Genomic DNA, 57671 nt, shown 5'->3' on the forward strand with positions numbered 1-57671 from the left:
AGCTTTCACATTGAGCCCGGTGAGATGGCGTTTTTAACTGGTCATTCAGGAGCCGGTAAAAGTACCTTGCTCAAGTTGATCAGCATCATGGAACGTCCCAGTGTAGGAAAAGTGCTGATTAATGGTCACGATCTCAATCAAATAAAGCGTCGGCAGATTGCTTTTATTCGTCGCGATATCGGCATGATTTTCCAAAGTCCTCACCTTCTCGACTCCAAAACAGTATTCGATAACGTGGCACTGCCGCTGATCATTGAAGGTTATACCCGCAAAGAAACCTCGAAGCGGGTAGAGGCGGCATTGGAGATGGTCGGCTTGCGTGACAAAGCCCGTAGTTTGCCTATGATGCTTTCCGGCGGTGAGGCCCAGCGTGTGGGTATCGCCCGTGCAGTCGTCAACAAGCCACCGTTGTTACTCGCTGACGAACCTACCGGTAACCTAGACCCAAAACTCTCAATGGAAATAATCCGTCTGTTTGAAGATTTTAATCAGGCCGGTGTTTCTGTATTTGTCGCCACCCACGACCTGGGGCTCATTGCCAGAATGAAGTATCGCACCCTGACATTGCGTAACGGACAAATGATTACAGATGGGCTGAACGATGCCGCAGGAGAGGGGTGGTAATGAGTATTCTATTCAAAGGTCGTTCCCAGGGCGCTAGTGATACCCGTATAGGCATTGTGCAAATGATCACTGCCTTTTTTATCTCGCATGCCCGCCAGGCGTTAGGTAGTCTGGGAGAGCTTTGGCGGCAGCCTGCTGCATCGATCATGACTGTGGCGGTGTTGGGCTTGAGTATCACGTTGCCAAGTACCTTGTACATTCTGGTGAAGAACACAGAAAAAATCAGTGCTGGCTGGGATCAGGCCTCAGAGATCTCCTTATTTCTGAAAGAAGACACACCACCGGCCAGTGCACAGCAGTTGGTGGCCCGGCTTAATACCTGGCCGGAAATCGACAGCGTTACCTTTATTCCGGCTGATGATGCCCTTAAAGAGTTCCAGCATTTGTCTGGACTCGGTGATGCCATTGCCTATCTTGAGTCTAATCCACTTCCCGATGTAGTACTTATCTCGCCAAACGAGAAACACGCTTCACCCACTGCGGCGCGCATGCTGTTGGAAAAGCTAAAGAGTCAGCGTGAGGTAGACATTGGCAAACTCGATATTGAATGGCTAGAGCGCCTCTATGCGCTGCTTAATATTGCCCGGGAACTGGTATCTCTCATCGGTATCCTGTTGTTCGTGTCGGTGGTGTTAATCATCGGAAACACTATCCGCCTGAATATACTCAGTAAGCGTGAGGAAATTTTGGTGATGAAGCTGGTGGGCGCTACGGACGCCTTTATTCATCGTCCATTTCTCTATACGGGGTTCTGGTACGGGTTGCTTGGCGGGCTGATTGCCTGGCTTGCCGTTATTATCATCCTTTGGTGGATGGACAGCAGTATACAGGCATTTGCCAGCATGTATCAGAAAGAATTCAATATCACCGGCCTGTCAGGTACGGCCTTGCTTACCATGCTCGGGCTTTCAATTTTACTCGGTTTACTGGGGTCGTTGATGTCGGTGCAACGCCACGTGAGAGAAATCGAACCCCAGTAGCTTGATTCGCTACCGGGATTTAGCAGTATGCCTTTGTTACGTTAACGGATAACTGGCTTTGGGAAATAAGCCGAAATGGTTGAGCGTACACCGTTACCCCACTGAATGGCTTGGTTGTACATCATGTGCAGCTGTTTCTGATCGATATCCAGTGCCTTGGATTGTTTAATGATGTTCATCCAAAGCGCCCCTTCGAATGCCCGTGACAAGGTGATATAGCTATTAAATTCGTCAGATTTGCCCAACAGGGCATCATTCACTTCATCGGTCAGAGGCAGCTGTTTTAATACATCTGGCATGTCTTGATCTAACAACGCATCCAGCAATGAAAACAGTCCGATAAGGAAGCCAATTGGCGGGTTCAAATGTACGCCCCGTTGTTGAGAGAGCAAATCGAAAAACTTCGCTCGCACCAAAGACATGTGAATTAGCTCCAGTGGTTTGTCATCACTGAGGTTAGCCAATGATAACAGCGCGATAAACTTCTTAATTTCTACTTCGCCCATATAGGTCAAAGCGTGTTTTAGCGACGTAATTTTATAGCGCTTATTTATGGCCGGATTATTTATAAACTTCAGTAGCAAGAAGCTCAGTGCTGCATCCCGTTCAATAATCTGATTAATTCGGTTTAGATTAAAATCACTGCTGGCACTTTCACCCATTAGATCAACCAGGTTCATCTTCGACGCGGGAAGATGGCGCTGAATACGGGCTTCAGGCATGGCGAAGAAATAGCCCTGAAAGAAATCGAAACCCAGTGAACGGCAGCTATCAAAGTCTTCGTGGGTATTAACTTGTTCCGCAACCAGTTTGATATTCGAATCGATGTAGCGAGGAATGTTTTTCTCAATCAAATCGTAATTGGTGCGGGTAACATCCACTTTTACGATGTCAATCAGCGAAAAAATATCCTGTTTGCCGCTCAACATTAACGGATCGTCGATGGCCAGCTTAAATCCCAAATCTTTAATATGGGTACAGGCTTCAAGCAAGCCGGGCGTAGGTGCGTTAGGTTCATTAAGCTGAACAATCACTGACTCAGGGTTTAAAGACGTTGGAAAACGGGAGATCAGTGTGTCTGGATTAAAGTGAATAAAAGACTGCTTCTCGCCGGAGATGTCATCGAGACCCAACGGGTGAAAATGCTGGGCGATGTACTTTGCTTTCTCTGGCTCTAACTCTGGATACGCGCCACCCTTACCGTCGCGAAACAACAATTCGTAGGCGAAAACATCCTTTTCGCGATCTAGTATCGGCTGGCGTGCAATAAATGCGAACATACGACTGGCGTGTCCTTCCATCAGTGGTAAATATAATGATTCTGCACTACATGATCACCCTGTAATGCTGCAACAGCAAAGTATCAACTTTATCCTATAGGCCGCTGATTATCTATGGTTTCGTCATTCTTTTAACTTATGCACACCGCTTAATTGCAATAATCACCATATAAATAAAAAACTGAATACACGCCCAATTCGTAATAACTATAGTAGATGGTTTCCAACTTGCCTCGCAGCAAGGGCTTATGCATTAAGCTGTCACAATGCACTGATAGGTTGGATCGCAGCAAAATTACGTTTAATCGCGATCCGTTTTCACTATTTCATTCTACACTAACTGCCACTGAACGCTGCTTCATGCAGGTTTATCGCCACAAAGGAACTTTTTTGTGGTAAATCAGGTCTTGATATTTAGTAATTTGTCACTATATTCCTGAATTGGAATGATGTGCGACAATCAAGGACTCGAAAGGCACTTCTACCTTTGATATTATGAAGTGCTTAGCAAATTGAGGTGAATATGAGCAATAACATGCAAACAATGGCATTATCGGTGCCCCACAGCGGTAGCATCGAAGGCTACGTACAAGCTGTGAGCAGCATTGACATGCTCACTGCAGAAAAAGAAAGAAGTCTGGCATCGCGTCTGCGTGATGAAGGCGATCTTGAGGCAGCGAGACAGTTGGTAATGTCGCATTTACGCTTTGTTGTACATATTGCCAAGTCATACTCGGGTTACGGGTTACCTCAGGCTGATCTTATTCAGGAAGGTAACATTGGCCTGATGAAGGCAGTAAAACGTTTCGACCCTAGTGTAGGTGTGAGACTAGTATCTTTTGCTGTTCACTGGATCAAAGCTGAAATTCATGAGTTCGTGCTGAAGAACTGGCGCATCGTTAAGGTTGCTACCACCAAGGCTCAGCGCAAACTTTTCTTCAACCTGCGTAAAGCGAAAAAGCGCTTAGGCTGGTTTACTCATGAAGAAGTGCAAACTGTTGCAGACGAGCTGGGTGTAAGCACCAAAGAAGTACTGCAAATGGAAGCGCGAATGAGCAGTCAGGATCAGGCTTTTGATCTGAGTGCCGATGACGACGAAAATGGCAATTTTGCTCCTGTGCAGTTCTTAGAAGATAAAAGCACAGACGTGGAAATGGACGTTATCAATAACGATTGGGATACTAACGCCTCTAAGCGCTTGTATTCTGCCATTAAAACGTTGGATGAGCGTAGCCAGGACATCATTGAAACGCGCTGGTTAGCCGACAATAAGATTACGCTTCAGGATTTGGCTGATAAGTACCAGGTTTCTGCAGAACGTGTTCGTCAAATTGAAAAGAACGCGATGAAGAAACTGCAAGCGGCAATGGCTGCATAGCGTAAAAAATTTTAAAAAAAGCGCCTTAACGGCGCTTTTTTTATGCATTTTGTTTGAGATTTAAATAATCAGAAACACAAGCAACGATCCACAAAAGTGATCCCAACATAAACAAATACACGCCAATAACCGCGTAGTCTGCCAATGAAGGCAGAAAACATGTACTGCCTATCAGAAAAGAAAATCCAGCTAAAATGTTAATTACCAAACAAGTCTTGGGTTTGATGAATGGCATATCGTGCACCTTATTGGTTTGTCATTTCAGGAACGAATCCAAACCCGATGGAGATTCGGTTCCAACTATTGATTTCAAGAATAATGGTTGTGAGTTCGACAATCGCTTGCTTGTCGAAAACATCTGACACGACCGCAAAGTCAGCGTCTGTGACCCCATCGGTAACAGTTGTCAGGGTTTCAGCCCAATGCAGAGCACTTTGCTCTGCAGCTGAAAATGCATCGGGTACTTCTCTCCATGTTGCCAGGATATCTAATCGTTCCTGCAACTCACCCTCCGCGCGTAATTCTGCTGCATGCATATGCATACAGAAGGCACAGCCATTAATTTGAGAAACCCTCAGCCGAATTAATCCGATAAGCGAAGCCCCAAAAGGACTCACAGAGGATTGTTCACTTAATCCGGTCAGGTTCTTTAAGATGCGCGGTGCCAACCGATAAACATCGTTTTGGTCGATTCTTGTATACATAATATTCTCCGTCAAGTTTTAACGTTGAGAATAGAGGGGGGCTACTTTTTTATATTGGAAAAACGCGACATTTTTCGTTGTCGGTAGGCTGCCGGGGTTTCTCCGACAAACTGATGGAAGTGGTTAGTAAAATGCGCTTGATCAAAGTAGCCGCTTGTCAGTGCGACGTCGGCCAGTGAACCTGAGCTGTATATCAGTTGTTGTCTGGCTGTGAAGATGCGTGAGAATTGCCCCAATTCTTTAGGGGACAGACCAAGCACACGCTTACAAGTGCGCTGTAGTGTGCGGGAAGATACACCAAGCTGTCGTGCGATATCGGTATTGTGTTGCAACGGCGTGGCTAAGTTGCTGATAAGCCGCTCTCTGTCTTCGCTTACCGCCGAATTTTGATGCAATCGCTGTGTTAGCCATTGCAGCAAAATACGAACGCGCTCACAGTCAGGCGCAGCACAGACTTCGTCAACGGGTAGCGGCACATTTGACTGCAGTGAAGAAAAGCTGCTTATGGCGTCTCTGGGGAGCGATTCAGCGGGAATACCAAAGCATTCTGTAAAAGCACCAGGCAGGAAACGAATACTGATTAACGCATCGCCGGGTAATGTGACAAATGGCGCGGTGCGCGTACTGAAAAGAACACTGGCGTTGAGACTGTGATCTGAAAGGGTAAATGTCAAACTCACGCCGCCATCAGGATAACAACGCTCTTGTCTTGGCAGACAATGGGGATTGTCACTAAACCAGATTGAATGCAGCCAGCGTGAGAGACTGAGGGGCACCGGCACAAAGGCTATCTGCGCCGGCTTGAATGCGTCTGGAACCCCCGTGGGAACAACGTTTTTTGCGTTACTCTTCTTCGTCATTCTCTTTTTTCGGCGGTAATACCCAAAATACGCCACGGAATTCAGCCACAGCGTTATTGTCGTCCATAATATCCACTTGCAAGGTGAAACGGCATTTCTTTCGCTTTTCCAATGGCGCGAACTTGCCACTGAGCGATTCAATGTGACACATGGCCCGTGGCTTCATGGTGATGGGTTTGTGATAGTGTATATCGCCGTCACCTAATACTATCTCGCCCATTAGCTGGCGTTCTTTTAACTGCAGGAAAATCATTCCCCAGCCGGTTAAGGTGGCGAGTGAAAAAATGCTGCCGGCGAACATAGTGCCGTGAATATTAATATTCTTGTTCAGTGAAGCGCGGGTTTCCAGCGTACGACCGGTGTACTGGTGCAGCTTTATGCCCATGTGCTCAGTAATAGGAATAGTTTCTGTCCAGGTATCCTGAAGTTCTTTGCACCATTTCGGGTGCAGCATCACGATGCCCGGGTCTGTGAGTTTTTTCACCATTTGTTGGCGTTTGAGCATGCCCAGTTCATTGGGTGCTTCTCGCTCAATCACAAAACCGCAGGAGCTAAAAAAGTCGATGGAGGTTTCGCGGCTGTTGGTTACCGCGCGAATGGCGCCTAATTCCCGGGCAACGCCTTCCAGTGCACCCAGGATCATCTGACCCAAGCCGCGACGTAAATAGTCACCGTGCACGGCGATATGACGAATTTGTGCTTCTTCAGCGGTGTTCAGATGCACCCGGCCGGCAGCAACGATTTCGCCTTTGCCATTCATGATAACCCGGTGTTCTGCTACCTGTTCATACTCATCCCGTTCTGAGCCGGGGGCAAAATTCCAGGGCTTGCGCAGATATGTCCAGCGAAACGTGAAATATTGTTCTAGTTCTTCTTCAGTTTTCGGAGTGGCTACTCTAAACACAATATTAAAGCCTTATGTGATTACGACCGGTATCCATTTAACCCTATGGCACAGGTTGTTCACAAGTGCATTTATCAAAGAGCTTGAATATCCGAATCTATTGAGAGGATAAGTACGGGAAATAACGGCTAAAGTTTCAGACCTGAAATTGAAACGTCACCGGCCCGTCATTCAGCAGCGATACTTTCATATCTGCGCCAAAACGGCCCGTTTGTACTGGTATTCCCAGTGAGGAAAGGTGGGTGATAAACGCGTTGTACATAGCCTCGCCGTGGGCGGGTGTTGCGCCTTTAGAGAAACCAGGGCGATTACCTTTCTGCGTATCGGCAACCAGAGTGAACTGAGAGACAACCAGCACAGACCCGCCAGCCTGTTGTACATTCAGGTTCATTTTGCCAGCGTCATCACTAAACATGCGGTAATTAGCAACTTTTCTGGCTAGCTTATCTATTTGTTCCTGAGCATCTTCTTTTTCTACGCCAAGTAACAAAAGAATACCCTGTCCAATTTCGCCAGTGATTTCGCCATCCACTGTCACTCGCGCCTCAGATACTCGCTGAACCAGTCCTATCATTTTTTCTCCCGTAGATATTTCGACATGTCCCGGGTCGCTCTGCAAAGTGCCAATGCGATGCCCGGTTCCGACGTGCTATGACCTGCTTCCTGCACAATCTGAAGTTCACTGTTGCTCCACGCCTGGTGCAAGGTGTAAGCAGATTTTGTACTGCATATTACATCGTAGCGGCCGTGGACTATTGTACCGGGTATGTGGTTAATTTTATGCACGTTCTGAAGAATAAAGTTTTCCGGAATGAAGCATTGATGAGACAGATAGTGACACTCAAGCTTGGCGAGACTCGTCATCAAATTAATGGGGTAGTGGCTGGTAAATTCCCCGGTGCCGTGGGGTAGTGACAACCTCGATAACCTCTCTTCCCAGATGTACCAGCGCTTTAATGCGGCTAATCGTTGAAGTTCATCCGGCGAGTCGAACATGCGTTGGTAGTGCTCACAGACCGACGTTGTCGTGATAGGGGGATTAATGCCGTCGGTGAACATTTCATAGTGTTCGGGAAACAAAGTGGCCGCCGCACCGTGCTGGGAAATGAACCAGTCACGATCTTCTCTTCTGGCGAGAAAAACACCGCGTAAGATCAGGCCTGAAACCGTATTTGGTTCGGTAATCGCGGCCATCATCGCTAACGTTGAACCCCATGAGCCGCCGAATAGGATCCACTTGTCTACCTTGAGAAATGCGCGCAGCGCCGCAATATCGTTAAGTATGTGCTGAGTCGTGTTGTTCTCGAGTGAGCCGAATGGCTTGGAGCGGCCACAACCCCGTTGCTCAAAAGCGATAATACGAAAGTTATTACCGTCGAAAAAACGGCGATAGCCTGGGGATAATCCAGCGCCGGGACCACCGTGCAAATAAAGCACCGGGAAACCATCCGGATTGCCACTTTCCTCGTAATAGAGAGAGTGGCCGTCTCCGGTTTCAAAGTACCCACTGCTGTAACATCCAATGTCAGGGTAAAGTCGTTTCATTTTGTTTCAGTGCGTTGTTTGAGGTATTTTTTTGGTTTAGTTTAGCTACTTAACCACATATTTAAGCAATATACGAGGATGTTTATATGTCAGGGCAAGGTTCTGGCGGTAATGTTATCGCCGCAATTTGTAACTTTTTTATTCCCGGGCTGGGCCATTTGGTTCAGGGCAGAATTATGGGAGCGTTGTTTTTCTTCTTCGCTTGCTTAGTTTTTTACGGGCTGGCAGCAACCGTCGTACTGTTTTTCCTATGGCCGGTAGGCGCCATTTTCCATCTGTGGTCAATTATCAGTGCGGCCCGTTATCGCGGCCCCGGAATTTAAATATGAATATGAAAGTAAAAACGAGTTTGATGGCGGTTGCCGCCTGTTTCGCACTCTCTGGATGTCAGTCTGCCTATTACGGCGCGTGGGAAAAGCTCGGTGTAGAAAAGCGGGACATCATGGTGGACCGTGTTGAAAACGCCAAAGAATCTCAGGAAGATGCGCAAGAGCAGTTTGCAGATGCTCTGGAAGAATTCAGCGCACTCATTAACTTCGACGGCGACGAGTTAGAAGATGTTTATGACGAGCTAAACAGTGAGTATCAAGACAGCAAAGCCGCTGCGCAGGAAGTGTCTGACCGCATAGACAAAGTGCAAAGCGTTGCTGATGCGTTATTTTCTGAGTGGGAAGATGAGCTAACTAAATACGATAGTGCTACGCTACGTCGCTCCAGCGAGGAAAAATTGCGTGCCACTCGTCGTCAGTATGAAACCATGATCAAAGCGATGCGCAAAGCGGAAAGCAGAATGGAGCCGGTATTAACGGCACTGCAGGATAATGTGCTTTATCTGAAGCACAACCTGAATGCCAGCGCCATTGGTGCACTGGAAGGTGAGTTAAAAACCATTCAGCAAAATGTATCGCGATTGATAAACGAGATGAAAGCCTCAGTGGCTGAATCTGACGCCTTTATCCGCGCAATGAAAAACTAATCATGAAACGAAAATGACCGGCAATTGCCGGTCATTTTGTTTTTATTCGGTGGGGACTTTTCTGGGCTCTTCACTGGCCCTGATGTCGCCAAACGCATCTTCCAGACTGCAAGTAAACTCTGCACCAATCAGTACCACAATCCACGACACATACACCCACAAGAACAGAATAGGCAGTACCGCCATCGCACCGTAAATTACCTGATAAGAGGTGAAGTTTGTGATGTAGAGCGCAAACCCTTTCTTGGTGAATTCAAAAAAGATGGTCGCTACCACCGCGCCAATAAACGCATGGGAATAGCGCACCCGCCGGTTTGGAACCAACAGGTATAGAATAATGAAGGCTAACAGTGCTGCGAAGCTCGGTACCAGTTTCAGCATAAAGGTGCCTACTCCCGGCGTGTATTCTTCAGCGAACTTAGCCACACCCACTAGGTAAGAACTGATTGCTACACTCGACCCCATCAGCATCGGGCCCAAGGTGATAACCATCCAATAAATAGCGAAAGTATAAATCACCGGTCTGTCGCTCTGGGTGCGCCAAATCCGGTTCAGGGTTTTATCCACATTGGAGATCAGCAGCAGAGCAACAACCAGTAGCGACAGTATACCTACCGCCCCCATTTCCGAGGCGTTAGCGACAAAGTCACCCATGTACTTATGCACCACATCACCAGCAGTGGGTACGAAGTTGGAGAACACAAACTGTTCCAGCTTACTGCGCACCGAGGCGAAAGCCGGAAACGCCGACATCACAGTGAACGTCACCATGATAAAAGGCACCAGCGAGAGCAGGGTAACGTAAGCGAGGTGGCCAGCAGAGATGGTGATGTTGTCCGCTTTGCAACGGCGCAGAAAAATATGGAAAAAAGCAATAAGACCGGGACGTTTTTCGTTCCACAGTTTTACCCAGCGATTATCTGTCAAAACAGACTCCTTTCAAACTGCATGGATAGTTTCATGCTTGTACAGTGTAACCATTCGCAGTCGTGGGGGGAATGTTTTGTTGATTTCTCAGCAGATTGTAATGTCTGGCGCAGTGGTAAATTGACGAGAATAGTCAGGTATCGTTGCGATAAGGAGGAGGCTAGGGGAAAACCGTCTGCAGCAGGGATGCTGCAGCGTTCTCTATAACAGCTTAGCCAGGCATGGAGCTCCGGCGTGTTTTTTCTCTGGCCTCCGTACTCCCAGCGTATTCGAAAATGTTAGTCAGCGCGAACGCCCAGCATGTGGCAGATAGCGTAGCTGAGTTCGCAGCGGTTCAGGGTATAGAAGTGGAAGTGTTTCACGCCTTCTTTAGCCAGTACCTTCACCTGTTCCATGGCGATGTTGGCGCCAATTAGGTTGCGGGTTGCTTGGTCATCGTCGTCAAGACCGTCGTACATTTTGTGCAGCCAGCCAGGTACGTGAACGTTGGTGAAACCCGCAAACTTAACCAGCGTTTGATAGTTAGTAACTGGCAATATGCCAGGAACAATATCTAAATCGATGCCTGCCGCTGCTGCACGGTCGCGGAATCGCAGGTAAACACTGGTATCGAAGAAGAACTGTGTAATTGCTTCCGAGGCACCGGCTTCCGCTTTACGCTTCAGATTCAGCAAATCAAACTGTGCGTTTGGCGCTTCAGGGTGCTTTTCTGGATAAGCCGCTACTGAGATATCGAAATCAGCCACGTCTTTTAACAGAGATACCAAATCAGACGCGTACATTTCAGTTTTATCTACGCCCTTTGGCAAATCACCACGTAAGGCCACAATACGGCGGATACCGGAATCCCAGTAGTCCTGAGCGATTTGTTTCAGTTCGTCACGAGTGGCATCTACACAGGTCAGGTGAGGAACGGCAGCCACACCGGTTTGCTGCTGAATGCGTTTAACCACATCGTGGGTGCGATCGCGCTCACCGCTGTTTGCACCATAGGTAACAGACATATATGAAGGCTTAAGAGGCGCCAGACGCTCTACAGATTTCCATAAGGTTTGTTCCATTTTTTCCGAGTTTGGCGGAAAAAATTCGAAGGATACATCGATGTCACGCAGTTCTGACAAAGATTGATTTAAGGCATCGATGCCCTGTGCATAGGAAACCATTTTCTGACTCACTCACTTTTTGGCCGTTTAGACGTCTAAACTAATTAATATATGTCTGGACGTCAAGAGGTTTACACGGCTTAATTGACCTTTTCGCTACATTGTTTAGAATTTCCGCTCATAAGATAAAATAACAGGCAGTCCGAGATTTCACATGGCAGAATGGAATGGTAAGTATATACACCCTTATGCAGAGCATGGGAAAAAGAGTGAACAGGTAAAGAAAGTTACTGTTTCTATTCCTATTAATGTGCTTAAGGAGCTCACAGATGAGCGCACCCGGCGACAGATAAACAATCTGCGCCATGCAACAAATTCAGAATTACTGTGTGAGGCATTCCTGCATGCGTTCACCGGGCAACCATTGCCTAACGATGATGACTTGCGCAAAGATAATCCAAATCGTATCCCGGCAGTTGCCAGAAAGATGATGGAAGAAATGGGCATCGACCCATCAGTGGATAACGAAGAAGAATAAAAACGAAAGCCAGAGTCAGTACTCTGGCTTTTCTCTTTTTGCTCGGCTTACATGCTTTCGCCGAGCTTAATCCGATTTACCCGGCGATGGCGCCTCTATTTTCCGCAATTCAAACAGAGGCCTGAACGTTTTTCCGAACAGCAGCACCACGCCTAAGCTCATTACACCACCCGTTACTGCGCAAGCAACCGGACCAATGGCTGCGGTCACCGAGCCACTTCGGAAGTCTCCCAGCTCGTTAGAAGAGGCAATAAACAACGAATTAACCGCACTAACCCGCCCTCGTAAGGCGTCGGGTGTCATGATCTGAACTACTGAGCTTCTAATCACCACGCTGATCATGTCTGAACCGCCGTAAATCAGCAGCGCAAAGCAGGCAACATAGAGATTTTGCGAGAAAGCAAAACCGATAATGGAAAAGCTGAATATGATCAGTGACCAGAACAGCAAGGGACCATTGCGCTCGATGGCGCGCTTACGCCGTACCATGGTTAACCCGATAATGGTTGCGCCCACGGCGGGCATGGCCCGGAGTAAACCCAAGGTTTCTGGCCCTTCATGCAGCACGTCTTTTACAAACACCGGCAGGATGGCCATCACGCTGCCGCATAAAATCACCACCAGATCGGTAAACAGAGCTCCACGCACCACGTTGTTGTGCATTAGATAATGTACGCCGCTGAAAATATCTTTCAGTTCCAGCTTGCGCTCAGAGTGAATTTTTAAGGCAGGCAGTAAAGAGAAGCCGCCCAAGGTGAATAAGCCGAAAATGATCAGAACCCAATAGAGCTGTCGGTCAAGCATGGCCAGCAGAATACCTGCAAGGAAGGGGCCCACGGTTAACGCGATGTTCCACATTGAGCTAATGGCGGCAACCGCGCGGCCCAAGTGGTCGTTACTCACAATGTTGGGAAGCACAGATTGAATAGCTGGGGCAAAGAACGCCCGGCCGGCGCCTAACACCGACAGTGAGCAGAATAGTGCCCACTTATTAAGCTCAGGCTGATTCATCAGTATCGCCACCGCCAGCACCACCAGTAATTGCAGACTGGCAGAGAGCAGCAAAATACTCTTCCGCGAAAAGTTATCTGCAGCCCAACCCGCAACCAAAAACAGGCCAATCACGGGGACAATCTGAAAAATACCCACTAACGCTAAGTCGAAGGCTTCGCCGGTAGCTTCATACAAATGCCAGCCGATACTGACGCTCATGGTAGAGCCAATCAGGGTTGTTGCAATACGCCCGATAATGAGCCCAATGAGTGCTTTAGACCACATGATATCTATATCCGTTAGAATTGAAGAAGAATGCGTGCGCCAAAACGCAAACGGGCCGGTAGAATTACCGGCCCGTGGCAGATGAGTGCAGTATGCCCTAATTAGGCATTGTTACCCAGATATTTTGCTGGCAGTGACTCAACACCCGCCACGCCTGAATCAATGGCTGCCTGTGCTACGGCACTGGCAATGCGATGCAACAAGCGAGGGTCCATTGGCTTAGGAATGATGTAGTCTTTGCCGAAAGTCAGCGACGCAGACTTACTGGCTTTCAATACTTCTTCCGGCACCGGCTCTTTAGAGACAGAACGCAGTGCTTCAACAGCAGCCACTTTCATTTCATCGTTAATGGCGGAAGCGCGTACGTCCAGCGCACCGCGGAAAATGAACGGGAAGCACAGCACGTTGTTTACCTGGTTCGGGTAATCTGAACGACCGGTAGCCATGATGAGGTCAGAACGCACTTCGTGGGCCAGTTCAGGTTTAATTTCCGGATCTGGGTTTGAACAGGCGAAAACGACCGGGTTTGGTGCCATCAGTTTTAAGGTTTCTGGTGGCAGAACATCCGGGCCAGAAACACCAACGAAAATATCGGCACCGTCCATCACATCATCAAGGGTACGTTTATCGGTGTTGTTGGCGAATAGCATTTTGTGTTCAGTCAGATCGTCGCGACGGGTGTGAATAACCCCTTTGCGGTCGAGCATATAAATGCGTTCACGCTGGGCACCACATTTGATCAGCAGTTCCATACAGGCTACGGCGGCAGCGCCGGCACCCATACACACAATCTTTGCATCTTCGATATTCTTACCCTGAATCTCCAGCGCATTCAGCATACCGGCGGCAGTCACGATAGCAGTACCGTGCTGGTCGTCGTGGAATACCGGGATTTTGCAGCGCTTGATCAGCTCCTGCTCAATCTCAAAACATTCTGGTGCTTTAATATCTTCCAGGTTAATACCACCGAAGGTATCGGCGATATTAGCTACCGTATTGATAAACTCTTCGGTGGTGCGGTGTTTTACTTCAATATCGATAGCGTCAAGGCCCGCGAACCGTTTGAACAGCAGCGCTTTACCTTCCATAACCGGCTTTGAAGCGAGTGGACCTAAATTGCCCAATCCCAGAATGGCAGTACCGTTACTAATAACAGCTACCATGTTGCCTTTCGCGGTATAGCGATAAGCGGCATCAGGATCTTCTGCAATTTCGCGGACTGGCTCGGCAACACCGGGGCTGTAAGCGAGAGCGAGATCATCAACACTGTCTGCCGGGGTAGACAGCTCTACTTTAATTTTACCTGGTGTAGGGTACTCGTGGTAATCCAGGGCGCGTTGTCTGAAATCTGACATGCTTTTATGTGTCCTTCTCAGGGTTATTCGTTACAAAGATACACCTGTCGTTCTGGCTAATTTGTTGTTTTTGTTATAACAGCCATATAAGACCAATGTAGCATATCGCCTTTCACAGTACATATCTGATCAGGACTAATCTCATGATTACTCTAGTGGTCAAACCGCCACGACACAAAACGGTATTATCAATGGTGACCATTTATCAAATTAATAAACAGTCCTTAACTTATATTTAAAAGCATATAAACAGCGTAGAAGCTGGTGTTTGTTTTTTGAACGTTAGTGAAGTGGGGGGCTAGAAGACAGCCTTAAAGGGATGAATATCGAAATGGAAATTATTGCAGACACAAAAAAAGCGCCATAAAGGCGCTTTTTTCGCAATTCAATGCAGGGCTTATTTTTTGCCCAGTGCACCGAAACGCTTCTTGAAGCGGTCAACACGACCACCGGTGTCAACATTACGTTGCTTACCAGTGTAGAACGGGTGACAGTTAGAACATACGTCCAGGTTCAGATCTTTACCTGCAGTAGAACGAACTTTGATAACATTACCGCAAGAACAAGTAGCAGTAATTTCTTCGTATGTAGGATGGATATCTTGTTTCATGGGTTACCTCAAATCTAAGGCCGTATCGCTATCCAGCCCGAAGCTGAACACCATACGCAACTATATTCAAATGCAAGGCATAACTGGCCTTGCCGTAAAGAGCGGCGCATATTAATGTATGGCGCCCGTTTGATCAAGAACGATAAGTGAAAAATGCGGAAAAAATAGGCGGATTATGCATTTTGTCGAGGTGGCGGTACCGGTACCGCTACGCCAAACTTTTACCTACAGCTGTGACACCCTGCCGGAACCCGGTTGCCGGGTGAGTATCTCCTTCGGGCCGAGAAATCTGGTGGGGGTGGTGACCGGCGAACTCACCGCGCCTGAAAATCCGGATAAAATAAAAGCCATTGATAAAGTTCTGGATGAAACGCCGGTACTCGACCGGGTGTTGCTTAAGCTTTGCCATTGGTTGTCGCAATATTATCTGCATCCCATCGGTGAAGTCATTCACACAGTGCTACCCGTGTTGCTGCGAAAAGGCGAGTCGGCCAGTCCGGTAGACGAAATCTGGTGGCACGCCGCAGACAACGTGGATGAAAATTTGGCTGAACTTAAACGGGCGAAGCGACAGTATGCCTGTCTGGAAGCGCTGGTGGATGAACCCGTTCGTGAAGGCGACCTCAAGAATACTTTTCCCACCACTATTATTAATGCGCTGGAAGAAAAAGGCTTTATCAGCCAGGAGAGTAAGCCCCCGCCGCTGCGCCCGAAAATGTGGCTGGATTATTTTGATGTGGCGAAAAAGCCGTTACCAGACAAAGAGCAGGCCGTCGCGATTTCCACGATAGTGCAAAGTCGTTCTCGGTTTGCGCCTTATTTGTTAGAAGGGATAACGGGCAGCGGAAAAACAGAAGTCTATCTACAGGCCATTGAAGATGTACTAGCAGAAGGGCGCCAGGTGTTAATTTTGGTGCCGGAAATCGGCCTTACACCACAAACGGTGTCGCGGTTCGCCAATCGATTTGGTATCGACATTGGCATTTTGCATTCTCAGCTAAACGATAAAGACCGGTTATCGGTGTGGCAGCGTGCCCGTTCTGGAGAGCTGGGCGTTATTATAGGAACCCGTTCAGCCATTTTCACGCCGATGAAATTCCCCGGTATGATAATCGTCGATGAAGAGCATGATGATTCTTACAAGCAACAGGATGGACTGCGTTACCACGCCCGGGATTTGGCGGTGATGCGGGCGCACACCGAAAATATTCCGCTTGTGCTGGGCACGGCAACGCCGTCGCTGGAGACGCTGAATAATGCGTTGACGAAGCGTTATGGTCATCTGCAACTGACAAAGCGCGCAGGCGGCGCATCGAAAACCCATCAGCAGGTGCTGGATGTACGTGATCAGCGGCTGCAATTTGGAATTGCCGATGGGATGCTAAGCATTATGCGCCAGCATTTATCCATGGGTAATCAGGTGCTGGTGTTTGTGAACCGCCGTGGCTATGCACCTGCACTGATTTGTCATCACTGTGGACATTCCTATGACTGCCGTCGCTGCGAGCGTCCTTACACGGTGCATCGCACTCAGCAGCGGTTGCAGTGTCACCACTGCGGAGGCGCACGACCTATTCCACGCCAGTGCGAACACTGCGGATCAGACGAGCTAATTACAGCCGGTGTGGGCACCGAGCAGATAGAAGACGGTCTGGCGAAGATGTTTCCGGACGTGAAGCAAATCCGCATCGACAGCGATTCGGTGCGCGGCAAAGACAAACTTCAACGCTCGCTGGATGATATCAATGCGCAGAAATACCAGCTGCTCATCGGCACCCAAATCTTATCGAAAGGGCATCACTTTCCTCACGTAACGCTGGTGGTGGTACTGGACTGTGATGGCGCGCTGTTCAGTGCCGACTTCCGTGCCAGCGAGAAACTGGCACAATTGGTAACGCAATTGGCTGGCCGGGCAGGCAGGGCATCAAAGCCGGGAGAAATGTGGCTGCAAACCCACAATCCGGGACATCCGTTATTGCAAGATTTGGTACACAACGGTTATGCCCACTTTGCCCGTCAGGCGCTTGATGAGCGAAAGCTCTCCTGGATGCCACCGTTTCAATCGCAAGCGGTGATTCGCTCAGAAGCCACTAATGGTGAGCTGGCCTGGGAATTTCTTGAGCAGGTTCGAACGCTACTGCAAAGTGAAGTGGTGCGGCTGAATGGTCCGCTTCCATGTTTAATAGAGAAACGGCAGGGACGGTATCGGTTTATGTTGGTTTTGCAATCGGCGCAGCGCAAGGCGATAAATGATTTGCTCAGGCGAGCGCTACCAAACATTACGTCGCTGCCCACGGCCAGCAAAGTGCGCTGGTCGCTAGATGTCGATCCATCAGACTTCAGTTAGCAGATGTTGCTTGAGTCTGACGACGAATTCATTAGACTGAGCGACTTCGGCTAAGATACCGACAGCAAAGTTAAGAAATAAAAGCTACACTGCCTTACCTGAACCATTGCTACGGAATGTACGCTTTCTGAATGAATAAAAGTAGCGATGGTCAGTTGTCTGAAATATAAATTTTTAACGGGATAGATGCCGGTTATGGCTCAACGTGATTATGTATCTCGTGGACGTGCGCCACAGAATAAAAACAAAAATAACAATAAGCGGAAGCCGCCAGCCCCAGAGCAGAACAGAACCAAGATCTGGATGCGCCTGGTAGTGGTGATTATTGCCATTCTTGCACTGATTTATTTTCTGTTTTCAATTAAAGATAACGTAGACGAAACGGCTGATTCGACCATGGAGCCGTTGCCGCAAATCGTGGAAGAAGACGAACTGCCGGAAGTGCCAAAAGAAGAGTGGGATTACATTAAGAGTTTGCCTGGCTACGAAGTGGAAGTAGAAGTTGCGGAACAGCAGAAATCGGACAAACTTTACCTGCTGCAATGTGGCTCTTTCCGTACCCGTTCTCAGGCCGAAGAAATGAAAGCGAAAATTGCCTTCCAGGGCCTGGAAGCGCAGGTTCGTGCAACCACTGGATCAAATGGCGAATGGTTCCGCGTGATCATGGGACCATTGCAAACGAAACGTGATGCAGAGCGGGCCAAACACAGTCTCAGAAAAGTCAACATCACCACCTGCATGATCCTCACCTGGAACTTATAAGGAAGAGAACCTGCCGCTAACGGGGTTTCCGAAATTCTGGTACAGAACTCGCGGTAAACCCATCCATGGGCGCTCGGCAGCCGCTTCCCTGCGGCTGACGGTTCTGTACCAGAATTTCTACAACCCCTGCGCTCAAGGTTCTCCGCTTTTTCCGTGAGCCCTTGTGGCCGGGGCAGGTATTGCCGGCGAGAACTCGCCGTGAACCCATCCCTGGGGGCTCGACAACCGCATCCATGCGGTTGACGGTTCTCGCCGACAACACCTTACCCCGTCCGCGGACTCACAACCGTGCTCGGCACCAGCATCCCTTCTGCTGACGGTTTGGAATGGCTTTCCTTTCTTTGTCTGTGGGCCTGACTTTCGTTCGTCCGTGGGCTCACAACCTTGCTCGGCAGCCGCTTCCCTGCGGCTGACGGTTTGGAATGGCTTTTCTTTCTTTGTCTGCGGGCCTGACTTTCGTTCGTCCGTGGACTCACAACCGTGCTCGGCACTACCTGCCCGGGCCAGAAGAGTTCACAACACCTCACAGTTTCTCCCTTGAAAAAATAATGTCTTCCCCCACTTATCTCTTCATTGAAATTAATTTGCTGTGCGCGACGGCCAGCGACACCCGAAACATGGGGAAGTGTAGTGACTACTATTGTATCTGTAAGACGCGACAATCAGGTCGTAATTGCCGGAGACGGACAGGTTTCTCTGGGTAACACCGTAATGAAAGGTAACGCTAAAAAAGTGCGTCGCCTCTATCACAACAAAGTGCTGGCGGGATTTGCTGGTGGTACTGCCGATGCGTTTACATTATTCGAGCGTTTTGAATCCAAGCTGGAAATGCATCAGGGGCATCTTACCCGCGCCGCGGTAGAACTGGCCAAAGATTGGCGTACAGACCGGGCGTTGCGCAAACTGGAAGCGCTACTGGCAGTGGCCGATGAAACGGCTTCGTTCATCATTACCGGTAACGGTGATGTGGTGCAGCCAGAGAACGATTTAATTGCCATCGGTTCAGGCGGGAACTACGCGCAGGCAGCGGCCACGGCGCTGCTGGCAAATACCGATTTATCCGCGAAAGACATTGCTGAAAAGAGTCTGACCATCGCCGGCGATATCTGCGTATTTACTAATCACCACCAGACGGTTGAAGTACTGGATTATTAATATTCACAGGTTCGTACGCGACCATGCGAACGGGCCTGATTACCGCCACGGGGCGGCATAAGAAAGAGAAGGTTTATTATGTCTGAAATGACACCCAGAGAAATTGTTCACGAGCTCGACCGTCACATCATCGGTCAGCAGGATGCCAAGCGCGCTGTGTCTATTGCATTGCGTAACCGCTGGCGTCGTATGCAGCTGCCGGAAGAGCTGCGCGTAGAAGTTACGCCTAAAAATATTCTGATGATTGGTCCTACTGGTGTGGGTAAAACTGAAATTGCCCGCCGTTTGGCGAAGCTGGCGAACGCACCTTTTATCAAGGTGGAAGCGACCAAGTTCACCGAAGTCGGTTATGTGGGTAAAGAAGTGGAAACCATTATCCGAGACCTGACAGACATTGCCGTGAAGCTCACCAAAGAGCAGGAAATGACGAAGGTGAAATTCCGTGCCGAAGAAGCGGCGGAAGAGCGTATTCTTGATGCCTTGTTGCCACCACCAGAAGATCCATGGGGCAAGAAAGAACAGGTTGAAGATCGTGGTACCCGTCAGGCGTTCCGTAAAAAGCTGCGTGAGGGGAAACTCGACGATAAAGAAATCGAAATTGATGTGGCCCTGCCGCAAATGGGCGTAGAGATCATGGCGCCTCCTGGCATGGAAGACATGACCAACCAACTGCAGTCGATGTTCCAGAACCTGAACTCTGACTCGCAGAAGAAAAAGAAAAAACTGAAAATTAAAGATGCGCTCAAAATGCTGATCGAAGAAGAAGCGGCGCGTCTGGTTAATCAGGAAGATTTGAAAGAAAAAGCGATCAATGCGGTTGAACAGCACGGTATCGTGTTTATCGACGAAATCGATAAGATTTGTAAGCGTGAAGGTAACAACTCTGCGGACGTATCCCGTGAAGGTGTACAGCGCGACCTGCTGCCACTGGTTGAAGGCTCTACCGTTTCTACCAAGCACGGCATGGTGAAAACTGACCATATGCTGTTTATTGCCTCTGGTGCATTCCAGATGAGCAAGCCTTCTGATCTGATTCCTGAATTGCAGGGGCGTTTGCCAATTCGTGTTGAGCTGTCAGCACTTAAAGTGGAAGACTTTAAGCGCATCCTTACCGAGCCAAAATCTGCACTGACTGAACAGTACCGTGCACTGATGGCCACTGAGGGTGTAACCATTGATTTTGTTGAGTCGGGTATTCAGCGTATCGCTGAAGCGGCATGGCAAGTAAACGAGAAGCTGGAAAACATTGGTGCACGCCGTTTGCACACCGTACTTGAGCGCCTGATGGAAGATATTTCTTTCGACGCGTCTGAGAAATCCGGTGAAACATTTGTTATCGATAAGACCTATGTTGATTCGCATCTGGAATCGCTGGTGGATAACGAAGATCTGAGCCGCTTTATCTTGTAAGGCGAACGTTGTAAGGCATACGCTCATGATAAGAAGGCAGCAGAGACTCACGTCCTGCTGCCTTTTTTGTTTTCAACACGTTAGTAGCTAATAGTAGTTAACCCGGAAAAAAAGACCCTGTCCGCAACGGATAACGGACAGAGCCAACGGAGTTCATCCTCCGGGGGATGCATTCTTTTCACGAACAGTCGAAGAAAGCGGTGCCTGCGTAGCAGCGAGGCTATCAATAAGGTTTTGCCTCACTTCATATACGTTCGTCATTTTCTCTCCACGATGGGCACGTACTTCTTCAGCGGTAAATGCGGTGTGGTTGTCGACTTTCACAATATCCTTGGCGATATAATTAAGCACATCTGCAAGTTCTCCATCGGTGAGTGGGGAGTTGGCTGCGCCTGGTACACTTATCCAGTAACGTCTTCCCGCTTCGGAATGCATAAATGCATTTCCATGTTCATGAAAATCCGGCGTTTGCGGTGGCATGCCTGAACCACTGGCTTTGTGGCATCCCTGACATTGCAGCATGTAATTGCTGACCACAATTTGAGCCCGGTTTTTATTGGGCAAAATCACCTCTTTTGTTTTCTTCAGCGTGGCCTTGTCGTAAATGGAAATAACATCTGTGCGGTCGCCGTTGGTACCTCTGGAATAGAAAGATTCAGCCACGTACAACAGCGGCTTCGCTTTCGATTCTACAAAGTTTGCCATCATCGACGCATCTACAAAGCCTTTGTATTCGCGGGTGTCGGCCGCCGCATCAATAATGACGACCTTGCCGGAAATCATGGCATTGAAATTTACGTCGCGAGCAAAAATCCATGAATCGGGATAGACCGACGGTAACGTCGCTACTGAAGTGATTGGCTCTGGTTCAAGTTCTGCTATGGCGGGCAAAAGACAAGGCAAACTTCACGTCGTCGCGAAACACGAAATCGGTTTGAAAGGCGAGGTATCCTGCATCCAATTCCATGGTGTAGCGAAGCAGACCGTTATAGTTCCATTCCGGTGATTGCACTGGTCGGGATGTAGAGCCATCAGCGAGTTCGGCTTCGGCGTCGTTGTAGGCCGCGCCTAACATGACGTCCCAGTTTTCAGCTAACTGCCCCTGATATTCCACTTCGAAGCCATTGGCTGAAGCATCGGGTGAGTTGATGGTGATGGTATCCAGACCAATGATGTTGAATACCTGGTAGTTGTTGTAATCGTAGTAATAGGCTGCCGCATTCAGTCGTCCGTAATCACCAAGCCGAGTTTTTACACCTATTTCGTAGGCATCGAGGTGTTCAGGATCGAAAGACAGGGTGGCATCGTTATAATCGTTCGGTGGTGCCAGCGGGAAGATTGGCGCATTGTAGCCCCCCCCTTTCACGCCGCGGTTGTAGCTGATGAAGGTCAGCACATCTTTGGTGGGCGTCCAGTTTAGCTGTAAGCGGCCAGCCACTTCGGTATCTTCCCTGCTCGCGGTGTACTCACCTAACGTGGCCTGTAACACCATATTGTCGGTATCGGCAAAGCCAGGTTCGGAAGATGGGTTGAGAAACTCCATCGCCATCACAGAAAAATCAAAGTCTTTCTCGTCGCGGATCACCCGTAAACCCGCAATCAGGGTAAGGTCGTCAGCCAACGGATATTCGATTTGTGCAAATACCGACGTTGACGTGAGATCAGATTGATAAGGGTTGTAAAGGCCGCCTTCACTGCCGACAGCACTGGTGCCGCCGCCACCGATCAGTGGGTCGGAAATGGCACCGTTAGAATCGTTAATATCAAGATCAAGATAATAAGCACCGGCTACCCAAAGTAGTTCGCCTACATTACCCTCTAGGCGAAATTCCTGAGAAAATTGTTCGGCATCCGTGATTAAAAAGAAGTTGAAAAACGAGACTGGCGACGCATCGCTATCTTCAATGTAGGTGCGCTCTACCGTAGAAAAGTCGGTAATTGAGACAAATTTCAGGTCTTCATCGATTTGCCAATTCAGGGTCGCCGTTGCACCTTTGGTTTCTAATTCATTGAAACCCGGATCATCATAATCACCCGCGTAGACATCGCCGTCGTTGTCGATGTATTCCAAAATCGGGTTCATTTCCGTTGGGGTGAGTTCGCCGGCACGAATGGAACTGACGTTTTCAAAAAAGCCGGTATCGATATCTTGCTTGCTGTAACGCACATTTAAAAGTGCATCGAAGTTCTCGTTGGGGGTGAATAAAAACTGTGCGCGTACCGTTTTATCGTCAGCGTTATTCAGATCGTTACCGGTATAGCGGTTTTCTACGTAGCCATCGGCTTTATTAATATTGACCGATACCCGCGCGGCGAGTTCGTCGGTAAGTCCGGCACCAACAGCGTGCCTTGCGGGCCGCGCAATATTTCTACCCGCTCTACATCAAACAAACTAAATCCGGCTCCGGACATCTGGCTTATGTATACTTCATCAACATACAGCGCTACCGGGCTTTCTACATTGGTGGTGAAATCGGAGTTGGTGACGCCACGAATACCAACTGAATAGTTCGCTTCGCCGTTAGGCTGCACAGTTTGTACTCCCGGTGCCATTGCCGTTACCTGCTGGGCATTATCAAAACCTAACGCTTCAAGCTGATCACCGGTTAAGGCGGTAATTGCAATACCAACATCCTGGACACTTTGTTCGCGCTTTTGTGCTACAACACTAATTTCTTCAAACACTTGTTGCGCATATGATGCTGATTGGCCGCAGGCCATCAGTGCCATAGCAAAAGCGATTTTGCTCTTTCTCATGTGGTTTCCCTCAGTCGCAAAAAATTGAATTGTTTTTTTGTGTGTCCTGAGAGGGCAAGAGCAACATCTACGCCGAAAATGGTACGGGTGAACTAATTTGGGTTTGATCCCGGTATGTTCAAGGCGGTTATTAACGTATACTTAGTTAGGTATTTTTCAGGAATTTCAGGAGCACGGCTTGTCACCAAACAGACTCAATGAGCAGAGTGAAACAGGCGTAAAACGCGGACCTTACAAAGCCGGTTTGGAACGCCAGAAACAGATTCTGGTTGAAGCAAGAAATTTGCTGATTGAAGAGGGCTACCACAACTTTTCTATTCGCAAAGTGGCGAAGCGGGTAGGTATTTCAGCAGGTAATTTACAACACCATTTTGCTACCCGTGATGACCTGGTGGCTGCCATGCTAGATCATGTAATTAGTGTTTACTTACTTCGTCTTGAAGAGCTAAAAGAAGAAGCATCATCGCCGAAAGAATGCCTGCAAAACGTAATTGAATTTGTGACTCGGGATCTGCAAACCCGAGAGACCACTATTTTCTTCCCTGAGATTTGGTCGTTGTCGAATCATGATGAAACCATCAATAAACTCATGGAGCACATGTACGAAGTTTATCGTAAGGTTTACCAAGACATTGCGCTGCAAATGAATCCAGATTTAACCCTTGAGCAGAGACGGCTAATTGCGTTATTTATTTCCGCTACTATTGAAGGGCATACCATGTTTATCGGGTATCAGAAATCTGATGCTTATGCCTGTGAATCGGTGATTAAAATGATTGTAAATATGGCGGTGCAAACCATCGAAAGTGGCAACGTGCCTAAGGTGTCGGACTAAATAAAAAGCACTAAATTGGTACGACTGTACTATTTATGCACCAAAAATGTTCATATATTAAACGCTAAGCCCACGCATTCTCTTTTAAGCACGACCTTTTTATCAGCCTGTTGCGTTAGTGAGAGCGTGCACCAAAGCTTCGGTGACAGGCAATCCGGTTTCTGCTTCAAATTTGCAAAACATGGGGGCGGGGTTTGCTTCCAGAAATACATACTTTCCATCTGCCTCGCGACGCCAGTCGATGGCACACCATTTCATGCCAAATTGCAGACAAATCACCACGCTCAATGCCTCTATGTCCTTCGGTAACGATATTGCTTCAGCTTGGGTATGGCTGTCGACGCGGTAATCTGGTTGGTCGGAATATATCGCGGCGGCAAAAACACGATGACCTATAACAAAAGTTCTTACTTCGTCACCCTCAATGTATTTCTGTAATGTCACAGGTTGATGATGTTGCCATTCATCGCGCACCATTAGCGCATTGTCCTGGCCAATCAGTTGGGTATGAGCGCCGCCGAATACCGGTTTAATGATCACCTTGTCATAGCGCTGACTGAAATGTTGAAGGCGGCGTTGGTCGTTACTGATCAAGGTCGCCGGTATATTCGCACCAAGCTTTTGCGCTTCTTGCAATTGCACAGGCTTCGCTTGATGAAACCGAACGGCTGAAAGCGAATTAAACCAACGCTCGGGGCGGTAGTAAAAAAGTGGCGATAATGCACTTAAGGCATTTTTGCTATCGTGGGGATGTTGGGTAATTGGTGGGTAATACCGTTGCCAGTAGAAGCTATCGAACTGGTCGACTTCATAAACTTCGTTATCCATGACCAGGGCAAAGCTGTCTGATTTTGGTTCGCAGACCACAGAGAATGATGCTGGATAGTGCGCGGTGTTTACTATTAGCGGGCAGGCTCCTACATCGCGAAGTGCGGAAGCCAGGTGTTGCAGTTGTCCATCGCTTTCACTGCCCAGGCAGAGAATGTTCATCATAGTGGGTTTACCGGTTTAATTAATAGTCCGGCTAGGTGGCGACTTCTGGATATGACTCCCGCCACAAAGCCTACGAGATGGTTTACCAGATAGATTCTTCTGGCAAGTCACCACCGTGTTCACCTAATGCAGTGGTAAAGTTGCGAGGCGGGATAAGTTTTGGTTTGTCCTCAAACTCTACGGGCAGCTTAATGAAGCCTGCGCCGGTCACAGATTTAGCGGCGTTTTCGGTAAGTAATTGCGGGGTCTTGTTTGTTGATTTCATCGTGTTCTCCTTGAACATTGGTCATTCCATTTGGTTTGCTGTTATTCATACAGCAGGGTTTAGTTTACGGGTTCTTCTTCTGCCGTCTGCTGGCCGTAAGTGCGGTTGTTACCCATTTTCGGTTTCAGGTAAGGTGAATCCTGTATTGAGTCCGACACCCCTTGAAGATAGCTACTGAGAATGGTTTCTCTGAGGCTCAGCACCCAGCAGAGGTTAAAGGTAAAGCCCACTACCCACATGTTTGGCTGCAGGCCAGTAATTGCAAAATAAATTAGGCAGCACAGCGAGGCTGTAGCCATAGGTACTAAGCTGTTTACCACCATCATCTCGGTTTCAAAGGTAACGGTATTTCTGATCCGAAAGCTCATCGTTTTCCCTTATTCAGGTTGCTGAGAGGGTTGATGAAACTGGCGGTAATATGAAGCCATCAAACTGGTGCGGTTGCGGATTTCAAGCTTGCGATAAATATTCGCACAGTGAAACTTTACCGTTCGCTCACTGATAAAAAGCTGAGACGCAATACGTTTGTTGGGCAAGCCTTCCATAATCTTATAAGCAACCTGCAGTTCACGACGTGACAATTGGTCCAGGCGCTCATTAATCGTATGGTCATTATTCATGGTGGTTCTCCTTGCTGGTGGATAGATTAGGTGTCGCGAGCCCCGCGACGGGGTGTAATTTGCCTTGCTGTAATTCGAAAACCCGGTCGGCCAGCGCAATCGTTTGTGGTCGGTGGGCAATGATGATTCGGGTGATCCGAAGCTGTTTGAGGTTGTTATTGATCTGCGCTTCGTTGCCCATATCCAGATGACTGCTGGCTTCATCGAGAAACAAAATGTCAGGTTGTTGATAGAGGGCGCGAGCCAGCATGATTCGTTGTACTTGTCCGCCACTGAGCGTGCTGCCCATGTCGCCCACTAGCGTCTGATATTGCATGGGCATGGCGATGATTTCCTGATGAATACAAGCAAGTTGGGCGGCCGCGGTGGCGAGTTTAATGTCTGGGGTATCGGTGTAACCGGATATGTTCTCAAGTATCGAACCACTTAATAGGGCGTCATCCTGATAAACGGCGGCTGAACGTCCTTTCAGCGCGCCTTTGCTTACCAGGTTTCCCGCAAACGTAATTGCGCCATGAGTGGGGGCATTAATGCCAGTAATGCACTTCAGTAACGTAGATTTACCACTGCCGCTCTTGCCGGTAATTGCGATAGCTTCACCGGCTGCTACTTCTAGTGAAACCTTGTCGAGAACCGGTGAAGACTGACTATCATAGCGGAATGTCACATCATTAAGCGTAAGTGTTGGGGGCTGAGATGACGCGGTGTTGATATGTTGAGGCAATGACGGAAGCGGCTCTGACTGCACAATATCAGACAGACGCTCAAGGTGGAGTGACAACATGCGCCATTCCAAAGCCGTAGAAATCAAACTCTCGAACGCAGTGACAAAGCGGTTTTTATAGCTAATGAATGCGTAGAGCATGCCCACGGTCAACGCATTTTCCATCGCCATTGCTGCACCAAAGTAAATGACCAGCAAATTTTCTGCGCCACTGACAAATTGTTTTGCCAGCGAATTACGCATCTGCCACTTTCCAATTCGGATATCCGCATTGAGTGATGCAGCGAGTTTGTTTAGCCAGCTACCGTGGCGATGCACTTCCTGATCAAACTGTTTCACGGTTTGAATAGCGCGCACCGATTCTATAAAGTGACTCTGTTCCTTGGCTCCCTGAACCAGTCTTTCTGCATGATGAGGCCGCTCGCACTGGTAGGCGATAATGCGGTAGATCGCATATAGCAGGGTTGCACAGATAACAATACAGGCGAGTGTGGGGGCGTAGATGAACATGACCACAAGGGTGATGGTGGCCATAAGTCCATCCATGATGACGGTGATGAAGCGAGCGCTGACAAAGTCGCGCAACGCTGCTAGAGAACCGAATTTTGAGATAATGTCGCCAGTGTGACGGCTATGAAACCAATGGAGTGGCAGTCGTAACAGGTGAGCGAAAACCCGTGCACTCATAAGCAATTGTAGGCGACTGGTAAAATGCAGTAACACATGCTGGCGAAGCAAAGAAGCCACACATTCGATACACAGAAATAGACCGAAGCCGAGGGTCAAGGCGAGTAGGTAATCATCAGCGCCAGCGGGTAGGGCTTCATCAACCACAATCTGCATATAGTAAGGCGATAATAGTGCAAAACATTGGATCACCAGCGTAATCGTAAACGTGATGAGTAGCGTGCGGCGTAATCCGGTAATTTGCTGGAACAGGGTAGTAAGTTTTAACGTGGGTGCGCCTTTTACCGGCTCAAAATCGGGCTCTGGCCAGGCTTCGAGGGCAATGCCTGTAAAGTGTTTTGATGCCTCTTCAAAACTTAGCGTGCGTTTGCCTTGGGCCGGGTCGTGGATCACAATGCCATGACGGGTTACTTTCGACAGCACCACAAAATGTTTCATGTCCCAGTGCAGAATACACGGAGTTTGCAGCTCACCCAGCGATGACAACTCTAGCCGAAGTGGCCGGGTAGACAATGAAACCTCTCTGGCCAGCGACATCAAGTCGCCTAGCGTGGCTCCCTTCATCGATAATCCGTACTGCTGCCGTAATTCCCTTAGCGACCGCTTGTCACCATGTGCCTGTAACATCATGCACAGGCAGGCAAGGCCACATTCCGCGGCTTCAGCCTGATAGACAACAGTGGGTTTGGGTTGGCTGGAAAAACCGTTAAATGGGTTTGAAGACACAAGAGAAATGTTCATCACCAGGCTCCTTTTACGGCATGAAGTGGCGACAAGAGCCAGTCAATAAAGCTGGATTCGCGGGTTGTCACATCGGCGCTAAACGTCATACCGCTGCGTAACGCTGCCAGCTCACCAAAAGTGCCGATGCTTTGCGCCGATAATTGCACTTCAATAAGATAGGCAGGCTCATTCAGCACAATGGGTTGGCGCTGGCGGGTTTCAGCTGACATTACGTCATCGGCAACACGGGTAACCGTACCTTCAAGTACACCAAATTGTTGATACGGAAAGGCATCGAGCTTGATACGCACGGGTTGGCCTGGCTCAACCTGACCGGCAGTTTGTGCAGGAAGCAGGAGCTTGCCGTGGAGCTGACCGTTTTCGGGAATAATGGAAAGTAGCGGGCGGGCAGATGAAATATATTCGCCAACCTGGGTGTCAAGATCGGTGACCTGGCCGCTTATCGATGCGGTAATTACCCGCTTATGCTGACTGTCCCATTGCAGAATTTGGTTTTTAAGGTTGCTGAGCTGGTGCTCAATGTCGAGCCGTTCTTGGCGATGCTGTGCCGGTAATCGGGCGAACTCGTTCTCAGCCTCATTGAGTTGAGCCGTTTTGGCGGCATACTCACGTTGATACTCCAACCGCTCTTGTTCGAGAGTGAGCACGGTGCTTGCGGCGTTACGGTGATCGCTTTGAGAAAGGAGCTGGGCATCTGATAATTTTTTTACAGACTGTTCAGAAGCCCGAGCGAGGCTGACGCGTTTTGCCACCACGTCTGTGAGCCGGGAAAGCCGGGTAATATCGTTTTTGAGCTCGGCAATGCGCTGGCGCAAATTTCGCTGACTAAAAAGCTGCGTGGTCGTGAGATCTTCAAGTTGCTGCTGCAAACGCGATTGCTGAGATAGGTACTCATTAAGAATAGCTGAGTGAACAGCCTCGCCGTTATCAAGGGTTTGGCCACTGTCGATTTGTAACAGAGGGTCGCCAACGTTAACAATATCGCCGTTTTCTATCATCAGTTTGCTGATGCGGCCGCTCAGGTTGTCAGGGTAAACCAGCACACTGCCCGCGGTGGTTTCCAACCAACCGCTGACTCGGGTGAAGGTTTTGTATTGCTGAGTATTCAGGTACCAGCCGAGCGCAATTACCCAGACAAAAATGATCATTATCAACAGCCTGGTCGATAATGATGGAAGTACAAATGTTTCTCCCTGATTAGCCGCGAACTGAAACTCTACGGCCTCCTGTCTGAATAAATGTTGCTGCATAAATACTCCCTGAAGTTCAAAAGTACCGACAGATTGTCCTGCTCACTTCCTTACTGATTTTTGAATCCCTGGCATCACAATCCTTGACGCCTCCCTTTCAAACCATCAGGCCAATCTGTCGGTAAACACCAGCGTCCTGCTGACGGTTCAAAATTTAAGCGGTTCAGCATAAATCAGCTTTTCTGCCGGGGACCGGGGCGCTAAGTGCACTGTTTTCGGGGGATTTTGGCCGGATTTGTCAAAGCATGGCCGTTTTCGACAAGTGGCTTCGATGTGCGAAAGGTCAAAGAATGCACACGCGATAACCGATATAAAGTGAAAAACTTGTGAACTAACGTTATGGTGCAAAGGTAAAAAGCGTCTGCAGAAGAAAAGGCAATCAGGAAAACCAGAAGATAAGGAAGGTGCCGCAATGTTTATTCCCAGCATGTTACTGAAGCAGTTGTATACCCATGGCAGTTTGCAGAAAACCGAAGATGGGTTGTGCTTTATGCTGAAGAATCGTCTGAAAGATGCGCACCTTGAAGAAATCCTGCAGATATCACTAGATGGAAAGCACATCGCCAACGAAAAAATCACCCTTAAAGTGGGGCCTGATACCCTGTTGAGTGCTGAAGAAGTGAACGCCAGTGGCAACGTGCCATTCCCGCTACGAGAAGTGATAACGGTTTTTCTCGACGTAAAAGCCAAGGCGGGGCCTGAGAAACTCAAATTAGGGATCGAGTTTAAAGCGGCGCCTTTCGGCAAGCTTAAATTTACCGTTGAAGACAATATCTCTCCGATTGCGGAAAAGCCGGCGGGTATTCCCCGCGACCCTCACGATGATTATCGCCCGGAAATTATTGAGCAGCGACAGCAGTATTTTGCTTCAGCCAATGGCGCGCCTGTGGACCACATTGGTAAATATTCTATTGACCCAGGCACGCTTCGCGGCAACATCGAGCACTTTATTGGTGTGGCGCAGGTGCCTATTGGCGTAGCGGGGCCGCTCAAAATTAACGGCGAATATGCGCAGGGCGAGTTCGTTGTACCATTGGCGACTACTGAAGGCACGCTGGTGGCATCTTATAATCGCGGCATGAAGTTGTTGAACATGTCGGGCGGGGTAAAAGCCACAGTTGTTGATGATGCGATGCAGCGGGCACCGGTCTTTATTTTCAGTGATGCCCGAGGTGCTCGTGATTTTGTGAAATGGGTAAACGAGAACATCGACCAAATTCGTGATGAAGCGGAAGCCACATCTTCTGTAGCTAAACTCACTTATATCGATCATTTCCTGTCGAACAAGTTTGCCTTCCTGCGTTTTAATTATCTAACCGGCGATGCGGCGGGGCAAAATATGGTAGGGCGCGCGACCTTCGCGGCCTGCGGCTGGATTTTGGATAACTATGAAGGAATTGAAAACTTCTATCTGGAATCGAACTTCGCTACCGACAAGAAAGCATCGCAGATAAACATCATGCGTACCCGAGGGAAACGGGTTACGGCAGAAGCGACGATTAAGCGCGAGCACTTGTTGAGCGTAATGCGAGTAGACCCAAAACAGATTGATTATCACGGCAGAGTCGCGGGCGTAGGCTCATTCCTTTCAGGCGTAAACAATACGGGCCTGCACTCGCCAAACGGGATCACGGCGATGTTCATTGCCACGGGGCAAGACGTGGCAAATGTGTCGGAATCCTCTGCGGGTATCATGTACTCCGAACTCACCGAAGACGGCGATCTGTACGTGTCGCTGACAATCCCCTCGCTGATTGTGGCCACCTATGGCGGCGGTACGGGCATTGGTACGCAGAAAGAATGCTTGGAGCTGATGGACTGTTACGGCAAAAACAAAGTCTATAAGTTCGCCGAAATCGTTGGTGCGGTAGCGCTTGCCGGCGAAATTTCGCTAGCCAGTGCCATCTCATCCTCCGACTGGGTATCGTCCCACGAACAATACGGGCGCAATCGATAGGGGCCGACCCCGGCCTTTACGCGGGAACGGGTTCTGACTCAGAAACACGCCGTAAATCCTTCCATGGAGGCTCGGCAACCGCATCCCTGCGGTTGACGGTTTCCGAGCCAGAATCCCTTTTCCAGCTGCGGCAGGGGTCACTTAGATTCTACAACACGGCGTAAACCCATCCATGGGGCCTCGGCTGCCGCTTCCCTGCGGCAGACGGTTTCCGAGCCAGAATCCCTTTTCCAGCTGCGGCCGGGATTGGCAACTGCAATATTCTGATACGGTTGTGGTTTTGCTAATCTCTTTGGGTTTCCTATAAACTGGCTACTTCACGGAAGAAAGTTCAAGGATGTTTGCTGTGCAGAAGCCGGTTCGTTATCGTTTTGTTTATCTTATCTGTATGGTCGCTGTTTATTTGTGCGGCTATAAATTGCTGCCTGAATCTATCTCCTCTTCTGCCGATGAATGGCTAACTATTGTCTTTGCTGCACTCTATTTTGTTGCGTTGCCCGCACTGTATTTCGATTGCATGATTGTGGTGGGTAAACAGAAACTGTGGAAAATGCTGATTAGTTTCAGCTTGAGTGCATTGGTGGCGCGGTATACGTTTCCTACCGAGATTGCTGCCTACTTCGAGTTTATTGCGTGGATTCGTTATCCATTAGCTGCGGTGTTGATTATGCTCGAGCTAGCCATTGTTTATATGGTGGTAAAGAGTCTTTGGAAAGCCCGCCATTTACCGGGCGACCCTCGGCTTCATGCGCAGAATCAATTTCCTGATGATGACCGTAAGCGCACGGCTGCGCTGCTCTGGTCTCACGAACCGGCATCGTGGTATTACGCTATTTCGCGCTTTTCACGCAATCATGTGCCTGTCATCGGTAAGCTTGTGACTCGATTGAGTAATCCAGTATTGGGAATGATGGCCATTCTTTCCGTACCAGCATCTGCAGTTATTGCCTATTGGTTACTGGAAAGTTGGAGTTTGACGGCGGCGATAATTGTGTCGAGTCTCATTATGTGGGGAACGGTTTCAGCGGTCGCAGCGGTACGTTTGCGAAGACACTTTTCTATCTACATACAGGGTGATGATCTGGTCATTAATCCGGGCTTCTATCGCACGCTTTTCGGCAAGGTGTCGGCTATTGAAAGTGTTGAGGCTGGGAGATGGAACAAAAGTGACATAGGTGAAAGTCTGCAGCTGGGACGGGGTGACACAGCCAATGCGCGCATTCGTTTCAGTGAGCCAGCGGTGCAATATTCCATGATGGCGAGTATCGAAGACAAGCAGAAAGAGGTGTATCTGGTGTGCGAAAATCCTGAGGAGGTTGTTCAGGCGCTACAGCCGCCACAGGTATTGCAAACTGCGTCTTAGAACCTGTTCCGGAGTGTTGAACAAAAAATAATCGTTCAGTTTTTTGCTGACCAGACTATAATAAGACCATATTTAGTCTGATTGGGGTTTTAATGAAAACGCAAACTGTGTCTTATATGAAAGAACACGCGAACCACTTAGAGTTGGATAACCCAATTTTGGTCACGCAGAATGGTAAACCTAAGTTTGTGATTCAGGATGCTAGAGACTATGAAGAACAGCAGCAAACATTAGCGTTGTTGAAGCTCATTAATTTATCGGAAAGAAGCGCAAAGCAGTCAGGCTTGCTCGATCTCGACGATGTTTTCGATGACAACTAAGTACAGTATAAAAGCGACATCCGTTTTTAAACTAAGTTTAACTAAGCTCGATTCATTTTTGACCAGAAAGTTTAGTGAAACCGTTGCACGTAAAGCAAAACGGGCGATTAGCACTAAAGTTCAATCTCAGCTTTCCAACAATCCACATTCCGCGCCTCAAAGTGACAGGCTACTTGCATTAGGGCTGGCCGAGTACCGACAGCTACTCGTCGATGACCATAACATTGTGTTTTTCAGAGTGGACGAGTCAACTAAGACTGTCATTCTGCTATTGGTTATTGACTCAAGGCAGGACCTTGAAAAACTGTTGTTTGAAGTAAACCTGCTTTTTTAAACCCCAGGCAAAAATAAACCGACATGACGTCGGTTTATTTTTAGCACTCGTTAAACTGGTTTCAGTTTAATCATGCTTCCAATGGTACATATGCGCTTTGGCTTCGGTTTCCGCTGCGGTGTCTTCCGGCATAAACAGCTTGTTGTTGTCTTCGAAGAAGAATGGTTTGCGGGTTTTACGACTGCCAACTTCGTTCATCGTAGCGGCTTCATACACACGACCATTCAGTACGGTGTATTCCACGAACTCACTACGACGCAGGTCATTCAGCACATCACCATCGATTACCACGAGATCGGCCAGCTTGCCTTTCTCGATACTGCCGATGTCTTTACCCATACCTAGGTGAGTTGCACCGTCGATGGTGGCACCACGCAGCGCTTCCCATGGGGTGAATCCGCCCTGTTCCATGCTCCACAGTTCCCAGTGTGCGCCTAAACCTTCACGCTGACCGTGAGCACCAATGTGCACGCTCACACCTTTGTCGCGCAGTTCTTTGGCGTACTTGGCAACTTGTGGATGGGTGTACTGATTGTCCGGCGCGGTGGGGCGGCGGATAGAACGGCTGTCGAGCATGGTGGATGGTACGTAGCGCAGCAGGCGCTCGTTTTTCCAAACCTCGGTACGATCGTACCAGTATTCTTCACCCATCAATCCGCCGTACGACACGATAAAGGTTGGCGTATAGCCGAACTCGGTGGCCGACCACAATTGTGTTACGTCGTCATAGCCACGGGTAACCGGGAAGCTGTGCTCCAGACCGGTGTGACCATCTACCAGCATGGTCAGGTTCTGCTGCATCTTACCGCCACCTTCCGGCACCACCATCATCTGCTGCTCGTGAGACGCCCACAGAATCTGCTGACGCTGGTCGCGGCGCGGCTGGTTATAGCTTTTCACCGAAATGGCACCGGCTTCTTTTAAGCGCTGAACGTGGAAGTAAGCATCGTCATAGTTGTTGATGATGGCTTTGTAGCCCAGCGATTCTGCACCGTACAGGATGGCGCCGGTGGAGTAGATACGGGGCGCAACGATGTCGCCGTGACGCTGCAGTTCAGAAGCGGAGAAAATCTCGGTAGTGTCGTTGGATGGATCGTGAATGGTGGTAACACCAAAGGACACGTTGGAGTACTGGTTCCAGTTCTGCTGCGGGATGATTTCGTTGCGGCCCTGGGAGCCGTGAGCATGGGCATCCACCAATCCAGGAATGATGGTTTTACCACGGGCATCGATGCGCATGGCTTCATCAGGAATGGAAACCTCATCCATGGTGCCAACGGCTTCAATGCGGTTGTCGCGAATGAGCACCACACCGTTTTCAATCACTTCCTGCTGATTGTCTGCATCGCGCATGGTCACAATTTTACCGCCAACTAGCGCTTTGTAACCAGTGGGTTTATCCGCTTTGGCTTTAAACGACAGACTCATGCCTTCGGCCAGTGGATCTGGCAGCGCTTCTTTTTCTTTGCCGCCAACAAAGGTGAAAGCATCGTCTAGGCTGCGTTCGTAGTAATTGGGGCCATGGAACCAACCAACGGTTTTGTTATCTGGACTCCAGGACAGGTATTCACCGGCACGGGCAGAAAGCTGGGTTACCGGCAGAGACGTCATGTTCGGGCCGATAGTGACCTTTTTGCCATTCTCAACAAACGGCGTGACGTAGGTTTTAAACTGATAGGTGAAAGCCACCCATTTCTTATCATGCGACAAACGGTATTCACTTACCTGATCGGCCCCGTACAAATGCGTACGCTTGTCTTCGCCATTCATGTCTACGCTGCTGAACTGGGTTTCAGGATAGGCAGAACCGCCTGCGTATTCAGTAAAGTAAACACGGTCATCGTTACCGGCAAAATGTGGCTCGGAGCCACGATCACTCACTTTCACTTCAGTGTCGTTTTTCAGGTCGGCTACGTAAATTCCCGGCTCAACAGAGTATTTCGGATCGAGCAGATAGCCGCCGTTGAATTTGCGGAATGCCACGTAGCGACCATCCGGTGAAAAGCTTGGCTCGATATAGTGGCCCGGCTTCTTGCTGATCACCTTACCTTTGCCGCCTTTGGCGGAAACCACGCGCACATCACCTAAATCCTGATCGTTCCAGGTGGTGTAAACGATAAATTTTCCGTCGTTGGTGTAGCGTGGGAAGTATTCATCGTGATCGTTCTGCGACGTAAGGCGTTTCATTTTACCTGATTTCAGATCTTTCACGTACAGCTTACCCAGCGCCTGGAACAGGATGCTGGAGCCGTCCGGGGATTTCTGCGACCAGCGAATCATCTTCACGTCGAATTCATCCGGTGCCACATCCACGTCGAAACGCAGTGCATCGGCATACTGCAGCGTGGCTTTCACGTTCACATCGATATCGCTGATGTTGCCATCTTTAATGGCAATCTTGTGGAACTTACCACCGGTCCAGTACACCAGTGCAGAACTGTCTGGCAGCCAGTCGTAATAGGCATAATACCCTTCTGTACCGAAGCCTTCTTGTAAGTCTTTTTCCAGTGTCAGGGTAAGCGGCTTTTCCAGACCGGTTTCCAGATCTTTCAGGAACAGGCCAGATTTGTTTTTCACCCGGCGGATGAACGCCACGTATTTACCATCTGGAGATGGAGTAGGCACAATGGCACCGCCCACACCACCGATGAAGCTTTCTTCTTCACCGGTTTTACGGTCGTAGCGGGTAATATCGAAAATACCTTTCAGCGGATCGCGGTTGTATTCGAAGCCAGCGCCCGGCACAGTATTGTGTGTGTAGTAAAGGTAATTGCCATCTGGCGAAAATACCGCGTCGGTAATGTTTTGCTGATCGCCATTGCCGTGTTCGCGGGCTTTAATTTGCAGGCCATCGCCACCGGCGATGTGATACATCCAGATTTCACCGGCAGGAATACTGCGGCTCGACATAATGCCTTTGGTGGCAACAATGTATTGTCCATCCGGGCTCCACTTAGGTGAATGGATCAGATTTTTCTTTTCTTTGGTCACCTGACGAAGGTTATCGCCGTTGATGTCCATCACCCAAACGTTAGATAAACCACCACGATCAGAAATAAACGCGATTTGTGTGCCGTCTGGAGAGATAGTGGGATGCAGGTTCCAGGCAAAATCCTGAGTCAGTGGCGTCGCCTGACCGCCTTTTAAATCTACTTTGTAGATGTCACCTAGCATGTCGAACACCATGTATTTACCGTTCGGCGCAACATCCAGGCTCGACCATGAAGTCTCGTTAGTATTGATTTCAACGCTGTTCAGTTTGAACGGCGGGTTTAGCACGTCCCAACTTTCTTTGTCTGATTTCTCTGTTTCAGCCAGTGCTGCGGTGCTACCCAGCAGCAAACTCATGGCCACAGCCAGAGCATGTCGTGAGGTTTTTAACATTGTGTTCCCCCGAGGATCTTATAATTAGTTTTAGTTATTACTGCGACAGGGCGAGGGGCTGTGTAAGCCTTTCGTGTCATGCAACCGAAACACGGCGTAAACCCATCCATGGGGCCTTGGCTGCCGCTTCCCTGCGGCAGACAGTATCGGTTGCACGTCACTTCAGGCTTAGCGCACCTATGCCCTGTCTTGCACGCCTTGCCATTAGCGAATAGAGCGAACTGGCGAAGTGTGAAGTGTTGTGGCGAGGAAACCGTCAACCGCAGGGATGCGGTTGCCGAGCCTCCAGGGACGGATTCACGGCGTGTTTACGAGTCACAACACGTAATACTTCACTGCCGGTTCGCTTTATTCGCGGTGCAATCCGTTACACGCCAAACTTCTGCAATTAGTCCAAGAATACGTCAGGGGGCAATGTTTTGGCAAAGGTTGTGGTTTGTTGGGGGAGGGCGTTCATCGTATTTGTTCGTGAACGCCGGAAAGAAAACGAGACTTACCAGGAAGTAAAAGACTCGGAAATATCGGCAATTACCCAGTTCATCGCAAGCTGAAAACCAACCAGTAATGCGCCTGCAAACAGGCTGATAGCCACATTGGCAGTTAGTGCGAATGTGACAGCCAGTGCCAAAGTAAAAAGCAGGGCTAATACGATATTGTCGATTTTCATGTGTCTTCTCTTGTGTGCTTAACGATGCAGTGAAGTATGAATAGTATCGCCCAATAAAGATAACAGGGTTAATCGATATCAATAATCTTGAAAATCAATCAGAGAAGATAAACGAGACGTCTCAACACAGTGCGAGCTAGTCTAATGCACCTTGTAATACTCTGGAGAAGAAGTGGGGTTTCTGCGGTTGCCTATGCGTATAAAGCTTTGCTCTGCTGCGCTTCACTATTTTACTTTCGCCGGTTTCTTCTACTGAATCGCTCTCCTCGATGCGGTCGCGGAAGTTCTTTTTATGCAATGGTTTACCCAGCACAATTTCATACACCGTTTGTAATTCCGAAAGGGTAAACGGTTCGCGAAAAAAATAGTTCGGTTCGGTGCTGTACTTGGCGCGGTGATACAACCGGTGAAATGCTTTCTGAATCAGTTGCTGGTGGTCGAAGGGCAAATTAACCGATGGTGATTCGCCAAGGAAATCAGTCACTGCCATCCAGCAAACCTGTTCGCTACATGAAGCCGATTCGTCTATAAGGCAAAGGTAGGGGCAGGTAATGCTCCAGCCTTCCGGATCGCGACTCACATTCCCCTCGAATTCCAGCTTGGCGATATAAGCTGGCGATAGCGCGACCTTCTCTTTTAGGTTACGGAGCAATGTATCGTTAAGGTTCTGATCGGTGTCTGTGTGTACGAAGCCTCCGGGTAAGGCGAGCACATTGGCATAAACCCGGGCGTCGGCGGGGCGGCGGATAAGCCCAACCTGCAGCGTTTCGTTATAAATTCGAAACAACACTGCATCGATGGTGCACACGGGCGTGGGATAGCTGCGCTTAGTCATAAAGCTTTTGCTCCCGCAAATAGGCGGCCACAGAAGGCGTCACTAAGTGGTCTATCGGTTGGCTTGTGCTCAGTGCGTCTCTCACCAATGTAGAGCGGATAGCCTTGCGCTCTGGAACCACAAAAACGCCCCAGCGCTGTTCGATTTCTTCGGCCTTGTAAAACTTCGACCAGTTGGCCTTATTATCCGGACCCATCACGAAACTAAGCTGATTGTCGCCAAATTCCGTATTTTCCAAATGAGAAAGCACATCAAAGGTGTACACCGGCTTGCCATCACTAGCAATCAGGTGCTCCACCGGGTAGGCCCTTACTCGCTTATCGGCAATATCATCGACAAACGCCTGTAGCAGTGCCACCCGATGGTTGTAATCAATCATCGATTTAGCAAACGCATGCTGGTAAGACGGAATTAACAGCACCTGTTCAAAATTATTATCGTGGTCCAGCACATACTCAATGGCATCGAGGTGCCCTCGGGTAGGTGGATTGAACGCGGAACCAAATACGGCGGTTTTCATATAAAGCCCTTTCTAATGAGTATTTAAAAGATACTTGTTTAATCGCAGACAGGCAACCGCGAATTTCAGAGATTGCTTGCGACGCAATACTTAATAATTGGGATAAAGCGATGAGCCGAATTAATGTTCAAAATTTAATTGACTTTAAAGGGTATTGATAGAATACTCGTTTTATCGAAAGGAGACTGTTTATGAAGATCGCATCGATTAACGTAGATCCGCAAAAAGGATTTACCCCGCTATGCCCCGATGAACTCCCGGTACCGGGTGGTGACGAAATTGTGCCGGCATTGTTGGCGCAGAATGCGTTGGCTGACTATTTAATCGGTTCTAGCGATTCCCACTGCGACGCCGCGCTGTTTAAAGTGGATGCCGATGAAGACCAGTTCAAACCGCTGGATTACGCCAATACCGACACCACGTTTAAGATGCACTGCAAGCCGGGCACCAAGGGTTTTGAACTACTCGATGGTTTGCCTGCACCCACGGAATATGATTTCTTCGTATGGAAAGGTGTGGCCCCCGATCTTCATCCCTACGGCGCGTGCTATCACGATCTGGCCGAGAAACTGTCTACCGGCGTAATAGAATTTCTTCGCTGTAACGACGTGACCACTATTATCGTGGGCGGTCTGGCAACCGATTTTTGTGTCGCCACCACCGCACGACAGTTACAACAAACAGGGCGCTTTAAGGTTATTCTGCATTTAGATGCCTGTCGCGGCATCGCTCCGGATGGTACCCAAGCGCAAATTCAATCACTTCAGGAATCAGGAGTTGTCATCGCCGACACCATCGACGATGTCAAAAAAGCCATTGTTGCATAATCCCTTAAGGAACAAACCCATGTCCCGCAATTCATTATTCAAGGAACATCTGAATTTTTCTGCGTTGGATAACGACTTTTATAAAATGAACATGTGGCAGTGCTTCATGCACCAGTATCCCTACGTTGAAGACGTTGAATACCGGTTCGTTGTACGAAGTGATATTGATTTGCGGCCCTATCGTGGTGAAATCCAGCAAGAGTTAGAAAAGCTTGATGGCTTGCGCTTCACCCCAGATCAAATTAGCTGGCTGGAAAGCATTCCGTGGTACACCAAAGACTTCATTGAATGGGTGAGAATGTGGTCTTATCAATCTCGGTTTCTGCAGATTGGCGAAGAAGACGGTCAGTTGTCTATTCGCGCAAAAGGGCCATTGATGCATGTGCATAATTTCGAAATGCCCGTGCTGTCCACGGTGGCCGAGGTTTATAACCGCCGTAACTATCCCGATAAAACTTACGAAGACGTGCGCCAGCCTTTGTTTGATAAGCTAAAATGGCTGAAGGAACAGCATGAAAAGCACGATCTTACCGGACTACAAATTGCCGAATTTGGCACTCGCAGACGTTTCAGTTATGAAGCGCAGCTTACAGTAGTAGATATGCTGAAAAGCATGATCCCTGAGGTGTTTGTGGGTACCTCAAATATGCACCTCGCCAAGGAGTTCGACATATCGCCCATCGGCACTATGGCCCATGAAATCTTTATGCTGTCGCAGCAGGTGGGCGTGCAATTGGTGAATTCCCAAAAGCACACGTTGGAAACCTGGGTAAAAGAATTTCGTGGTCAGCTAGGATATGCCCTTACCGACACAATCGGTATGGATGCCTTTGTGCGTGATTTTGACCTCTACTTCGCAAAACTGTTCGATGGCCTGAGACATGACTCCGGCGATCCGATAGAATTCGGTGAAAAGGCGATTCGCATGTATGAGAACCTTAACATTGATCCGAAAACCAAAACCATCATTTTCAGTGACGGTCTGGATTTCGAAACCACGGTGTCGTTGTTCTTGCGTTTCCGTGGTCGCATAAAGACATCCTTCGGTATTGGCACGTTCTTGTCTAACGACGTGCGTGGTGTAAACCCACTGAATATTGTGATGAAACTGGTGCGGGTGAACGGCAAGCCGGTGGCGAAAATCTCTGACGCGCCGGGCAAGAACCTTTGCGAAGATCCTGAATTTGTTAGCTACCTGAAAAAGGTATTTGAAGTGAACTGGGCTTAAGAGTTTTATGGCAAATTACACCCGAATTGGTACAGCAGCGCTGCGCCAGATCCCTTTTGATTTTAAGGGCAATGTTTCCCGAATCCTTACCGCCATCGAGCGGGGGCTGGATGCGCACATTAATATCCTGCTGATGCCGGAGTTGGCGCTCACCGGTTACGGGTGTGAAGACAACTTCAGCTATCAGGAATTTAATCAGGCAGCCGAAGCCGCACTGAACGACGTACTGGCTGGCTATCAGGCACTGGCCCACGAGCGCGAACACGCCGACAACATGCTTATTGCTATGGGCATGCCGGTGATGTTTCCCGGCGGTCAGGTGTATAACACTACGGCGTTTATCAGTGCCGACGGCCTGCATGGCTTTGCCTGCAAACAGTATCTGGCCCGGAACGGCTTGCACTATGAACCGCGCTGGTTTGAAGCCTGGCCACGGGGCAGGGTGGTAAATCACCCAACATTCAATGTGCCCTTTGGTGATGTGGTAGTGAATGCCGGAGGCCTGCGCATTGGTGTAGAAACCTGTGAAGACGCCTGGGTGGCAAACCGTCCTGGTCGCGACCTTTATCATCGCAATGTGGATGTGCTATTAAACCCCAGTGCCTCTCACTTTGCGGTAGGCAAAAACTTCATCCGTGAACAGTTTATTAAAGAAGGCTCACGTGCCTTTGGTGTGGTGTATGCCTACGCGAATTTAGCCGGTACCGAAAACGGCACCAGCATTTTCGATGGCGGCTCCCTGATTGCGTCGGAAGGAAAAATCGTTTCCCGCGGCGACCGCTTCAATGTGCGCGATGTGGTGATGAATCAGACGCTGGTGAACGTGAGCGCCAACCGTGTATCCCGCGTGATCAGCTCTGAAACCATTGATATTGACGACACCAATGTGGTGGATATCGAACTGTCACTTACCCTGCCTAACGATGCCGTGCTGGCTGCTCGCAGTAACGACCGCGTTGATTCCGCCAAAGACGAATTGCCTGTGTTCTGGGATTCACTCAGCGGCGACGACTACGCTTTTACCGAAATTTGCTATGCGCTTGGCAACGGCCTGTGGGACTGGACAACACGCACCCATACCGACGGTTACGTGGTGAGTTTGTCCGGCGGTGCGGATTCTGCGCTGGTGGCAGCCTCGGTGTATGTGTCGCATTTTGTGGCGCTGGAACAACTGGGTGTGCACGATTATTTGGCGACCTTGCCGAAAGGATTAGCTGCGAAAATAGACGCCATCGCGCCGGGCGAAGATAAAATTGCCTGGCTAAAAGAAAAGGCTATGCCGAAGGTGTTGCTGTGTTTGTATCAAGGCACGGATAACTCATCGGAAACTACGTTCAATGCGGCGAAGTATCTGGCAGAGGAAATCGGCGCCACCTTCCACAGCTGGAACATTGAGCCGGTAGTACAGCAGTATCATTCACTGGTGAACGGCCTGTATCCTGATCGTCCGCTGAGCTGGAAAACCGATGACATTGCCATGCAGAACATTCAGGCCCGCAGTCGTAGTCCGGGTGTGTGGATGCTGGCGAACCGTGAGAACAAATTGCTGATTGCGACTTCTAACTTGTCTGAATCAGCACTGGGTTACGCGACAATGGACGGTGATACCTCTGGTGTGATCTCCGTGATTGCCGGTATCAACAAAACCACTATCCGCAAGGTCAACCGCTGGCTGGAAGAAGTGGGTTTGCCATTGTCTGTGGATGGTAAAAGCGCCCGCCATCAGCTGAAAGAAATGCACCGTGTTAACGTGCAGCAACCCACAGCGGAACTGCGCCCGGAAGAGCAGACCGACGAAGCGGATCTGATGCCTTACGTGGTGTGTGATTTCATCATGGATTGCTACCTGGCCCGCCAGATGTGGCCAAAGAGCATTCTGGTAGAGCTGATGCTCAACGGCTTCGATAAAGAGCACGACATGCGCCAGTTGGCCGCTTATGTGGAACGCTGGTTCAGACTGTTCTGCCGTAATCCGTGGAAACGCTACGGCACCCGCGCCGGTTTCCACATTGAACAGGTGTCACTGGATCCGAAAACCTTCCACCGCTTCCCACTGCTGAACAATGGCTTCAGCGAACAACTACAGCAAATGTGGGATTATGTTGAGGAAGTGGAGGGGTGACGCCGCTCATCTAAACAAAAAAGCCGGTTTATATCTAAACCGGCTTTGCGCGTTAAAACGTTCCGCGAATCACGTCATCGTAACAAACTCTTCGGCGCTGGTGGGGTGAATGGCAATGCAGCTGTCGAAGTCCGCCTTGGTTGCACCCATCTTCATCGCCACGGCAAAGCCCTGCAGGATTTCATCCATACCCATTCCGATGCCATGCAGGCCAACCACACGTTCATCTTCACCGGCACAAATAAGCTTCATCTTTGTAGCCTGACGGTGCTTGGTTACTGCGGTGTACATAGCGGCAAAAGATGAAGAGTATACTTTCAGGTTTTCTTTACCGTAGGCTTCTTCTGCTTCCGGTTCGGTCATGCCCACGGTACCGATAGGTGGGTGACTGAATACCACGGTGGGGATAAGATTGTAATCCAGATGAGCATCGTTCTGGCCATTGAACAGCCGCTCACTCAGCAAACGCCCCGCTTTAATCGCAACGGGCGTAAGCTCTGCATGGCCGGTAACGTCGCCCACACAGTATACGCCATCTACGGTAGTGTTCTGGAATTTGTCGACTTTGATAAAGCCCTTTTCGTCGGTGTCGATGCCGGTGTTTTCCAGTGCCAGCTTGTCGCTGGAGGGTACTCGGCCGATGGCCCAAATAAGCACGTCGGTTTCAATGACTTCACCGGTAGAAAGGGTCACTTTAAGCGAGTCGTCATCCTGTTTTTCCACCTTTTCAATTTCTGAAAACTTGTGCAGGGCAGGGCCTTCGCTGTCGATAATTTCAGTGAGTGTTTCAGCAATCATGGGGTCGAAATGACGAAGTGGCTGACCGTGACGGATCACCAAATCGGTTTTTGTGCCCAGTGAATGCAGTACGCCCGCCAGTTCCACGCCGATGTAGCCAGCACCTACGACCACCGCCCGTTTGGGCTGTGTTTGCAAAGCAAAGAAACCATCAGAGTCGATTCCTAGCTCTGCCCCGGGAATATCCGGGAAGCGAGGACGACCACCAACCGCAATGGTGATATGTTCTGCGGTGTACTGTTTGCCATCAACTTCAATGGTATGGTCATCAACAAAGCGGGCAAAGCCTTTGATAACGGTAATATCGTTGGCGCCAAGTACGCGATCATAGGAAGCATGGATGCGCTCAATGTACGCTTGGCGGTTGGCCACCATCACTTCCCAACTGTAGTTATTAACGGTGATATCAAAGCCATAGTCAGGGCCGTACTTGTGAATGGCTTCCGCCACATTCGCACCGAACCACATGGCTTTTTTCGGAACGCAGCCTACGTTCACGCAGGTACCGCCAATGTCAGCCCCTTCTATAAGTGCGACTTTCTTGCCGTGTTTGGCTGCCCGGTTTGCCGAAGCGATTCCGCCGCTACCGCCACCGATACAGATATAATCAAAGGTTTCCATAATTATTTTGCCTGATTTGGGTTTATGGTTATTCTTGCATGAAACTTTTCTTCGCTCAAAACGCGGCGACTGTCTACACTACGAAGTAACAACAAATAAAGCCTAGTTGGATTTTAGCCGTAACGCCCAGGACAGCATATGAACGATAATTTGCAGACCCATCTACTCAGACAGCAGATAGGAGACACTATTTGCGCAGCGCCCTCGCTGCATGAGTTACTCGATAGCTACGTAGAACATCTGCTAAATTATTTTCAGGCCGGTTGCGGCTTTTACACGCCATTCTGGTATGAAGAGTTGTCTCTGGTGTCATCGCTCCGTGTTTATCGTGATGATAACTGGCAAGCTAGTGAAGAACGGGTAGACAAATTATGCGTGCAGGCTAATCAAGCATACGAAGCCGATCCTTCCCGTTATTTTCTGTATTCCAGCAATGAAGAGCCGTTTGTTTGTATTCGTTTGCAGGATCAGGGGCACCCTGAAACCTGGCTGATTTTTGGATTAGATGCGCCACTTGATGAAACCACACTTAAAGATGTCAGTAGCATCGTGCCTTGGTTGCAAAATGGGGTAACCCAATGTCGGCAGGGCGTGTTACTCAATAGCGCGCAAACCCGCATTGAAGAAATGACCCGCGGCATGGCAGAAACCATGTCGCAGCTTGTTCAGGCTGAGAAGATGTCTGAATTAGGTAAGCTTACGGCTGGTATTGCCCATGAAGTGAATAATCCTATTGGTTTCATCCGTTCGAATCTTGAAACCCTGGTAGATTACGTCGATACCTTTGACAGTTTGTTCAAGGAACTGAAATCCTCTGCGAAAACTAACGAAGAATGGGGCAACCTGATAACGGAGATCGTGGAAAAATTCGACCTCGATTTTCTCATCGAAGATGCTCATGAGATTGTGAACAGCAATGTATCGGGCATCGATCGTATTCGCGATATCGTTTCCGATTTATATGCCTTCTCACGCAAAGGTAATGGTACGTTGCTGCCGATTACCCTTACCGACGTGGTGGAGCGTTGTGTAAAACTCACTAAAACCCGCTTCGATAACAATCACCAGGTGGTGGTGAATTGCCGAACCGACAGACCCTTTTGCGTGGGGGATGCTTCTCAGCTTGAGCAGGTGGTGATGAACATGATGATCAATGCGGCTCATGCGATGCCCACCGGCGGCACACTCACCATCGATATCAGTAGTACTGCAAACCGGCTGTTACTGAAATTTAAAGACACTGGGTTGGGAATGGATAAGGTAACGCAGCAGAAAATCTTTTTGCCGTTCTTTACCACTAAGCCAACCGGTGAAGGCACAGGACTAGGTTTATCGATTTCTGCGGGCATTTTGCAAACCCATAATGCAACGGTTACCGTGGAAAGCGAAATTAATCAGGGCACAGAGTTTGTTATTAGTTTCCCGCTTTACGTTGAATAAGTTGTCAGCACGCTAAAACTACAACGTTTCTTCTTCCGCTTCAGACGACTCGCTTTCTTCAGGTTGAGACTCTGGTTGTTGAGGCTTCACTGTGATCTCAAAATGCTTGCCATGATCTTCTTCATACGAACGCATTTTGGCGATAGTTGAATCGGTAAATACGTGGCCTTCTGGCAGTATTAAAATATGGCTATCGTTATACAGGTTTGCCGCCAGTACCATGCCAGGTTCAAGATCGTTAGCACTTAGCATGTTGTCGATATGCTTCGGCATTCCAATTTCCGGCGATTCCAGCAATACATCCAGAAACGTGGCATCGTAGCGGGTATTGCGGTGCTTCTTCAGTTCTTGTTTCGCTTCGTTTGGCGTCATATGCTTTTCAGTGAGTCTGCCGGTAACACAACGCCAATAGTCACGACTAATCGCCAAAATGCGCGCGCCCACGGGAATTTCCTTCGCCACTTTGTTATAAAGGCCTGAGCCGTTGTAATGCTCAAACTGAAACTCAAGAATGTCCGAAATTGGCTGCATGTGCTGAGCCGGGGCGAGTATGGTTGCTGCCTGCCGGGTTTGCGTGAGAAAGTTCTTCTGTTGCTCGTAATTCATTTTACTGAACGGCGTGGCATAGTCGGCGGGTTTCAACCCTAAACAACCCAGTTCACCTATCAGGCACGCATAGCGTACAAGTTTGATTTCTTCTGGTGGTAATCCTGAACGCTTGGCCAGAAGCGTGGCCAATTCACTAACCTCAATGGCAAACTTACCGTCGATATCCGGGTTAATACTGATAACGTTAAACAGCACCTGTTCAATTGCCAGGTTGTGTTTCTCGATGCGCTGTAAAGCCAGCTTTATTTGCTTGGTCCGTTTAACCACCGTTTGCTCAAGATGACTATTAATGTCTTTCAGTTTCTTGTTTTGTAGGCGCGTTAATTTTTGCAAACGGGCATTTTCGTCTTTCAACTTAACCCGCTCGAGACCTTCCTCGAGGGTGTTCATGAGCTCCTGGTTATCCCAGGGTTTTTGCAGATAACGATGGATCTTGCCCTGGTTCACCGCTTTTATGGTCGAATCGATATCAGCGAAGCCCGTTAACACGACACGGAATGTATCGGGGTAGAGTTTGGCGACTTGTTCCAGCAGTTCAGCGCCAGACATGTGAGGCATCTTCATGTCAGAAACCACAACATGCACCGTATTGCTTTCTAGCAGTTCGAGGGCTTTCTTGCCGCTGTCTGCCAGCAGCATATTAATATTCATTTTGAACAGAGCACGCTTCAGCGCACGAAGAATATTCGGCTCATCATCGACGAACAATATCGTATATTTCTTTTCTTCCTGCTTAGGTGCTGGCTCGCTCATAAATTCTCCTGATACCTCGTTCCGATTCGTTGGCGTTCGCCTTCACAACGAAGTAGGTTATCCCTGATCTGACGCACTGGTTTCATCACCGTCGTCCTCTGGGCCGGTGGTTGGCAGCACCAGCGTAAAGGTACTCCCTACGCCTTCTTTACTGATCACCTTAAGGCTACCGCCGTGTTCTTCCGCAATACCGAACGAAATTGAAAGCCCTAAACCCGTACCCTGACCCTCTGGCTTGGTCGTAAAAAACGGGTGGAACAGTTTGTCCAGGTGTTCCTGTTTAATGCCACAACCTGAGTCCGTTACACTGATGTGCACGAATTCGTCTTCCAGCCAGGATTTAACAATTATCTGGCCTTGTTTTCCTGTTGCTTCGATGGCCTGGCCCGCGTTAATAAGTAGATTGGTAAAAATCTGCGTGATTTTTCCAACATTAATATAAACCCGCGGAACCTCGCCGAAACGCATATCTTGCTGACAAATATATTTCAGTTTGTTGTTCACCATACTCAAGGTGGTTTGCATGCATTGGTTAATATCAAACCACTGTCTGTCGTCAGAATCAATGCGGGAGAAAAGCCGCAAACCTTTCACAATTTCACTAACCCGAATCAATCCCTCCGCCGACTCTTCTACCAGCGATAAAATATCTTCGTTAATAAATTCTATGTCGTGTTCTTCAATGGCGGCTTTGAGTTTTACTTTCTTTGCTTCCAAATCAGATTTGTCATCGCACTGGGTGCACTCCAGCATTTGGCCCATAACCATTTGATAGGTGCTGATGTAGTCGGCGAGTGTTGCCATGTTGCTGGAAACAAATCCGACCGGATTATTAATTTCATGCGCAACGCCAGCAGCAAGTTGACCCACTGAAGCCATTTTCTCAGCCTGCAGAAGCTGGCGCTGGGTGTCTTGAAGATCTTTCTTCAGGCTGTCGACAAGCCTGTTCTTCTTTTCAAGCTCAAGCTGCAACGCGTCAATGTTATGGTTTACATCTCGTTCAGTCATGTTAGCCCGTACTACACAAATTGTTCAGATACATAGCATGCAGACCTGTGGCGTCTGGCTGTCGCTCCCGATGTACCGGAATATTGGATGAAAAGAAGGCTGCTAGCTGCCCAAAGGCCAGCATTGAGTCATTATTGAAATTGCTAACTACAGCCATACCGTTCCCGGAATTCCGCCAACAATCATAAAAATAGACGCTATTACCTAATTTATGTAGTTTTGGAATGCAAACCGTCGTTAAATTATTCTCAGCAAGAGGTTCATCGGCCAAAACGGCGCACGTCATCAACACAAAAACGACGGCACCGACCACCGGTGAATGCCAGAAAAAAATGCGTCTAACCATTTTCTGTCTCCTGCGGGTAGGGACTACTCAGGGCGTCATGAATTTATCAAACAATTCGGTAAGATCATGGTTTGAAAATGGTTTTGATAAAACCGCATCTGCACCGAGATCCAATGCGCGTTCAAGGCTGGTGTCATCAAGCGCCGAAATAACGACAATCTTCATACGCTTGTATCGTGCTTGTTCGCGGGTGAACTGAATAACACTGTAACCGTCCATGCCGGGCATACTCAGATCCAGTGTCATTAATCGAGGATTGTGCTGACTCAGCATAACACCGGCCTGGAAACCACCCGTTGCTATCATAGTGTCGTAACCTGCGCGTCTGGCCACCCGTTGAATGGATTTTGCTACCGGCAACTCATCGTCCACAATCAAAATGCCCGGTGTTGCTTCACCTTGAAGCTGCGCTGGAATAGGCATGTTGTGCTGTTCGAGAAATTCAATGAAATCGTCTATCAGCACCCGGTTGTTGCCTCTGCCTGGCAGTTTGAAGCCTTTTAATTTTCCACTCTCGATCCATCTGATGACAGTTCGGAGGTTAACGTCGCAGTAGGATGCGATCTCCCCAGACGTGAGCGTTTTCATGTTTAGTGCTCCATAGCGGTGCTTATAAAATGTACGACTGAGTTATAGCACTGAAAATACAGGGTGACAATAAAGACTAAAGTATATGATGTGACAAATGTGACATTTTGGGTTGTGCGTAATATTTTTAAATCACTAATATTTATCAGTTTTTTATTTTTCAAATATAAGCTTTAAGACATCAGTAGGGAAAATTATATCAATTTATAACTGAGTACTAATCCCCATTCAGCCAAAACCTCACCGGAAACTATAATCAAGCAAAGGGTAAATTATGTTGAAAAAACCAACAATATTGCCTGCATTGCGCATTTAGTTTTATCAGTGTCTAACATTCTGGCTCCGGGCTGTGAGGAAAATCATGTCAGCAACAAATACGGCAGTAACGCAATTACACAAACTTGAGCTTCTTATTGTAGACGATGAACCGTCGGTCGTCAGATCATTGAAGCGGGCTATCAGGCCCTCTGGTTACGTGATTCATACCGCTGGGAGCGGCCAGGAAGCCATGAAAGTACTGGCCAATAATAATGTGGCGGTGGTGCTAACCGATCACAGAATGCCGGGCATGTCTGGTGCCGAACTGCTGAAATACATCAATCAGTTTTATCCGCAAACCATTACGCTCATGCTTAGTGGTGAGAGCGATTTTAATATGGCGGTGGGCTTGTTGAATAACGGCCTAGCGAATAAGTATTTCACTAAGCCCTGGAACACAGGTCAGCTTGTGAATGAAATCGACCAAGCTTTTGCATTTTATAAAGGGCGAAGGGAGCTAGGTTGGCAGCGTCGGATAGAAGAGTTGTCGAGCCAGGTTGAAGAGTCTAGTGAGTTACCTGACGCTTCGAACGTGGTGAATATCGATGCCAGTGCTACGGTTATTGCGGTGAAACTCGTGAATATGGACGATGTTTCGTATAGCCATGGGGAGTCCACCATGGCCGCGCTCATCGATGAGGTTGATAAGATCATTTTCGAGACTGCAGAAAACGCGTTCAATATGAAAAGTGATGAGTTTGGTTTATTTACTTTTCAATTGCGTCAAACCGACGAAGCCGAACTGCAAAGTTGGTGTGCCATGTTACGCCGTAAATTACAGCGCACGTATTCCATCAACAAACGGGCAGTTTACTGTCAGGTGGGTGTTGGCTTCCGCGTGCTTGGTAAGTCGCCCGTCGACTTCAATACATTAGTGAAAAACCTGGAATTAACGATTCTGCGGGAAATGCATTCCAGCAACGTGTCTAACCTCGATGATGATGCCATTGAGCGCTATCAACGACAGCAACATATTCGTGCCGACGTGCAAAGAGCGTTAGATGACAACCAGTTTAAGCTGGCATTTCAGCCGAAAGTGACTTTGAAAACCGGCATGGTGGAAGGGGCTGAAGTATTGCTTCGCTGGCAGCATCATCAGTTAGGCTGGGTGCCGCCTGCAGAGTTTGTACGTTTAGCTGAACTCGATGGTCAGATTGAAGCGATTGGCGAATGGGTGCTGCGTCAGGGCGTGCGTAACGCTTCTGAACTTATCCGTTTAAATCCTGACATTAAGCGGATCTCGATGAATGTGTCTGCAAAGCAATTGCAGAATCACCACATTGTGCAAATTCTAAAAGATGAGATTGAGCTGTACGCACTCGATCCTGCCAGCCTGGAACTTGAAATTACAGAAACGGCCATTGCCACTAATAGTGAGTATGTGCACGGACTATTGTGGCAACTGAAATTACTGGGAGTAAAAATCGCCATCGATGATTTTGGTGCAGGTTTTACTTCAATGTCGTATCTGGCCAAGCTGCCCGTAGATGTATTAAAGCTGGATAAATCGCTGGTAGACAATATTGACTTTGAAGTGAATAAGCGTGAATTGGTGAAAAGTCTGATTGATGCCTGTAAGCGCCTGAACATTGAAACCATCGCTGAAGGCGTGGAAACCGAAGAAGTGTTACGGGTGCTCCAGCACATCGGTTGCGAACAGGTGCAGGGGTTCTATTTCAGCAAAGCGGTACCGCGCATTGAACTGGAAAAGATAGTCATCAAGCAACCATTTACCTCAATGATATAAAAACGCTTGTTTTTGTGTTCTGTGATCCCAACATCTGAGTTAATGTTATTAAGTGATGCGGGCTGTGTAACACCTGCCCGCAGTGACACTTAGCTACCATAATCAAGTCACATGACATCAAATTACGAGCGAGATCATTATGACTACCCCTGCTATCGAGCAAGTCGACGGATTGCCACTGTTCTCCGGCATCAAACCTGAAGAAATTAAACCTGCTATTGAAAAGGCGATTGCCCATTGTAAAACCACCATTGATGAGGTGGTGGCGAGCCAAGACTACAGCTACGCCAATGTAGTCGCAAAAATTGAAGAAGCCGATGACCGTTTAGGAAAAATGTGGTCGCCGGTATCTCATATGAATTCCGTGGTAAGCAGTGATGAACTGCGCGACGCCCACGACGGTTGCCTGCCGCTGTTGTCTGAATACGGCACCTGGGTTGGTCAACATGAAGGTCTGTATAATGCTTACATTGCGCTGAAAGACAGCGAAGAGTTTGCCGAACTCGACGAGCAGCGTCAGAAACTTATTACCAATACCATCCGCGATTTCACTTTGTCTGGTGTAGCACTGCCTACTGATCAGAAAAAACGTTTTGCTGAAATTCAGGCTCGTCTAAGCGAGCTGTCTTCAACCTTCAGTAACAACGTGATGGACGCCACCATGGGGTGGAGCAAGCATGTTACTGACGAAGGTGAACTGTCAGGCTTACCAGAATCCGCATTGGCAGCCGCGGCGCAGGCTGCCCATCAAAAAGATTTACAAGGCTGGCTGTTTACCTTAGATATTCCGTCTTATCTGCCAGTAATGATGTATGCCGACAACGCGGCGTTGCGTGAGGAAATGTATCGCGCTTACACCACGCGTGCTTCGGAGCAGGGGCCAAACGCTGGCAAGTGGGATAACACGGGTATCATTCAGGAAACCCTGGCACTGCGCACTGAAATTGCCAAAATGCTGGACTTCTCTAGCTACGCAGAACGTTCTATTGCTACTAAAATGGCGCAATCGACGGATCAGGTTGTGAGCTTCTTAGAAGACCTCGCCGCAAAATCCCGTCCGCAAGCTCAGCAAGAACTGGAAGAGGTTAAAGCCTTTGCCGAAGCGCGCTTTGACGTAACCGAACTGAACGCCTGGGATTTACCTTACTACAGCGAAAAGCTGAAGCAGGAAAAGTACACCATTTCAGATGAAATGCTGCGCCCTTATTTCCCAGAAGACAAAGTACTGCATGGTCTGTTCCGCGTTGTGCACCAGCTGTACGGCTTAAAAATTGTCGAGCAGCCTGGCGTGGACGTATGGCATGACGATGTCCGTTACTTCACCATTACCGATGATGCCGATGCCTTGCGTGGTAGCTTCTATCTCGACCTGTACGCCCGTTCGAAAAAGCGTGGCGGTGCCTGGATGGATGAATGTCGTGTACGCCGCGTCAAAGAAGATGGCGAACTCCAATTACCGGTGGCGTACCTGACCTGTAACTTCAATGGGCCGGTAGGTGACAAACCTGCGTTGTTTACCCACGACGAAGTGGTAACCATGTTCCATGAGTTTGGTCACGGTATTCACCACATGCTGACAAAAATGTCGGTGGCGGGTGTGTCTGGTATCAACGGCGTACCTTGGGATGCGGTTGAGCTGCCCAGCCAGTTCCTGGAAAACTGGTGTTGGGAAGAAGAAGCACTGAACTTTATCTCTGGACACTACGAAACCGGTGAACCGTTACCAAACGATCTGCTGGATAAAATGCTGGCCGCCCGAGACTACCATTCTGCTATGCAGATGGTGCGTCAGCTGGAATTTAGTTTGTTCGATTTCCAAATGCACCAACAAGACGGCGCTACTGTTGATGTACAGGCCGTATTAAATGGTGTGCGTGAGCAGGTTGCGGTAGTTATCCCGCCAGAGTTTAACCGCTTCCAGCATAGCTTTGGTCATATCTTTGCTGGTGGCTACGCGGCCGGTTACTACAGCTATAAATGGGCTGAAGTGCTGTCTGCGGATGCGTTCAGTAAGTTTGAGGAAGACGGCATTTTCAATCGGGATACCGGTAAGTCGTTCCTGGAAAATATTCTGGAAATGGGCGGTAGCCGCGAGCCAATGGATCTGTTTGTCGCGTTCCGGGGCCGTGAACCGAAAGTGGATGCGCTGCTGCGTCACTCGGGGATCCGCACCTAATGAACATCGAACCGTTTGCAGATATTCTCAAACGGGCTGAACAACGAAAGGGTGGCGCTGCCGCCCTTTCTTATTATGTGTCTCAGCCTTTACCGCGAAAGCAAATTGCTGCCATTGATGATGCTCGCTTTCTGGCCGAAATGACCAAGAAAGTGTTCCAGTCGGGTTTTGTCTGGCGGGTGATTGAAGCCAAATGGCCAGATTTCGAAACCGTGTTTTTTGGTTTCGATATTGAAAAAATCCTGCTGATGCCAGACGAAATGTTCGAGCAAAAAGCCACGGATAAACGCATTGTCAGAAACTTTAAAAAAGTGATGACAGTACGGGATAACGCCCTGATGATTCAGGATATCCGGCATCATCATGGAAGTTTCGGTGAATTCGTTGCCAGCTTTGAGCCCGAGCGTATTACCGAACTTTGGCTGTATCTGAAAAAACATGGTGCGCGTCTGGGCGGCAATACCGGGCCTTATATGTTGCGGGCGTTGGGTGTGGACACGTTTTTGTTCTCTCGCGACGTAGAGGATTACCTGCGTAAACACGAAATCATTGATGGTACACTTACCAGTCAGAAAACCCTGAAAGCCGCAAATGCCTGTTTTGTGCAGTGGCAGCAAGAGAGCGGGTTATCGTTGCAGGAAATCAGCCAAATAGTGTCATTAAGCTGGGGTACCAATAACCGCTGAAGTAATGTGTCCCGGCATACTGATACTCGTCGTCTGGCGGGACAATATTATTGATTTAAATCCTAAACCCGATGGCAAAGCGCTGTAGATTGTCATCGGTTTTGGGTACACTTCTCATCACTTAATTTTAATGACAGGACTGCCATGAGCGATAATACGGCAAGCACAAATACACCTACCTCCGAACCCACTACGACGCACTTCGGCTACAAGCAGGTTGATAAGTCGCAGAAGGCATCAATGGTCGCCAGTGTGTTTGATTCTGTAGCAGCGAAATACGATGTCATGAACGACTTAATGTCGCTGGGTATTCATCGTTTATGGAAGCGCCATGCCATCGACTGCTCTGGCGTTCGCGCGGGACACAAAGTGCTGGATATTGCGGGTGGTACCGGCGATTTAACCGCAAAGTTTTCTCGTCTGGTTGGCCCTACCGGTTCTGTCACACTGGCAGACATTAACCTTTCTATGTTGAAAGTGGGCCGCGATAAACTGCGCGATCGTGGTCTGGTAAACAATATCGATTACGTGCAGGCCGACGCTGAAGCATTGCCGTTCCCGGACAACACCTTTGACGTGGTTACCATGGCATTCGGCTTACGTAATGTCACCGAAAAACAAAACGCACTGAATTCTATTTTCCGGGTGCTTAAGCCGGGTGGACGTTTGCTGGTACTGGAATTCTCTAAACCGACTACCGAACAACTCAGCAAATTATACGACGTCTACTCGTTCCATATTTTGCCGAAGATGGGCCAGATAGTGGCTAACGATGCTGAAAGCTATCAGTACCTGGCTGAGAGTATTCGTATGCACCCTGATCAGGAAACACTGAAAGGCATGTTTGAGCAGGCTGGTTTTGAGCAGTGTGATTATCAGAACCTCACCGGTGGTATTGTTGCCTTGCACCGGGGATATAAATTTTAATGCCTGCTGTTGCACTGTTCACCGCATCCATTGAGACAGCGATAAATAAAGCATTGTCACTGGATAGTGGCAGTGCAGCCCGCCTCAAGCCTCTCAATGGTAAGCGGCTCACCGTATTTCTCGCGGGTACACCAATCGCGCTCACACTGGTATTTTCAGACAAAGTCGACGTGCTGGCAGAGAACCAAAGCTTTGAAGACGTGGTTGCCGGCCTCGACGGTGCCACGTGCTGTATTAAAACCCGTCCCGATGTGCTGCCCGAGCTGCGTCAGAGCAGTAAAATTACCAGCCTGATTCAGCAAAACCGTTTATCCGTTGAAGGCGAGTTGAGCATTGCGCAGCAGGTGAGTAGCGTGTTCCAAAACTTGCATATCGACTGGGAAGAGCACGCATCGGCGTATATCGGCGACGTGGCAGCGCATACGCTATTTTCTTCAATCCAGAACGTGAAACTGCGAGCAGAGCGGTTTTTCGGTAATGCAAAAGCCGGTTTGGGCAATGCACTTACTGAAGAAAAAGACGTGGCAGTGCCAAGTATCGCCGTAGCGCATTTCGCCGACCAGGTAACTGACTTACGAGACGACGTGGAACGTTTCGAAGCCCGACTTGCCCAATTGGAACAAAAAACAACGTCTGCGGACAATCTCTGATTCGGATCTTTCATGCGTATTGGTCGTTTATATTTCATCAATAAAATCTTCCTGCAGCACGGGCTCGATGAGCTTATTCCATCACGCTGGCAGCCCTGGTACGTGCGGCTCGCTCGCAAGCTGATATTCTGGATCCCTAACGAACACAAAGACAAAACGCCCGGCGAACGTATAACCCTGGCGCTGCAGGAGCTTGGGCCAGTATTCATCAAATTTGGCCAAATGATGTCGACCCGACGCGATTTGCTGCCTCCAGCTATCGCCAACGAATTGGCTCGCTTGCAAGACAAAGTTGCGCCCTTCCCATCAGAAGAGGCAACCGCCCGGGTGCTGAGTAGTCTAAACATTCCCAAGCTGGATCTGATTTTTAGCTCCTTTGATGAACAACCCTTGGCGTCGGCATCCATCGCGCAGGTGCATGCTGCGGTGTTGAAAGAAAACGGTAAGGACGTGGTGGTAAAAGTGCTGCGTCCGGGCATTCGTAAAACCATCGACGCCGATATGGAACTCATGTTTACCCTGGCCGGTGTGCTGCAAAAATGGCTGCCTGACGGTAAGCGTTTGCGCCCTGTCGAGGTAGTAACTGAATATCAGAAAACCCTGGTGGACGAACTCGATCTCATGCGTGAGTCGGCCAACGGTATTCAGCTGCGTCGTAATTTTGAAGGCTCTGAGAGCCTGTATGTGCCGGAAATTTTCAGCGATTACTGTCGCCACGATGTACTGGTGATGGAACGTATTTACGGCATTCCAATCTCTAACATCAACACGCTGCTTGAACAAAATACCAATATGAAAAAGCTGGCAGAGCGGGGCGTAGAGGTATTTTTCACTCAGGTTTTCCGTGACAGCTTTTTCCATGCCGATATGCACCCTGGCAATATCTTCGTATCGCGAGAACATCCTGATAACCCGCAATACATCGCCATCGACTTTGGCATTGTGGGTACGCTGAACCGTGAAGATAAGCGCTATCTGGCAGAAAACTTCATAGCGTTTTTCAATCGGGATTATCGTAAAGTCGCTCAGCTGCACGCCGATTCTGGCTGGGTGCCAGCTGACACCAATATTGATGAATTCGAAATGGCTATCCGCACGGTGTGCGAGCCTATCTTCCAGAAGCCGCTGGCAGAGATCTCCTTCGGCAATGTACTGCTGCAACTGTTTAACACCGCGCGCCGTTTTAACATGGTTGTGCAGCCGCAACTCGTGCTGTTACAGAAAACCTTATTGTATGTTGAAGGGTTGGGACGTCAGTTGTATCCGCAATTGGATTTGTGGCAAACCGCTAAGCCATTCCTAGAGAACTGGATGAAGCAACAGATTGGCGTGAAGGCCATGTTCTCAAAGGTGAAAGATAACTTGCCGTTCTGGTCGGAAAAGCTGCCAGAAATGCCCGATTTGCTGTACGACAGCTTAAAGCAAGTAAAAGCCATGCCGCTGCAAATATCGCGCAATCATCAGGAACTCACAAGGCTTCAGTTGGAAGCGGCTAAAGCCAATCACTGGGTTATTGCTGGGGCGACATTTATTGTTGTTGCGGCAATTCTGCCTATTTACGTTCCTCAATGGTGGGTACCAGTTATTAGCGGTGCTGTGGGTGTAGGCTGTTGGATTCAGGGTTGGCGACATAGCCATCCTGCGTCTTCGTAAACGGCATTTTTTCTGACATTCCCGTTACGAAATTATTATAATTTTCTGATACCGGTGAATTTTTGTATCATTTTTCTAACCAACTGTTATAGTGGTTTCTGGCTTAATTGCCTTAGGTCTTTTTAAGACGAGATTATTTTTGTTTCTACCATGATGTTTTGAACGCTCTGGTTACACCTGTAA

At 48.8% G+C, this 57671-nt stretch carries 55 protein-coding genes (1 of these 55 only partly in view); 25 read left to right on the forward strand and 30 right to left on the reverse strand.

Annotation, left to right across the window (positions count from 1 at the left end):
• Both ftsE and ftsX read left to right on the forward strand, forming a co-directional pair.
• Positions 1–624 carry the 3' portion of a cell division ATP-binding protein FtsE gene (gene ftsE / locus ACXAFQ_RS19910; RefSeq protein ID WP_474825118.1) on the forward strand. The gene continues 63 nt to the left of window position 1, outside the view, so only the last 624 of its 687 coding nucleotides appear in the window; its start codon lies off the left edge, out of view; it ends in the stop codon at positions 622–624.
• Positions 624–1604, forward strand: a complete 981-nt coding sequence (gene ftsX / locus ACXAFQ_RS19915) for a permease-like cell division protein FtsX (RefSeq protein WP_474825119.1) — start codon at positions 624–626, stop codon at positions 1602–1604. Before ftsE ends, ftsX begins: the two co-directional genes overlap by 1 nt.
• Before the next feature lie 41 nt (positions 1605–1645).
• Here the strand turns inward: ftsX and ACXAFQ_RS19920 are convergent, their stop codons facing one another.
• Positions 1646–2884, reverse strand: coding sequence for an EAL and HDOD domain-containing protein (locus ACXAFQ_RS19920; RefSeq protein ID WP_474825120.1), 1239 nt, complete (start codon positions 2882–2884; stop codon positions 1646–1648).
• A gap of 523 nt (positions 2885–3407) precedes the next feature.
• Here ACXAFQ_RS19920 and rpoH point away from each other — a divergent pair.
• Positions 3408–4262 (forward strand): RNA polymerase sigma factor RpoH, encoded by an 855-nt coding sequence (gene rpoH, locus ACXAFQ_RS19925; protein ID WP_070126216.1) that lies wholly within the window; start codon positions 3408–3410, stop codon positions 4260–4262.
• A gap of 40 nt (positions 4263–4302) precedes the next feature.
• Here the strand turns inward: rpoH and ACXAFQ_RS19930 are convergent, their stop codons facing one another.
• The 6 genes from ACXAFQ_RS19930 to pip form a co-directional block, all read right to left on the reverse strand.
• Positions 4303–4497: a YrhK family protein gene (locus ACXAFQ_RS19930; RefSeq protein WP_474825121.1), complete on the reverse strand. Its 195-nt coding sequence runs from the start codon at positions 4495–4497 to the stop codon at positions 4303–4305.
• Positions 4498–4507: 10 nt separating this feature from the next.
• Positions 4508–4966, reverse strand: a complete 459-nt coding sequence (locus tag ACXAFQ_RS19935) for a carboxymuconolactone decarboxylase family protein (RefSeq protein ID WP_474825122.1) — start codon at positions 4964–4966, stop codon at positions 4508–4510.
• 41 nt (positions 4967–5007) lie between these two features.
• Positions 5008–5826 (reverse strand): AraC family transcriptional regulator, encoded by an 819-nt coding sequence (locus ACXAFQ_RS19940; protein WP_474825123.1) that lies wholly within the window; start codon positions 5824–5826, stop codon positions 5008–5010.
• On the reverse strand, positions 5810–6730 hold the full coding sequence (locus tag ACXAFQ_RS19945) for a bifunctional GNAT family N-acetyltransferase/hotdog fold thioesterase (protein WP_070126220.1): 921 nt from the start codon (positions 6728–6730) through the stop codon (positions 5810–5812). The genes ACXAFQ_RS19940 and ACXAFQ_RS19945 overlap by 17 nt, the downstream gene beginning before the upstream one ends.
• A 136-nt stretch (positions 6731–6866) precedes the next feature.
• Positions 6867–7304, reverse strand: coding sequence for a D-aminoacyl-tRNA deacylase (gene dtd / locus ACXAFQ_RS19950; RefSeq protein WP_474825124.1), 438 nt, complete (start codon positions 7302–7304; stop codon positions 6867–6869).
• On the reverse strand, positions 7301–8275 hold the full coding sequence (gene pip / locus ACXAFQ_RS19955; RefSeq protein WP_474825125.1) for a prolyl aminopeptidase: 975 nt from the start codon (positions 8273–8275) through the stop codon (positions 7301–7303). The genes dtd and pip overlap by 4 nt, the downstream gene beginning before the upstream one ends.
• Positions 8276–8361: 86 nt before the next feature.
• On the opposite strand from pip, the gene ACXAFQ_RS19960 reads away from it, so the two are divergent.
• Together ACXAFQ_RS19960 and ACXAFQ_RS19965 are read left to right on the forward strand one after the other, a co-directional pair.
• The gene (locus ACXAFQ_RS19960) at positions 8362–8598 is read left to right on the forward strand and encodes a hypothetical protein (protein ID WP_070126223.1); all 237 of its coding nucleotides are present in this window, start codon (positions 8362–8364) and stop codon (positions 8596–8598) included.
• Between the two features lie 8 nt (positions 8599–8606).
• Positions 8607–9251: a DUF2959 domain-containing protein gene (locus ACXAFQ_RS19965; RefSeq protein WP_070126291.1), complete on the forward strand. Its 645-nt coding sequence runs from the start codon at positions 8607–8609 to the stop codon at positions 9249–9251.
• A gap of 42 nt (positions 9252–9293) precedes the next feature.
• Here the strand turns inward: ACXAFQ_RS19965 and ACXAFQ_RS19970 are convergent, their stop codons facing one another.
• Positions 9294–10178, reverse strand: a complete 885-nt coding sequence (locus ACXAFQ_RS19970; RefSeq protein ID WP_474825126.1) for a virulence factor BrkB family protein — start codon at positions 10176–10178, stop codon at positions 9294–9296.
• A gap of 278 nt (positions 10179–10456) precedes the next feature.
• The gene (gene metF, locus ACXAFQ_RS19975) at positions 10457–11341 is read right to left on the reverse strand and encodes a methylenetetrahydrofolate reductase (protein WP_474825180.1); all 885 of its coding nucleotides are present in this window, start codon (positions 11339–11341) and stop codon (positions 10457–10459) included.
• A 154-nt stretch (positions 11342–11495) separates the two neighbouring features.
• Here metF and metJ point away from each other — a divergent pair, with 154 nt between their 5' ends.
• Positions 11496–11819 (forward strand): met regulon transcriptional regulator MetJ, encoded by a 324-nt coding sequence (metJ, locus tag ACXAFQ_RS19980; protein ID WP_070126226.1) that lies wholly within the window; start codon positions 11496–11498, stop codon positions 11817–11819.
• A gap of 66 nt (positions 11820–11885) precedes the next feature.
• Here the strand turns inward: metJ and ACXAFQ_RS19985 are convergent, their stop codons facing one another.
• From ACXAFQ_RS19985 to rpmE, 3 genes are all read right to left on the reverse strand, one after another.
• On the reverse strand, positions 11886–13097 hold the full coding sequence (locus ACXAFQ_RS19985; protein WP_474825127.1) for an MFS transporter: 1212 nt from the start codon (positions 13095–13097) through the stop codon (positions 11886–11888).
• A 101-nt stretch (positions 13098–13198) separates the two neighbouring features.
• Positions 13199–14452 (reverse strand): malic enzyme-like NAD(P)-binding protein, encoded by a 1254-nt coding sequence (locus ACXAFQ_RS19990; RefSeq protein WP_474825128.1) that lies wholly within the window; start codon positions 14450–14452, stop codon positions 13199–13201.
• A 397-nt stretch (positions 14453–14849) separates the two neighbouring features.
• Positions 14850–15062 (reverse strand): 50S ribosomal protein L31, encoded by a 213-nt coding sequence (rpmE, locus tag ACXAFQ_RS19995; protein ID WP_474825129.1) that lies wholly within the window; start codon positions 15060–15062, stop codon positions 14850–14852.
• 175 nt (positions 15063–15237) lie between these two features.
• On the opposite strand from rpmE, the gene priA reads away from it, so the two are divergent.
• The 4 genes from priA (at position 15238) to hslU (ending at position 20736) form a co-directional block, all read left to right on the forward strand.
• The gene (gene priA, locus ACXAFQ_RS20000) at positions 15238–17409 is read left to right on the forward strand and encodes a primosomal protein N' (protein WP_474825130.1); all 2172 of its coding nucleotides are present in this window, start codon (positions 15238–15240) and stop codon (positions 17407–17409) included.
• Between the two features lie 195 nt (positions 17410–17604).
• Positions 17605–18171: an SPOR domain-containing protein gene (locus tag ACXAFQ_RS20005; protein WP_474825131.1), complete on the forward strand. Its 567-nt coding sequence runs from the start codon at positions 17605–17607 to the stop codon at positions 18169–18171.
• 630 nt (positions 18172–18801) lie between these two features.
• Positions 18802–19326: an ATP-dependent protease subunit HslV gene (gene hslV / locus ACXAFQ_RS20010; protein WP_070126231.1), complete on the forward strand. Its 525-nt coding sequence runs from the start codon at positions 18802–18804 to the stop codon at positions 19324–19326.
• Between the two features lie 78 nt (positions 19327–19404).
• On the forward strand, positions 19405–20736 hold the full coding sequence (gene hslU, locus ACXAFQ_RS20015; RefSeq protein ID WP_474825132.1) for an HslU--HslV peptidase ATPase subunit: 1332 nt from the start codon (positions 19405–19407) through the stop codon (positions 20734–20736).
• Between the two features lie 153 nt (positions 20737–20889).
• Here the strand turns inward: hslU and ACXAFQ_RS20020 are convergent, their stop codons facing one another.
• The 3 genes from ACXAFQ_RS20020 to ACXAFQ_RS20030 all read right to left on the reverse strand — a co-directional run bounded on the left by ACXAFQ_RS20020 (position 20890) and on the right by ACXAFQ_RS20030 (position 23493).
• Positions 20890–21627, reverse strand: coding sequence for an amine dehydrogenase large subunit (locus tag ACXAFQ_RS20020; protein WP_474825133.1), 738 nt, complete (start codon positions 21625–21627; stop codon positions 20890–20892).
• Positions 21605–22903: a TonB-dependent receptor domain-containing protein gene (locus ACXAFQ_RS20025; protein WP_474825134.1), complete on the reverse strand. Its 1299-nt coding sequence runs from the start codon at positions 22901–22903 to the stop codon at positions 21605–21607. Before ACXAFQ_RS20025 ends, ACXAFQ_RS20020 begins: the two co-directional genes overlap by 23 nt.
• Positions 22904–23004: 101 nt before the next feature.
• The gene (locus tag ACXAFQ_RS20030; RefSeq protein WP_474825135.1) at positions 23005–23493 is read right to left on the reverse strand and encodes a TonB-dependent receptor plug domain-containing protein; all 489 of its coding nucleotides are present in this window, start codon (positions 23491–23493) and stop codon (positions 23005–23007) included.
• A 178-nt stretch (positions 23494–23671) separates the two neighbouring features.
• On the opposite strand from ACXAFQ_RS20030, the gene ACXAFQ_RS20035 reads away from it, so the two are divergent.
• On the forward strand, positions 23672–24328 hold the full coding sequence (locus ACXAFQ_RS20035) for a TetR/AcrR family transcriptional regulator (RefSeq protein ID WP_474825136.1): 657 nt from the start codon (positions 23672–23674) through the stop codon (positions 24326–24328).
• A gap of 102 nt (positions 24329–24430) precedes the next feature.
• Here ACXAFQ_RS20035 and ACXAFQ_RS20040 read toward each other — a convergent pair whose 3' ends face one another.
• The 6 genes from ACXAFQ_RS20040 to ACXAFQ_RS20065 form a co-directional block, all read right to left on the reverse strand.
• On the reverse strand, positions 24431–25321 hold the full coding sequence (locus ACXAFQ_RS20040; RefSeq protein WP_474825137.1) for an ATP-grasp domain-containing protein: 891 nt from the start codon (positions 25319–25321) through the stop codon (positions 24431–24433).
• A gap of 82 nt (positions 25322–25403) precedes the next feature.
• A complete protein-coding gene (locus ACXAFQ_RS20045; protein ID WP_474825138.1) occupies positions 25404–25586 on the reverse strand; it encodes a hypothetical protein in 183 nt (60 codons plus the stop codon).
• Between the two features lie 59 nt (positions 25587–25645).
• Positions 25646–25954 (reverse strand): hypothetical protein, encoded by a 309-nt coding sequence (locus tag ACXAFQ_RS20050; RefSeq protein WP_474825139.1) that lies wholly within the window; start codon positions 25952–25954, stop codon positions 25646–25648.
• Positions 25955–25963: 9 nt separating this feature from the next.
• Positions 25964–26206 (reverse strand): helix-turn-helix domain-containing protein, encoded by a 243-nt coding sequence (locus tag ACXAFQ_RS20055; RefSeq protein WP_070126243.1) that lies wholly within the window; start codon positions 26204–26206, stop codon positions 25964–25966.
• Positions 26199–28358, reverse strand: a complete 2160-nt coding sequence (locus tag ACXAFQ_RS20060; protein ID WP_474825140.1) for a peptidase domain-containing ABC transporter — start codon at positions 28356–28358, stop codon at positions 26199–26201. Before ACXAFQ_RS20060 ends, ACXAFQ_RS20055 begins: the two co-directional genes overlap by 8 nt.
• Positions 28358–29611 (reverse strand): HlyD family secretion protein, encoded by a 1254-nt coding sequence (locus tag ACXAFQ_RS20065; RefSeq protein WP_474825141.1) that lies wholly within the window; start codon positions 29609–29611, stop codon positions 28358–28360. The genes ACXAFQ_RS20060 and ACXAFQ_RS20065 overlap by 1 nt, the downstream gene beginning before the upstream one ends.
• 412 nt (positions 29612–30023) lie before the next feature.
• Here ACXAFQ_RS20065 and ACXAFQ_RS20070 point away from each other — a divergent pair, with 412 nt between their 5' ends.
• From ACXAFQ_RS20070 to ACXAFQ_RS20085, 4 genes are all read left to right on the forward strand, one after another.
• On the forward strand, positions 30024–31568 hold the full coding sequence (locus ACXAFQ_RS20070; RefSeq protein WP_474825142.1) for a hydroxymethylglutaryl-CoA reductase: 1545 nt from the start codon (positions 30024–30026) through the stop codon (positions 31566–31568).
• A gap of 346 nt (positions 31569–31914) precedes the next feature.
• Complete coding sequence (locus ACXAFQ_RS20075; RefSeq protein ID WP_474825143.1) at positions 31915–32931, forward strand: hypothetical protein; 1017 nt, start codon at positions 31915–31917, stop codon at positions 32929–32931.
• A gap of 92 nt (positions 32932–33023) precedes the next feature.
• Positions 33024–33251, forward strand: a complete 228-nt coding sequence (locus tag ACXAFQ_RS20080) for a type II toxin-antitoxin system prevent-host-death family antitoxin (protein WP_474825144.1) — start codon at positions 33024–33026, stop codon at positions 33249–33251.
• The gene (locus ACXAFQ_RS20085) at positions 33241–33585 is read left to right on the forward strand and encodes a type II toxin-antitoxin system RelE/ParE family toxin (protein ID WP_474825145.1); all 345 of its coding nucleotides are present in this window, start codon (positions 33241–33243) and stop codon (positions 33583–33585) included. The genes ACXAFQ_RS20080 and ACXAFQ_RS20085 overlap by 11 nt, the downstream gene beginning before the upstream one ends.
• A 66-nt stretch (positions 33586–33651) precedes the next feature.
• On the opposite strand, the gene ACXAFQ_RS20090 is transcribed toward ACXAFQ_RS20085, so the two are convergent.
• The 4 genes from ACXAFQ_RS20090 to ACXAFQ_RS20105 form a co-directional block, all read right to left on the reverse strand.
• Positions 33652–36969 carry an amidohydrolase family protein gene (locus ACXAFQ_RS20090; protein ID WP_474825146.1) on the reverse strand — a complete coding sequence of 1106 codons (3318 nt, stop codon included), beginning with the start codon at positions 36967–36969 and terminating at the stop codon, positions 33652–33654.
• Between the two features lie 493 nt (positions 36970–37462).
• The gene (locus ACXAFQ_RS20095) at positions 37463–37636 is read right to left on the reverse strand and encodes a hypothetical protein (protein ID WP_170826609.1); all 174 of its coding nucleotides are present in this window, start codon (positions 37634–37636) and stop codon (positions 37463–37465) included.
• Between the two features lie 136 nt (positions 37637–37772).
• Entirely contained in the window at positions 37773–38471 is a 699-nt protein-coding gene (locus tag ACXAFQ_RS20100) for an NUDIX hydrolase (protein WP_474825147.1), read from the reverse strand.
• Positions 38464–38991 carry a nicotinate-nicotinamide nucleotide adenylyltransferase gene (locus ACXAFQ_RS20105; protein ID WP_474825148.1) on the reverse strand — a complete coding sequence of 176 codons (528 nt, stop codon included), beginning with the start codon at positions 38989–38991 and terminating at the stop codon, positions 38464–38466. The genes ACXAFQ_RS20100 and ACXAFQ_RS20105 overlap by 8 nt, the downstream gene beginning before the upstream one ends.
• A 191-nt stretch (positions 38992–39182) precedes the next feature.
• Between ACXAFQ_RS20105 and ACXAFQ_RS20110 the strand changes: the two genes are divergently transcribed.
• From ACXAFQ_RS20110 to nadE, 3 genes are read left to right on the forward strand one after another with little or no spacing between them, the layout of a single operon-like run.
• On the forward strand, positions 39183–39818 hold the full coding sequence (locus ACXAFQ_RS20110) for an isochorismatase family protein (RefSeq protein WP_474825149.1): 636 nt from the start codon (positions 39183–39185) through the stop codon (positions 39816–39818).
• A 19-nt stretch (positions 39819–39837) separates the two neighbouring features.
• Positions 39838–41046, forward strand: coding sequence for a nicotinate phosphoribosyltransferase (gene pncB / locus ACXAFQ_RS20115; protein ID WP_474825150.1), 1209 nt, complete (start codon positions 39838–39840; stop codon positions 41044–41046).
• A 7-nt stretch (positions 41047–41053) separates the two neighbouring features.
• Complete coding sequence (gene nadE, locus ACXAFQ_RS20120) at positions 41054–43168, forward strand: NAD(+) synthase (RefSeq protein WP_474825151.1); 2115 nt, start codon at positions 41054–41056, stop codon at positions 43166–43168.
• A gap of 69 nt (positions 43169–43237) precedes the next feature.
• Here the strand turns inward: nadE and gorA are convergent, their stop codons facing one another.
• Positions 43238–44587, reverse strand: coding sequence for a glutathione-disulfide reductase (gorA, locus tag ACXAFQ_RS20125; protein WP_474825152.1), 1350 nt, complete (start codon positions 44585–44587; stop codon positions 43238–43240).
• 138 nt (positions 44588–44725) lie between these two features.
• Here gorA and ACXAFQ_RS20130 point away from each other — a divergent pair, with 138 nt between their 5' ends.
• On the forward strand, positions 44726–46027 hold the full coding sequence (locus ACXAFQ_RS20130) for a sensor histidine kinase (RefSeq protein ID WP_474825153.1): 1302 nt from the start codon (positions 44726–44728) through the stop codon (positions 46025–46027).
• Between the two features lie 18 nt (positions 46028–46045).
• On the opposite strand, the gene nosR is transcribed toward ACXAFQ_RS20130, so the two are convergent.
• Genes nosR through ACXAFQ_RS20150 form a run of 4 tightly spaced genes read right to left on the reverse strand, consistent with a single transcriptional unit; the run spans position 46046 to position 49331 of the window.
• On the reverse strand, positions 46046–47389 hold the full coding sequence (gene nosR / locus ACXAFQ_RS20135; protein ID WP_474825154.1) for a response regulator c-di-GMP phosphodiesterase, NosR family: 1344 nt from the start codon (positions 47387–47389) through the stop codon (positions 46046–46048).
• A 57-nt stretch (positions 47390–47446) separates the two neighbouring features.
• On the reverse strand, positions 47447–48397 hold the full coding sequence (locus tag ACXAFQ_RS20140; protein WP_474825155.1) for a sensor histidine kinase: 951 nt from the start codon (positions 48395–48397) through the stop codon (positions 47447–47449).
• Between the two features lies 1 nt (position 48398).
• Positions 48399–48743, reverse strand: coding sequence for a hypothetical protein (locus ACXAFQ_RS20145; protein WP_474825156.1), 345 nt, complete (start codon positions 48741–48743; stop codon positions 48399–48401).
• A 27-nt stretch (positions 48744–48770) separates the two neighbouring features.
• On the reverse strand, positions 48771–49331 hold the full coding sequence (locus tag ACXAFQ_RS20150; RefSeq protein ID WP_070126263.1) for a response regulator: 561 nt from the start codon (positions 49329–49331) through the stop codon (positions 48771–48773).
• A gap of 361 nt (positions 49332–49692) precedes the next feature.
• On the opposite strand from ACXAFQ_RS20150, the gene ACXAFQ_RS20155 reads away from it, so the two are divergent.
• From ACXAFQ_RS20155 to ubiB, 6 genes are all read left to right on the forward strand, one after another.
• Positions 49693–51396, forward strand: coding sequence for an EAL domain-containing response regulator (locus tag ACXAFQ_RS20155; protein WP_474825157.1), 1704 nt, complete (start codon positions 49693–49695; stop codon positions 51394–51396).
• 139 nt (positions 51397–51535) lie between these two features.
• Complete coding sequence (gene prlC / locus ACXAFQ_RS20160) at positions 51536–53572, forward strand: oligopeptidase A (protein ID WP_474825158.1); 2037 nt, start codon at positions 51536–51538, stop codon at positions 53570–53572.
• Positions 53572–54258: a DNA-3-methyladenine glycosylase I gene (locus ACXAFQ_RS20165; protein ID WP_474825159.1), complete on the forward strand. Its 687-nt coding sequence runs from the start codon at positions 53572–53574 to the stop codon at positions 54256–54258. Before prlC ends, ACXAFQ_RS20165 begins: the two co-directional genes overlap by 1 nt.
• A gap of 144 nt (positions 54259–54402) precedes the next feature.
• Positions 54403–55185, forward strand: coding sequence for a bifunctional demethylmenaquinone methyltransferase/2-methoxy-6-polyprenyl-1,4-benzoquinol methylase UbiE (gene ubiE, locus ACXAFQ_RS20170; RefSeq protein ID WP_474825160.1), 783 nt, complete (start codon positions 54403–54405; stop codon positions 55183–55185).
• Positions 55185–55835 carry a ubiquinone biosynthesis accessory factor UbiJ gene (locus ACXAFQ_RS20175; RefSeq protein ID WP_474825161.1) on the forward strand — a complete coding sequence of 217 codons (651 nt, stop codon included), beginning with the start codon at positions 55185–55187 and terminating at the stop codon, positions 55833–55835. The genes ubiE and ACXAFQ_RS20175 overlap by 1 nt, the downstream gene beginning before the upstream one ends.
• 12 nt (positions 55836–55847) lie before the next feature.
• Entirely contained in the window at positions 55848–57488 is a 1641-nt protein-coding gene (gene ubiB, locus ACXAFQ_RS20180; protein ID WP_070126269.1) for a ubiquinone biosynthesis regulatory protein kinase UbiB, read from the forward strand.
• Positions 57489–57671: the final 183 nt, after the last annotated feature.

The organism is Alteromonas sp. ABH2_165, from assembly GCF_056159945.1.

Coding starts and splice junctions, on each gene's coding strand:
- hslU (WP_474825132.1), top strand. CDS start 19,405: ATGTCTGAAATGACACCCAGAGAAATTGTTCACGAGCTCGACCGTCAC.
- pip (WP_474825125.1), bottom strand. CDS start 8,275: ATGAAACGACTTTACCCTGACATTGGATGTTACAGCAGTGGGTACTTT.
- metF (WP_474825180.1), bottom strand. CDS start 11,341: ATGGTTTCCTATGCACAGGGCATCGATGCCTTAAATCAATCTTTGTCA.
- ACXAFQ_RS20050 (WP_474825139.1), bottom strand. CDS start 25,954: ATGAGCTTTCGGATCAGAAATACCGTTACCTTTGAAACCGAGATGATG.
- ACXAFQ_RS20100 (WP_474825147.1), bottom strand. CDS start 38,471: ATGACTAAGCGCAGCTATCCCACGCCCGTGTGCACCATCGATGCAGTG.
- ACXAFQ_RS19990 (WP_474825128.1), bottom strand. CDS start 14,452: ATGTCAGATTTCAGACAACGCGCCCTGGATTACCACGAGTACCCTACA.
- dtd (WP_474825124.1), bottom strand. CDS start 7,304: ATGATAGGACTGGTTCAGCGAGTATCTGAGGCGCGAGTGACAGTGGAT.
- gorA (WP_474825152.1), bottom strand. CDS start 44,587: ATGGAAACCTTTGATTATATCTGTATCGGTGGCGGTAGCGGCGGAATC.
- ACXAFQ_RS19985 (WP_474825127.1), bottom strand. CDS start 13,097: ATGTGGTCTAAAGCACTCATTGGGCTCATTATCGGGCGTATTGCAACA.
- ACXAFQ_RS20045 (WP_474825138.1), bottom strand. CDS start 25,586: ATGAAATCAACAAACAAGACCCCGCAATTACTTACCGAAAACGCCGCT.
- ACXAFQ_RS20105 (WP_474825148.1), bottom strand. CDS start 38,991: ATGAAAACCGCCGTATTTGGTTCCGCGTTCAATCCACCTACCCGAGGG.
- ACXAFQ_RS20005 (WP_474825131.1), top strand. CDS start 17,605: ATGGCTCAACGTGATTATGTATCTCGTGGACGTGCGCCACAGAATAAA.
- ACXAFQ_RS20065 (WP_474825141.1), bottom strand. CDS start 29,611: ATGCAGCAACATTTATTCAGACAGGAGGCCGTAGAGTTTCAGTTCGCG.
- ftsX (WP_474825119.1), top strand. CDS start 624: ATGAGTATTCTATTCAAAGGTCGTTCCCAGGGCGCTAGTGATACCCGT.
- ACXAFQ_RS20040 (WP_474825137.1), bottom strand. CDS start 25,321: ATGATGAACATTCTCTGCCTGGGCAGTGAAAGCGATGGACAACTGCAA.
- ACXAFQ_RS20060 (WP_474825140.1), bottom strand. CDS start 28,358: ATGAACATTTCTCTTGTGTCTTCAAACCCATTTAACGGTTTTTCCAGC.
- ACXAFQ_RS20165 (WP_474825159.1), top strand. CDS start 53,572: ATGAACATCGAACCGTTTGCAGATATTCTCAAACGGGCTGAACAACGA.
- ACXAFQ_RS20080 (WP_474825144.1), top strand. CDS start 33,024: ATGAAAACGCAAACTGTGTCTTATATGAAAGAACACGCGAACCACTTA.
- priA (WP_474825130.1), top strand. CDS start 15,238: ATGCATTTTGTCGAGGTGGCGGTACCGGTACCGCTACGCCAAACTTTT.
- ACXAFQ_RS20145 (WP_474825156.1), bottom strand. CDS start 48,743: ATGGTTAGACGCATTTTTTTCTGGCATTCACCGGTGGTCGGTGCCGTC.
- ubiB (WP_070126269.1), top strand. CDS start 55,848: ATGCGTATTGGTCGTTTATATTTCATCAATAAAATCTTCCTGCAGCAC.
- ACXAFQ_RS19960 (WP_070126223.1), top strand. CDS start 8,362: ATGTCAGGGCAAGGTTCTGGCGGTAATGTTATCGCCGCAATTTGTAAC.
- pncB (WP_474825150.1), top strand. CDS start 39,838: ATGTCCCGCAATTCATTATTCAAGGAACATCTGAATTTTTCTGCGTTG.
- ACXAFQ_RS20090 (WP_474825146.1), bottom strand. CDS start 36,969: ATGTTAAAAACCTCACGACATGCTCTGGCTGTGGCCATGAGTTTGCTG.
- metJ (WP_070126226.1), top strand. CDS start 11,496: ATGGCAGAATGGAATGGTAAGTATATACACCCTTATGCAGAGCATGGG.
- nadE (WP_474825151.1), top strand. CDS start 41,054: ATGGCAAATTACACCCGAATTGGTACAGCAGCGCTGCGCCAGATCCCT.
- ACXAFQ_RS20085 (WP_474825145.1), top strand. CDS start 33,241: ATGACAACTAAGTACAGTATAAAAGCGACATCCGTTTTTAAACTAAGT.
- ACXAFQ_RS19930 (WP_474825121.1), bottom strand. CDS start 4,497: ATGCCATTCATCAAACCCAAGACTTGTTTGGTAATTAACATTTTAGCT.
- ACXAFQ_RS20070 (WP_474825142.1), top strand. CDS start 30,024: ATGTTTATTCCCAGCATGTTACTGAAGCAGTTGTATACCCATGGCAGT.
- ACXAFQ_RS20130 (WP_474825153.1), top strand. CDS start 44,726: ATGAACGATAATTTGCAGACCCATCTACTCAGACAGCAGATAGGAGAC.
- ACXAFQ_RS20150 (WP_070126263.1), bottom strand. CDS start 49,331: ATGAAAACGCTCACGTCTGGGGAGATCGCATCCTACTGCGACGTTAAC.
- nosR (WP_474825154.1), bottom strand. CDS start 47,389: ATGAGCGAGCCAGCACCTAAGCAGGAAGAAAAGAAATATACGATATTG.
- ACXAFQ_RS20155 (WP_474825157.1), top strand. CDS start 49,693: ATGTCAGCAACAAATACGGCAGTAACGCAATTACACAAACTTGAGCTT.
- ACXAFQ_RS19935 (WP_474825122.1), bottom strand. CDS start 4,966: ATGTATACAAGAATCGACCAAAACGATGTTTATCGGTTGGCACCGCGC.
- ubiE (WP_474825160.1), top strand. CDS start 54,403: ATGAGCGATAATACGGCAAGCACAAATACACCTACCTCCGAACCCACT.
- ACXAFQ_RS20175 (WP_474825161.1), top strand. CDS start 55,185: ATGCCTGCTGTTGCACTGTTCACCGCATCCATTGAGACAGCGATAAAT.
- ACXAFQ_RS20110 (WP_474825149.1), top strand. CDS start 39,183: ATGAAGATCGCATCGATTAACGTAGATCCGCAAAAAGGATTTACCCCG.
- ACXAFQ_RS19940 (WP_474825123.1), bottom strand. CDS start 5,826: ATGACGAAGAAGAGTAACGCAAAAAACGTTGTTCCCACGGGGGTTCCA.
- ACXAFQ_RS19920 (WP_474825120.1), bottom strand. CDS start 2,884: ATGTTCGCATTTATTGCACGCCAGCCGATACTAGATCGCGAAAAGGAT.
- ACXAFQ_RS20095 (WP_170826609.1), bottom strand. CDS start 37,636: ATGAAAATCGACAATATCGTATTAGCCCTGCTTTTTACTTTGGCACTG.
- ACXAFQ_RS20030 (WP_474825135.1), bottom strand. CDS start 23,493: ATGAGAAAGAGCAAAATCGCTTTTGCTATGGCACTGATGGCCTGCGGC.
- rpoH (WP_070126216.1), top strand. CDS start 3,408: ATGAGCAATAACATGCAAACAATGGCATTATCGGTGCCCCACAGCGGT.
- ACXAFQ_RS19965 (WP_070126291.1), top strand. CDS start 8,607: ATGAAAGTAAAAACGAGTTTGATGGCGGTTGCCGCCTGTTTCGCACTC.
- prlC (WP_474825158.1), top strand. CDS start 51,536: ATGACTACCCCTGCTATCGAGCAAGTCGACGGATTGCCACTGTTCTCC.
- ACXAFQ_RS20055 (WP_070126243.1), bottom strand. CDS start 26,206: ATGAATAATGACCATACGATTAATGAGCGCCTGGACCAATTGTCACGT.
- rpmE (WP_474825129.1), bottom strand. CDS start 15,062: ATGAAACAAGATATCCATCCTACATACGAAGAAATTACTGCTACTTGT.
- ACXAFQ_RS20140 (WP_474825155.1), bottom strand. CDS start 48,397: ATGACTGAACGAGATGTAAACCATAACATTGACGCGTTGCAGCTTGAG.